Source organism: Micromonospora sp. WMMD714 (assembly GCF_029581315.1).
Classification (GTDB): domain Bacteria; phylum Actinomycetota; class Actinomycetes; order Mycobacteriales; family Micromonosporaceae; genus Micromonospora; species Micromonospora rifamycinica.
In genome coordinates this window covers 5760668-5817033 of record NZ_CP120744.1, presented here as the reverse complement: position 1 = coordinate 5817033, position 56366 = coordinate 5760668, and the positions used below count along the sequence as shown (strand labels likewise).

Genomic DNA, 56366 nt, shown 5'->3' with positions numbered 1-56366 from the left:
ATTCGGTCCGGACGCCGGCGGACGTCATCTACGCCGACGAGCTGCGGACCCGCAACCGCGACGACCCGGGCCTGGACGTGACCTACGTCTACACCCGGCAGGCTCCCGACGGGTGGCGGGGCGAGCCGCACCGGATCGGCCTGGCCGACGTGAACACCCACGGTTGGCCGGCGGAGCTGGAACCGCTCTGCTACGTCTGTGGGCCGACCGGTTTCGTGGAGACCGTCGCGGACCTGTTGGTGGGGTTGGGCCACCAGACCCGACGGGTACGGACCGAACGGTTCGGGCCGACCGGCTGACCGGCGAGGAGAACCCATGACCGAGATGTCCTACCTGGACGGCAACATGCTTGACGGGCCGCTGCGCGAGCTGTTCGCGGTGGACCTGAGCGCGGCGACCGGGCGGTGCGCGTCGTGCGGCGCGACCGGCCCGATGGCCGACCTGCACGTCTACGCCCACGCCCCCGGCCTGGTGGGGCGCTGCCCGTCCTGCACCGAGGTGATGGTGCGGCTGGTCCGCGCCCCCGACCGGGCCTGGCTGGACCTGCGCGGCGTCACCTACCTCCAGGTGCCGCTGCCCACCGCGCAGCCCTTCCCCCGCCCCGTCTGATCGACGCCCGCCGGGCTGACCGGCGGGCGTCGACACCGGTTCAGATCCGGGAGGTGAAGGCGACCAGCACCTGGTAGGGGGCGGGGGTGCCGGTGTTGTCGAAGCAGATCACGTCCACCGGGGCGTCCACCGCGTACGACCAGGGTTGGGTCAGGTTGCAGTAGTTCGGTCCGGGGCCCTGCGCGGTGACCTGGGCGTGCGTCTCCTTCTGGCCCAGCTGTGGGAAGGTCACCAGGTAGCGGCCGGCGGGCGCGATCGGCGCGATGGTGTTGACGCCCACGCCGAGCGGCGAGTTGTCGTTGGTGGGGCCGCCTGCCGCGCTGGCCAGGTGACCGAAGAACGTCGGCGGGGCCAGCGACCCGATCACCGACCGCCTCCGGTGGTACGAGAGGGTGAAGTCGGTGTTCACCGGGGCGCCGGCCTGGTCGAAGCAGAACACGTAGACCAGCACGTCGGTGCCGGAGGCGCCCCACCGGGCGACCGTGCACCGGCGTGGGCCGGCGTTCGGCTGGACGGCGGTGGCCTGCACGTTGCCGGCCAGCACCCCGGCCAGTCCGACGCCGGGCAGCTTCACCGACCACTGCCCGACCCCCACCGGGGCCAGCGCGGCGGGGGCACCGGTCGACACGTACGACTGGACCAGCCCGCTGACCCCGCCCTGGACGTAGGCGTGTGCGGTGCCGGCCGGCAGCACCCCGGAGCTGGCGGTCCACAGCACGGTGAACCGGCTGTCGTCGCGGGTGCCGCCGGGGGCGAAGCACTGCACGTCGACGATCTCGTCGGTGCCCGACTGGAACCAGCGGACCACCGTGCAGTAGTGCCCGGCCCGGTCGACCGGGGTCACGTGCGGCACCCCGCGCGCACCGGCCCCGATCTGCGGGAACCGCACCTGGAACCGGCCCGGGGCGAGCTTGATGCCGGTGGCCCAGGCAGCCGGGAAGGCGGTCTTCCAGGTTCCCCACTGCCGGCTGGTGTCCAGCACGGTCCAGCTGGTGACGGTGGGGTTGTCGACGTAGGCGAAGCCCCAGCGGTCCGCGGTGGCCGCTGCGGCGGGTGCGGTCGGCGCGAGCCCCACGGCCGCCAGCAGGGCGGCCAGTGTGACGGCGACGACACGACGAACTCTCATCTGTCCCTCCGATCGGTGGTGGTCGAACAGGAACTCAGCGTGAGCGGAGGGCGTGCCGAAAGCAACGAAGTCGTTTACACGATGTAAAGACAGTCGGAAGCCCGTCATTGAGGTATCAAACGGACCGCGACGCCCTCGTGCACCGCGGACGTCCTCGTGCACCGCGACGCCCTCGTGGGCTGCGGGGCGGTGGCTGCGGGTCGCCCGCCGCCCCGCTCCGAGGTGGTGGCGGTGCCGGGGCGATCCGACACGTTTGTCGCGCTGACCGCCGGGAAGGGAACGGACATGACGAAACCTCGGGTGGTGATCGTGGGGGCCGGTTTCGCCGGTTACCACGCGGCGAAGACGTTGCGTCGGCTGGCCGGCGGGCGTGCCGAGATCGTGCTGCTGAACTCGACCGACTACTTCCTCTACCTGCCGCTGCTGCCCGAGGTGGCCGCCGGGGTGGTCGAGCCCAGCCGGATCTCGGTGCCGTTGACCGGCACCCTGCCCGGGGTACGGGTGGTCGTCGGCGAGGCCGACCGGGTCGACCTGGCCAACCGCTGGGTCGGCTTCACCAACCCGGAGGGGGAGCGGGGTCAACTGGCGTACGACCGGCTGGTGCTCTCGGTCGGCAGCGTCAACAAGCTGCTGCCCATCCCCGGGGTGACCGAGTATGCCCATGGTTTCCGGGGCCTGCCCGAGGCGGTCTACCTGCACGACCACGTGGTCCGCCAGATCGAGCTGGCCGAGCTGGCCGAGGACCCCGCCGAGCAGCAGGCCCGCGCGACCTTCGTCGTGGTGGGCGCGGGCTACACCGGCACCGAGGTCGCCGCCCACGGGCAGCTCTTCACCGACGCGCTGCGGGCACAGCGGCCCCGGCTGACGGTCCGCCCCCGGTGGATGCTGCTCGACGTGGCCCCCCGGGTGCTGCCGGAGCTGGACGAGCGGATGTCGCGCACCGCCGACCGGGTGCTGCGCCGCCGGGGGGTCGACGTGCGGATGGGCACCTCGGTCGCCGAGGCCACCGCCGACGGGGTACGGCTCACCGACGGTGAGTACGTCCCGACCTGCACGCTGGCCTGGTGTGTCGGGGTGCGCCCCGACCCGTTCGTGGCCGAGTTGGGCCTGCGTACCGAGAAGGGCCGGCTGGTGGTCGACGAGTACCTCAACGTCCCCGGGTTCCCCGAGGTCTACGCCTGCGGTGACGCCGCCGCCGTGCCGGACCTGACCCGCCCCGGTCAGATCTGTGCGATGACCGCCCAGCACGCCCAGCGGCAGGGCAAGCTCGCGGCGCAGAACATCGCCGCGTCCTACGGGCACGGTCGACGCCGTCCGTACCGGCACCACGACCTGGGTTGGGTGGTGGACCTGGGCGGCCGGGACGCGGCGGCGAACCCGCTGAAGGTGTCGCTGTCCGGACTGCCCGCCAAGGCGGTCACCCGGGGGTACCACCTGTTGGCGATGCCCGGCAACCGGGCACGGGTGAGCGCGGACTGGGTGCTGGACGCCGCGCTGACCCGACCGGCGACGCAACTCGGCCTGGTCCCGGCCAACGCCGTGCCGCTGGAGAGCTCTTCACCCGAGGTGCCGATGCGGAACCGTTGACCGGAAATGATCGGTGTCCGCTTCGGCTGTGGGCCGTCGGCTGCCGGCTTCGGCTGGGGGCCGTCGGCTTCGGTCGCGGGCCTCCGGTGCCTCGATGTCCTGCCGCAACCGGCGGTCAGCCGGTGAGGTCCGCGTCCCGGGCCGGTCGGGCACCGCCGACGAACCCGTCCAGCGTGGCCCCGTGCAGCACCGCGCCGGGCACCCGGTCGGCGGCGACCCGGGCGGCCAGCCGCCGCACCGGTAGCCGTCCCGGTGTGCTGCCGCCGGCCAGGACCACGTTGCCGTACCGCCGGCCGCGCAGCATCCGCCGGTCGGCGACCAGGCAGACGTCGGCCAGGACCGCGCGCAGGGTGGCCACCTGGACCCGGGTGAAGACCAGCGGCGGCAGGTCGGTGACGTTGACCAGGTAGCCGCCGCCCGGCCGCAGGACCCGGGCCACCTCGGCGACGAACTCCACGCCGGCCACGTGTGCCGGCATCCGGGCACCCCGGTAGATGTCGGCCAACACCAGGTCGTACGCCCCGTCGGGAGTGCGGACGACCGCCTCCCGGGCGTCGGCGATCTCGACCCGCACCCGGGGTGGCAGCGCGGGCAGCTCCCGGTCGACCAGCGCGGCCACGGCCGGATCCCGCTCGACGACCCGCTGCGCCGATCCGGGGCGGGTCGCCGCGACGTACCGGGGCAGGGTCAGCGCCCCGCCGCCCAGGTGCAGCACGTCCAGCGGCCGGCCGGTGGGAGCCGCCAGATCGATCAGGGTGGCCATCCGACGGACGTACTCGAAGTGCAGGTGACGCGGATCGGTGATGTCGACGTACGACTGGGCGACGCCCCCGGCGAGCAGGAGCCGCCCGGTCCGCCGGGCCGGGTCGACGACCAGCTCCAACCGGTCGTCGTGGCCGCCCTCCCCGGCGGCGACGGTCCGTCCGGCGGCGTCGGCGGGTGGGGCGCCGGCAGGGTCCATGCCGGCACGGTAGCCCGGAACCGGCGGTGGCCGCCCGGCCGGGCGGCTCCGGGTGGGCCGTCCCCGGTGCCGGCCGGGTGGGGTGCCGCGGTGTCCCCGTTTCACTCGCCCGGGGTGAGGGGCGCTCACCCGTCGGGGGCAGACCATCGAGTCGACCGGAGGTCTTCCGAGGCAGGCGGAAGGGAAGGTCGTCATGAAGAGGATCGTCGAGATCGTCCCGGCTCGTCCCGGCTGGTACTCGCGGTGGCAGATCAGCCCCGAGGTGACCCGCTGCTACCCGGTCAGTCTCTGGGCGCTGGTGGAGGAGGCCGACGGCTCGGGGCGTGAGGTGGTGGGCATGGACTGCGCCGGGCAGTGGCCGGGAGCGGAGGAGAACGAGTCGGGTGGGGGATTCGTCCGGTATCTGTTCCAGCTTCCCGATTCCGGTGCCCCGGAGGACGTGGAACCGTCGTCCCCCGCCGGCCTGCGGTCGGCCGGGCCGCGGCGGCAACCCGCGGCGGCCCCCCGGCCCGTGGTGGTCGCGTGACCACCGTCGGCACCCCGCTCAGCCCACCTCGCGCTCGTCCTCGACGGCGTGCACGGTGGACTGCTCCACGGCCAGCAACTCGGTCAGGCCGGTGCGGTCGAGCAGCTGGCGGAGCCGGGCGCCCACCCCGGTCAACCGGACCGTGCCGGCACCGCCCTGGCTGAGCACCACGAAGGCGCTCAGGCCCGACGAGTCGCACAGACCGACCCCGCCGAGGTCGATCGTCAGCTCGGGACAGCCGTCGGCGCGAACCCCGGCCGCCGCGTCGATCAGCTCCGGCGCGGTGTCGAAGTCGAGGTCACCGGTCAGCCGTAGCCGGGCGTGGCCGGCATCGAGCCGGGTCACCTCGATCGACAGCAGCGGTGGACGCATGCCTCCATGTTCCCAGCAACCGGTGAGCGGGAAACGCCCGGGTACGCTCTGGCGCGCGGATCACCCGCCCGGAGCCACCGCTCGGGTGACCTCCCGGTCAGGCGGAGCCGGCCGGGGACTCCGGCACGGCGGCGGACGGGGACGGTGCCGGTCGCGCGAGCAGGCTGGAGACGCCGGTCATGTCGAGGATGGTGGTCAGGAACCGGGGCGTGCCCCGCAGCCGGATCAGCGTCCCGGCCGGTTGCCCCTCGCGCCAGGCGTGGACGATCACCGACAGCCCGGTGCTGTCGATGAAGAGCAGCCCGGCGAAGTCCAGGACGAGCACCGCCGGCCGGCCGTCCAGCACCCGGTCCACCGCGGTCCGTAGCGGCCCGGCGGTGGTGAAGGTCAGGTCACCGGCGACCACGATGACCGGCGACCGGGGATCCGAGTTGTCGATCGACATGGTCAGCGGGGCAACCTGGGGGTTCCTTCCATGGGTCACCGCAGCACGCCCTTCCCCGGACCCGACCGTCGGGTCGGACTTTGCCGGATCGTAACAATCTCCCCGGGGGTCCGCAGGAGGCGCGATCCGGGGGGCCGGGACGGCCGTGCGGTGGCGGTGTCCGCGTTCCGGCGTAGGCTGGTCGGAACGGAATCGGAACACACGTGCTACCGCCGCGACGGGCGGACGGCGACAAGGGGAGTGGGGCTCAGCTGGTGAATGCTGCCGACGTCAGGGGCTTCGACCCGGGCGACGGACGGATCTCCACGTCGAGTCCCGGACGGGCCACGGACCGGCCCGGCGGCCCGGTCGGCGGGCTGCCGCCGTTGGCCCCGGGCCGCGCCGAGCCCGAGCCCGCCTGGTCCGAGGTGGTCGAGCACTTCCGCGAGGGCCTGATCGTCTGTGACGCCGACGGTGTGGTCCGACACGTCAGTCCGGTCGCCGAGCGGCTGCTCCCCGAGGTGACGCCCGGCCACCACCTAGCCGCCGCCGGGGTGGCCGGGCTGACCGGGGTCGGCGCCGAGCCGGCCGGTGTCGCCCACCGGGGCCGGCGGCTGCGGATCCGCCGGGTGCCGTTGTCCGGATCCCGGAGCTGCCTCTATGTCGAGGACGTCACCGACAGCGTGTCCCGCGCGGACGCGCTGCTCGCCGAGCAGGCCCGGTCCGCCTTCCTCGCCGTGGTCGGCGAGAAGCTCGGCAACCCGCTGCACCCCGACCGGGCCGCCGCCGCCGTGGTGCGGCTGAGCGTACCCACGCTGGCGGAGGTGGCGGTGCTGGTGCTGGCCCCCCGGTCCGGGCGGGCCCGGTGGTGGCGGGCGACCCGCGCCGACGACGACTCCCCCCGGGTGGACAGCGGCGTGCTGCCCGCCACCGCGCTGCCACCGGCGATCACCGAGGGCCTGTCCGGGGTGGAACCGCACACGGTGGACTGGCTGGTCGAGCAGGCCACCGACGCCGGCTGGCTGCCGGGGCTGTCAGCCGGGGAGGTGACCGCCTGGGCGGTCCCGCTGCCCGGCCGGGACACCCCGGCCGGGGTGCTGCTGGTGGCCCGCCGGGCCCGTGGGTACGACGACGCCGACGTGGCGCTCGTCCGGGCCTTCGCCGCGCGGGCCGGTGCCGCCCTCACCACCGCGGTCCTCTACCGCAACCAGACCGAGGTGGCCGACACCCTCCAGGCCAGTCTGGTGCCGGTCGAGCCGGCCGACACCGACGGCGTGCAGTGGGGCACGGCGTACCGGCCGGCCCAGGCGAGCCTGCGGATCGGCGGGGACTTCTACGGCGCGCACCGGCTGGCCGACGGCGGCTCGGTGTTCTTCCTCGGCGACGTCTCCGGCAAGGGGGTGGAGGCCGCCGTGTTCACCGGGCAGCTGCGGCAGTGCCTCCAGGCGCTGTACCGCATCGAGTCGCGCCCCGGCCGGCTGGTGAAGCTGCTCAACGACGCCCTGCTGGAAACCACCCAGGCGCATGGCCAGGGCCGGTTCGCGACCATGGTGCTCGGGGTGGTGCGCCCGCAGCGCGACGGCGGCCTGTCGCTGACCATGGCCGGCGGTGGGCACCTGCCACCGCTGGTGCTGCGCAACTCCGGCGAGGTCGAGCCGGTGCCGCTGAGCGGCATGCTGATCGGCGTGGTCCCCGATCCCCGGATCGGGGAGGTCACGGTGCGGCTGGCGGCGGGGGAGACCTGCCTGCTCTACAGCGACGGGGTGACCGAGGCGCGGGGCGGTCGGCGTGGTGACGAGCAGTTCGGCCAGGACCGGCTGGTGCGCGCGGTCACCGGCTGCCACCGGATGCCGGCCCCGGCGCTCGCCGAACGGATCGAACAGGTCACCGGCGACTGGTTGGCGCACGGCGACCACGACGACATCGCGGTGCTCGCGTTGCGGGCCACCGGCCCGGGGGGCCGTCCGCAGCGGCACCTGCACTCCGTCCCGGCCCTGACCGAGCCGGCCGCGGACGGCGGGGAGCCGACCACCGAGCGGACCGCGCCGTCGTGACCGCCCCGGCCGAGCCGTCCCACGCGCCGACCGCGGAACCGTCGCACGCGCTGGCCGACTTCCTGGCCCGCCTCGCGGAGGCCGACGAGTTCGGCGCGATCGAGGTGGCGACCGGGCTGCTCGACGCCGGTGTCCCGGCGGAACGGGTGCTGCTCGAGCTGGTGGCCCCGGCGCAGAGCGAGGTGGGGGAGCGGTGGGCGCGCAACGAGTGGAGCGTGGCGCAGGAGCACGCCGCGACCCACATCAGCGAACGGGTGGTGGCCGCGATCACCGCGTACACCGATCCGCGGCCCACCCGGGGGCGGATCGTGGTGGCCTGTATGGACGGCGAGTGGCACGCCCTGCCGCCCCGGCTGGTCGCCGAGGTGCTGCGGCTACGCGGCTGGCAGGTGACCTTCCTGGGGGCCAGCGTCCCGGCCGCCCACCTGGTGTCGTACCTGCACCGGCACGACGCGTACGCGGTGGCGTTGGCCTGTGCCCTGCCGATGCGCCTGCCGTACGCGCACCGGATGATCGAGGCGTGCCAGCGTTCGGACGTACCGGTGGTGGTCGGGGGGCGTGGGTTCGGTGTGGACGGTCGGTGGGCGCGGCGGCTCGGGGTCGCCTGGGCCCCGGACGCGCCGGGCGCGGCCGACCTGGTCGCCGACGAGCGGGCGTTGCGCCGGGTGGTCCCGACGGACCTGTCCCACCTGGCCGACGACGAGTACGCCAGCCTGGTGAAGCGCCGCGGCGAGCTGATCGACTCGGCGCTGGCGGACCTGCGCGCCCGGGTGCCGTCGGTGGCCGACTACACCTCGGCCCAGTGGGACGCCACGATCAGTGACCTCGGGTACGCGGTGGACTTCCTGGCCGCCGCCGTCTATGTCGACGACCCGGTGCTGTTCACCGACTACGTGGCCTGGTGGGTGGCGCTGCTGACCAGCCGGGGAGTGCCGGCGGGCGCGGTCGCGTCGACGCTGGGCCACCTCCGGCACGCCCTGCGTGACTTCCCCCGGGCGGGCCGGTTCGTGGCACTGGGCGTGACGACGGCGGTCGCCTCCGGGACCGTCCCGCGTTGACGCGTCGCCGCAGCCCTCCGGAGCCCGCTGCGTATACTTGCCGCACTGCAAGGATCTGCCTGTGGTGTGAGCGAGAGGGACGACGTTGACCTTCACCGTCACACACGCCGAGCGGGAGGGGAGCGGCGTGTGCCTGCGGCTCGCGGGCGAGCTGGACCTCGGTGCCGCCGGGACGCTCAACGCCGAGATCGACCGGCTCACCGCCGCCGGTGAGCGGCACCTGCTGCTCGACCTGACCGAGCTGACCTTCTGCGACTCCACCGGCATCGCGGCCTTCGTGCGCGGTGACAACCTGGCCGTCGCCCGGGGCGGCTGGCTGCGGCTGGCCGGGGCGACCGGCCGGGTGGACCGGGTGCTGCGGATCACCGGCCTGGCCGACGTGTTGCGTTACCAGCCGGATACCGTCGACCCGCGGTCGTCGTCCGCCGTGTGATGGGTTAGGTTTCCCCGCCAGCGGGTGACGAGCCGTCGCCGCCTCTCGGGGACGGCCGCGTTCGACCAGCCCGTCAGCGGGGTACCGAGACCGTCGTCCCCCGATCGCCGAAACAGACAGGTTGAACCCATGGACCGAGGCGCCACGAACCCCGTCCGCATCCTGGTGGTCGACGACGACCCGGGTGACGTGCTGATGATCGAGGAAGCCCTGGCGGATTCCGAGATCGCGAAGGTCATCGACGTGGTCGGTGACGGCCAGGAGGCGATGGAGTTCCTGCGGCGGGAGGGTCGGCACGTCGACGCCCGTCGCCCGGACGTCATCCTGCTCGACCTGAACATGCCGCGGATGGACGGCCGGCAGGTGCTCGGCGAGGTCAAACGGGACGAGGACCTGCGCACCATCCCGATCGTGGTGCTGACCACCTCGAACGCGGACACCGACATCGTGGGCAGCTACAGCCTCCAGGCCAACGCCTACGTCACCAAGCCGATCGACCTGGACGACTTCAACGACGTGGTGCGCCGGATCGACGAGTTCTTCGGCCGGGTCGTGGTGCTGCCGAAGCGTTCCTGACGCGTGGACCGCCCCGGTTCCTCCCGGGGCGGTCACCCCCGGTCGCCGAGAATTTTTCGCGAACCCCCTCGGTGAGGGCCGGCTGCCGCGAGGATCGAGCGGGGACAGACGTACCAGCTTCCTGGGGGGCGACACGCATGAGGTTCTCCGTCGTTGATTCCGGCTACGACCCACGGCAGGTCGATTTCTGCCTGGACGAGCTGGCAGTCCGGTTGACCCGGCTCGCCGCGCGGGCGGAGGTGCTCGCCGGTGCGGAGCGGGACGCCGACCAGCTCCGCCAGGAGGCCACCCTGCTCCTGGCGCTGGTCGACCGCCGGCGGGCCGACGGTGACCGGGCGGCGGCCCGGCCGGCGGACGATCGCACGGCGGTGGACCTGCTGGCGCGGGCGCGCGGTGAGCTGGACGCGGCCCGCGAGGAGGCCCGGTACGTCCGGGAGCGGGTGTACGCCGAGGCGGTCGAGGCCCGGCGCGAGTTCGAGGCGTCGTTGCGCGCCCGCCGGCACCGGGCGGACCGGACGGACCACCTCCTCAGCGGGCTGACCGTCGAGTCGGTGCCGGTGGACACCCCTACCGCGGCCGCCGGCGGTGTGCCGGCGACCCGGCCGGCCACCGGCACCGACGAGGCGCCGGTCGACCAGCCGGAGCCGGGCACCCGGGTGGCCTGAGCACGCCGGCCGCCCGGGGGCGGCTCAGGTCAGCGCGTCCACCACGGCGGCGGCGCGCTCCTCGTGCCGCGCGTACGCGCCCGGGTGGGCGGAGACCTGGACGGCCTGCGCGGCGGCGGTGACGCTGAGTTCCGGCCAGTCGGGGACCTTGACCAGCGCTGAGTAGAAGGCCCGGGCCGCGTAGGCGGGGCGCATCAACTGGGCGACGGTGCCCCAGCCGCTGCTCGGGCGCTGCTGGAACAGGCCGACCGAGTCGTGGTCCGATCCGCTGCCCTGGTGCGGGTGGTCGTACGACTCGGGCAGCACGTCACTGGCGAGGTTGCGCAGGTCGCTCTCCTGCATGGCGCAGGCGACGGCGACGACCAGGCCACGCCGGGGCACCCCCAGGTCGACGCCCACGTCGACGATCACCCTGGCGTTGTCCATCTGGAGCTGGGTGAGCCCGGCGACCGGGCGGGGGCGGGCCGGCTTCTTCGGCGTCGGGCTGGCTCCCCGGGCGGCCGCAGTGCGGCTGCTGGTCGGGGCCGGGGTGACCGGGACGGCCAGCGGCGAGGCGGCCCGGTCCCGGGAGCGGGAGGCCCGCTGCTCGTCGGCGGCACGGTCGACCAGCACCTCCGGTACGGGTTGCTCCTGCCGGTCGACGCGCTGGACACCGGCGAACGCGACCAGCCCCAGACAGCAGCTGACCCCACCGGCGAGGGCGAGCCGGGCGGGGGTGGAGGCGAACGCGGCGCGGGCACCGCGCCGGGGCGGCTCCGGAGCACGGTGCCGGCCGATACGTCGTTCACCCGGGGTCGCCTCGTCGGGGCGACCCGCCGGGGGCTTCCGGGGCGGCTGCGGCGCGGTGGTGTGGTCGGGATGCACCCGCCGAGGCTAGAGAGGTTTCGCCCCCGGATCCCCGTCGGTACCGGTGGGCTGTGCCCCAGCTCACCACCGTTCCACCGAACATCTAGTGCGAAAACCAGCAAAATACGTAGAACGCGCAGCAGTGTCCGACCGCCACCCGCTCACCCACTCACCCCCTCGACCTGAGCGGGTGATCAAGAGCTTTGGGTCACGCGCGGGCGGGCGGGGTGACGCAAAGCTCTTGATCACCGCATCGGCCGGGATCGGCTGGGGTCGGCCGGGCTCGGCCCGGGTCGGCTGGGGTCGGCCGGGAGGGGAGGTGGGAGCGGGTGCTCAGTGCCGGCCGTTGTCGGCCGCGCTCACCGTCAGCCGGTGCCGGCTGTTGTCGTCGCTGGAGAAGGGCCAGAGCCGGTCGGCACAGGCGACCAGCTCGGCCAGCTGGTCCCGGCTCAGCCCCACCGACGAGATGCTGGCGTGCACGTCGGCCCGGTACCGGCCGTCGTCGTCGCGCCCCAGCCGCGCCTCGGCGGTCACCTGCACCGTGTGCGCCTCGTCGGTGATCTCCCCGGCCGCCTCGACCGCCGCGTGGTGCAGGCAGGAGGCGAAGGCGGCGGCGAGCAGCTGCTCCGGGGTCAAGCCGCTGCAGTGCGGTGCGAGCGGCGACGCCAACGCGGTGGAGAGCCCGCCGTCGTCGGTGCGTACGTGTCCGCCCGTGGCGGTCGCGCTGGCCTGGTGCAACCAGGAACTCGGATCCGGCATCGCGTTCCTCCCTCACTCGCCGGCCGGATTCCCGGCCACGAACGGGTGAAACGCCGGGCCGGTACGCCGGCGGCCCCGGTCAGACCGGCCCGGTGCGGGTCCAGTCGGGCACCGCCACCGCCTCGGTCGCCTCGGCGGCGGCCCGCTCGGTCCACGGCGACACCGGCGCGGCACGGGGCCGGGGCACCGAGGCCAGCATCGGCACGTAGACCCGGGCGTCGACCACCTCGGCCAGCTCCAGCGCCGCCACCAGGCTGCTCGGCCGCCGGCCGGGGTCGTCGTCGAGGCAGCGCTGGCACAGGTCGGCCACCTCCGCCGGCAATCCCGGGATCGGCGGCAACGGCTCCGGGACGATCTGCCGGCGGGCACCGAGCAACTCGGTGGCGGTGGTCCCCGCCGCGTACGGCAACCGCCCGGTGAGGCAGTAGTAGAGCAGCACCCCCACGGCGTACATGTCGGCGGCGGGGGTGGCCGGCTGCCGGTCGAACTGCTCCGGGGCCAGGTAGGCCGGTGTTCCCACCACCATCCCGTCCGGGCGGTGGTCGGCCGACCCGGCCGGGGTGGCGATGCCGAAGTCGAGCACCTTCGCCCCCGACGGGGTGAGCATCACGTTGGCCGGTTTGACGTCCCGGTGGACGATGCCGTGCGCGTGCGCGGCGGCGAGTGCGGCAGCCACCTCGGCGCAGACCCGCACGGCGATGCGCCAGTCCAGCGGCCCGGCCCGCAGGTGCGCGGCCAGGGTCTCCCCCTCCACCAGCTCCATCACGATGTACGGCATCTCCCGACCCGGCAGCGTGGTGGAGGTGCCGAAGTCGTGGACGCTGGCGACGTTGGGGTGCACCAGCCGGGCGGCGGACCGGGCCTCGGTCCTGATCCGCTCGACCGAGGTCTCCTCGCCCCGGTGCGCGGGCGACATCAGCTTCACCGCGACCGGCCGGTCCAGGACCACGTCGTGGGCCCGCCACACCTCGGACATGCCACCCAGGCCGATGCGCTGTTCGAGCTGGTACCGCCCGGCCAGCGTCCTCATCGACCCGCTCCTGTCCATGCCGATCGCGTCGCCGGGGTGGCGATGGCGCTGCCGAGCCGGTACCCGGCGGCTGTGCTGGGCAAACGCTCCCACACCGCCCTGGCTGCCGGATCGGGCCTCCCGGCGTCGGCCGGCCCGGTACGGTCGAGCGGGGCCGCCGCCACGCGCACAGCGGGCGCACAGGACGCGCACAGGGCCGGGTCAGTAACCGGTCCCACGATGGGGGGCATGGTGACCGACGGGCAGACCGCACCGAGCCGGATCGAGTTGCGCCGCCCCGACGGCGAGCCGGTCCGGGTGCTGGTGGTCGACGACGAACCCACCCTGACCGACCTGCTGTCGATGGCGCTGCGGTACGAGGGGTGGCAGGTCCGCAGCGCCGGTAACGGCATGGCGGCGCTGAGCGCGGCCCGGCAGTTCCAGCCCGACGCGGTGGTACTCGACGTGATGCTGCCCGACCTGGACGGCTTCCAGGTGCTGCGCCGGCTGCGCGAGCAGACCCCGACCGTGCCGGTGCTCTTCCTGACCGCCCGGGACGCGGTCGAGGAGCGGATCGCCGGGCTCACCGTCGGCGGCGACGACTACGTCACCAAGCCGTTCAGTCTCGAGGAGGTCATCGCCCGGCTGCGCGCCCTGCTGCGGCGGACCGGTTTCGCGGTGACCGCCCGGGAGGAGGCGGTGCTCACCGTCGGTGACCTCACCCTCGACGAGGACAGCCACGAGGTGCGTCGGGGCGACGACCTGATCACGCTGACCGCCACCGAGTTCGAGCTGCTGCGCTACCTGATGCGCAACCCGCGCCGGGTGCTCAGCAAGGCGCAGATCCTGGACCGGGTGTGGAACTACGACTTCGGCGGCCAGGCCAACGTGGTCGAGTTGTACATCTCCTACCTCCGCAAGAAGATCGACGTGGGACGGGCGCCGATGATCCACACCCTGCGCGGCGCCGGCTATGTCCTCAAGCCCGCGTCGTGACCGTCCGGGCCGACCGCGCCCCCGACCGGCGGGCTGGTCGCCGCGCGGACGGCTGGCGGGCTGGTCACTGCGCCGTCGGCTGGTGCTCGCGGTGGTCGGGCTCCTCGCACTGGTCAGTGTGGGCATCGGTGGGCTGACCACGGTCGCGCTGCGGCACTTCCTGATCTACCAGGTCGACAACCAGCTCGCCGGGGACAACCGCCGCTACGACAGTCGGCTGCCCTGGGAACGGCCCGGTGACCCGCAACGGCCCCTCGACCAGACCACCGGCCGGCAGACCCCGCCCGACCCGCCACCGACGTTCCCGGTCGGGTCGATCGGGATGCGGGTCACCCCGCAGGGACAGCCGTCGGCCCGGATCCGGACCGGTTCCGGGGCGACCACGGCGCTCACCGCCGCCGAGGTGACCCCGCTGACCAGGCTGCCCAGCGACCGCGCCCCGCACACCGTCGAGCTGGGCGAGCGGGGGGACTACCGGGCGGTGGCCCGCCAGCTCCCCGACGGCGCCGTCGTGGTCTTCGCCATCCCGCTGAACGTGGTGCAGGAGACGGTGTGGTGGATGGTGGTCGCCCAGGCGGGCGTCGCCACCGCCGGCCTGCTCGTCGCCGGCAGCCTGGGCGCGTTGATCGTCCGGGCCACGCTGCGGCCGTTGCACCGGGTGGCGGCCACCGCCGGCCGGGTCGCCGAGCTGCCGCTGGACCGGGGCGAGGTGGCGCTGTCGGAACGGGTGCCCGCCGCCGACACCGACCCGCGCACCGAGGTGGGGCAGGTGGGCGCGGCGTTGAACCGGATGCTGGGCCACGTCGCCGCCGCGCTCGCCGCCCGGCAGGCCAGCGAGACGCGGGTACGCCAGTTCGTCGCCGACGCCTCGCACGAGCTGCGCACCCCGCTGGCCGCGATCCGGGGCTACGCCGAGGTGGCCCGCCGGGGCCGGGACCGGGTGCCCCCGGACGTGGCCCACGCGCTGCGCCGGGTGGAGTCCGCCAGTACCCGGATGACCAGCCTCGTCGACGACCTGCTGCTGCTGGCCCGGCTGGACTCCGGTCGTCCGCTGGCCACCGGACCGGTCGACCTGACCGCCCTGGTGGTGGACGCGGTCAGCGACGCCCACGTGGCCGGTCCCGGTCACCGCTGGCAGCTCGAACTGCCCGACGAGGCGCTGGAGGTACCGGGCGACGCTGTCCGGCTCCACCAGGTGGTGGCGAACCTGCTGGCCAACGCGCGGGTGCACACCCCGCCCGGCAGCACCGTCACCACCCGGCTCGCCGCGTTGGCCGGCGCGGTGGAGATCAGCGTCACCGACGACGGCCCGGGTGTGCCGGCGGAGCTGCGCGACGAGGTCTTCGAACGGTTCGCCCGGGGGGACAGCTCCCGCTCCCGGGAGCACGGCAGCACCGGCCTCGGCCTGGCCATCGTGGCCGCCGTGGTGGAGGCCCACCACGGCACCGTCGCCCTGGAGAGCCGGCCGGGCCGGACCGTCTTCACGGTGCGGCTGCCGAGTGCCGACGTGCCCGCGCCGCCGGACCCCACCGTGCCCGCGCCGCCGGACCCCACCGTGCCCGCACTGCCGGACTCCGACGTGTCCGCACCGCCGGATTCCACCGTGCCCGCGCCGCCGGATCCCGACGTGCCCGGTCGGCCGGATCGCGGGCTGCCCGCGCCGCCGGATTCCACAGCCCACGCATAGCCGGAGCACGGGGACGGTCCAACCGGGGCGCCCAGGCTGGCCGCATGGACAGAACCGAGAGCCTGCTGAGGGCGCCGGCCAGCCCGCCGGACGCCGCGACCCTACCGTCGACCCCGGCGGACGCCGTGACCCCACCGCCGTCGGCCCCGGGCGACGCCGTGACCCCACGGCCGTCCACCACGGCCGACGCCGCACCACGACGTGACCCGCGCTGGGTCGGACCGGCGCTGGTGGTGCTGCTGCTCGGCACCGGCCTGCTCTACCTGTGGGGTCTGGGCGCGTCCGGCTGGGCGAACTCGTTCTACTCGGCGGCCGTACAGGCCGGCTCGGAGAGCTGGAAGGCGTTCTTCTACGGCTCCTCCGACGCGGCCAACTCGATCACCGTCGACAAGACGCCGGCCGCGCTGTGGCTGATGGCCCTGTCGGTACGGATCTTCGGGCTGAATAGCTGGGCCATCCTGGTGCCGCAGGCGCTGCTGGGGGTGGCCTCGGTGGGCGTCCTGTTCGCTACCGTCCGCCGCTGGTACGGCCCGGCGGCCGGCCTGATCGCCGGGACGGTCCTGGCGCTCACCCCGGTCGCCGCCCTGATGTTCCGGTTCAACAACCCGGACGCGCTGCTGGTGCTGCTGCTGGTGCTCGGCGCGTACGCCACGGTGCGGGCGGTGGAGACGGCCAGCACCCGGTGGATCGTGCTGGTCGGGGTGCTGGTCGGCTTCGGCTTCCTCACCAAGATGCTCCAGGCGTTCCTGGTGGTTCCGGTCTTCGCCGGGGTCTACCTGTTGGCCGCGCCGACCGGCTTCTGGCGGCGGGTCCGCCAGCTCCTGCTGGCCGGCCTGGGCCTGGTCGTGGCCGCCGGCTGGTGGGTGGCGACGGTGGAGCTGGTGCCGGCCAGCGCCCGGCCCTACATCGGCGGGTCGCAGGGCAACAGCATTCTGGAGCTGACCCTCGGCTACAACGGCCTCGGCCGGATCACCGGTGACGAGGAGGGCAGCGTCGGCGGCGGTGCCCGGCCGGGCGGCGGTGGTGGCTCGTTCTCCGGGCAGAACGGCTGGCTGCGGATGTTCGACACCGAGGTCGGCGGCCAGATCTCCTGGCTGCTGCCGGCCGCGCTGATCCTGCTGGTCGCCGGCCTGGTGCTGGCGGGCCGGGCGGCCCGCACCGACCGCCGTCGCGCCGGGCTGCTGCTGTGGGGCGGTTGGCTGCTGGTCACCGGGTTGATCTTCAGCTTCATGTCCGGCATCTTCCACGCGTACTACACGGTGGCCCTGGCTCCGGCGGTCGGCGCGCTGGTCGGCATCGGCACCGTCCTGCTCTGGCGGGAACGCCGGACCGCCGTCCGACCCGCTGCCCCGGTTGTCGCGGGTGCCGCGGGTGCCGCGGCGGAGGCCGGTGGTCGACGGCCCGCCCGGTGGCGGGGGGTGTTCGCCACCGGCGTCCTGGCCGGCACCCTCGCGGTGACCGCCTGGTGGTCCTGGACGCTGCTCGGCCGCAGCCCCGACTTCCACCCCTGGCTGCGCCCGACCGTGCTGGTCGTCGGCCTCGCCGTGGCGGTGCTGATCCTGGCGGCCCGGCTGCTGCCCCGGCGGCTGGTGCCGGTGGCGCTGGCCCTCGGCGCGTCGGCCGCGCTGGCCGGCCCGGCGGCGTACGCGGCGCAGACCGCGGCCACCGCGCACACCGGGTCCATCCCGAGCGCCGGCCCGAACGTGCAGGGTGGTTTCGGTCCGGGGCGGGGTGGTCCCGGCGGCCGGATGGGCGGTGGCCTGGAGTTCCCCGGCGGCGGCGTCCCCGGCGCCAACCGGGACGGCGGCACCGGCCGGTTCCCCGGCGGCACCGCCAACGGCGGCACGGGCCAGTTCCCCGGCTTCCCCGGCGGTACCGGCCAGGACGGCGGCATGGGTCAGTTCCCCGGCTTCCCCGGTGGCACCGGCCAGGACGGTGGCACCGGCCAGGACGGTGGCACCGGCCAGGACGGTGGCACCGGCCAGGACGGTGGCACCGGTCAGGACGGCGGCACCGGCCAGGACGGTGGTCGTCCCGGTGGCGGCCAGGGGCGGATGGCCGGCGGCATGGGCGGGCTGCTCGACTCCCGCGAGCCGGGAGAGGCGCTGCAGGCCCTGCTGACGGCCGACGCCGACGACTACACCTGGGTCGCCGCGGCCGTCGGCTCCAACAACGCCTCCGGCTACCAGCTCGCCACCGGGCGGCCGGTGATGCCGATCGGTGGCTTCAACGGCAGCGATCCGTCGCCCACCCTGGCCCAGTTCCAGGCGTACGTGGCCGACAAGCGGATCCACTACTTCGTCGGCGGGGGCGGCTTCCGGGCCAACGGGGGCAGCTCCGCCTCGCAGGAGATCGCCGCCTGGGTCGCCGAGACGTTCACCGCGCAGACCGTGGACGGGGTCACCGTCTACGACCTGAGCGGCGCGGGACAGGAGGATCAGTGATGACCCACACCGGTGTTCCCCGGCCCGCGGTCGCGACCCGGACCAGCACCCCGACCGCCGTGCTCGACGTGGTGGTTCCGGTCTACAACGAGGAGGCCGACCTCGGTCCCTGCGTACGCCGGCTGCACGAGCACCTCAGCACGCACTTCCCCTACCCGTTCCGGATCACCGTGGCGGACAACGCCAGTGTCGACGGCACCCTCGCGGTGGCCGAGGCGCTCGCCGCCGAACTCCCGCACGTCGAGGTGCGGCACCTGAGCGCCAAGGGCCGGGGGCGGGCGCTGCGGGTCGCCTGGTCGGCCTCGGACGCCCCGGTGCTGGCGTACATGGACGTGGACCTGTCCACCGACCTGGCGGCGTTGCTGCCGCTGGTCGCGCCGCTCATCTCCGGCCACTCCGACCTGGCCATCGGCACCCGGCTGGCCCGGACCTCCCGGGTGGTGCGGGGCGCGAAGCGGGAGGTGATCTCGCGGGCCTACAACCTGTTGCTGCGGGGCGCCCTCGCGGCCCGGTTCTCCGACGCGCAGTGCGGGTTCAAGGCGATCCGGGCCGACGTGGCCCGGGAGCTGCTGCCGCTGGTGCAGGACACCGGCTGGTTCTTCGACACCGAGCTGCTGGTGCTCGCCCAGCGGGCCGGGCTGCGGATCCACGAGGTGCCGGTGGACTGGGTCGACGACCCGGACAGCCGGGTGGACATCGTGGCCACCGCCCTGGCCGACCTGCGGGGCATCGGCCGGCTGGGCCGGGCGCTGGTCACCGGGGCGTTGCCGCTGGGCGCGCTGCGCGCCCAGTGGGGCCGGGCGCCGCTGGCCGCTCCGCCGGCCCGGGTGCCGGTCGGGCTGCCCGGCCAGTTGGCCCGGTTCGCCCTGGTGGGGGTGGTCAGCACGGTGGCGTACCTGGTGCTGTTCGTGGCGACCCGGGGGGTACTCGGCGCGCAACCGGCGAACCTGGTGGCGTTGCTGGTGACCGCGGTGGGCAACACCGCGGCGAACCGGCGGCTCACCTTCGGCATCACCGGGCGTCGGGCCGCCGGGCGGCACCATCTCCAGGGGTTGCTCGCCTTCGCTCTCGGCCTGGCGTTGACCAGTGGCGCGCTCGCCGCCCTGCACGCCGTCGGCACCCCGTCCCGGCCGGTGGAGCTGGTGGTGCTGGTGGTGGCGAACCTGGCCGCGACCGCGCTGCGGTTCCTGCTGCTGCGCCTGGCGATGCACCACCGCCGGAGCTGACCGGTCCGCCGGTGGGCGTCAGTTCACCGGCGTGACCACCCGGGACACCTCCGGCAGCGCGACGGTACGCGCCACCGTCTCCGTGGCGTCGGGGGAGAAGTCGGCGGTGGTCGCGCGGACGACCAGCTCCGGGGCGAGCCGCACCGACGTGGTACGGCCCGAGTCGAGCAGGGTGAGCAGGGCGTGCAGGGCCTGTGAGCCCATGTCCCGCAGCGGGGTGCGGATCGAGGTGAGCGGGACCAGGAGCTGGGCGTCCACGTCGATGTCGTTGTAGCCGACCACCGCCACCTGCCGACCCACCCGCAGGCCGTGGTCGCGCAGGGTGCCCATCGCCCCGATCGCGGCGAAGTCGTTGACCGCGAAGACGCCGTCCGGCTGACCGGTGGCGAGCAGTTCGGCCATCGCCGAGGCCCCGCCGGCCACGTCGAAGGTGGACGGGGCCACCCGGCGGGGGTCGACCGGCACGCCCCGCGCCTTTGCCGCGGCGAGGAAGCCCGTGACCCGGTCGGCGGCGGTGCTGGCGTGCCCGGGGCCGGCGATCACCGCCAGCCGCCGGCAGCCCACGTCGATCAGGTGTTCGGCGGCGAGCCGACCGCCGAGCCGATCCCGGCCGGTCACCGACGGGAAGCCGCGTGAGGCCCGGCTGACCAGCACGAACGGCACCCCGTCGGCGGTCAGCCGGGCCAGCAGCGGGTCGTTGCGCCGGGCGTCACCGATGATCAGCCCGTCCACCCGTTCCCCGATCAGCCGCTGGATGCGCAGCTCCCGCGCCTCGTCGTCGTCCCAGCTGCTGCTCACCACCGCCTGGTATCCGGCGGCGGCAGCGGCGGCGTCGATGCCCTCGAAGACGGTGGCCAGCACGATGTCGGTGATCCGGGGGACCAGCACGCCGATCACCCCGGTCTTGCCGCTGCGCAGGCTCGCCGCCCAGCGGTCCCGGTGGAACCCGAGCTCCTTGGCGGCGTCCACGATCCGGGTCGCGGTCGCCGGGCTCACCCGGACGTCGTCGCCGCGCAGCACCCGGGAGACCGTGGAGACGTGCACACCGGTGAGGCCGGCGACATCGCGCAACGTCACCCGTTTGTTCACTGTGCCTCCCGTGCCGCTCCCGTACCCGTACCCGGCAACCTAGCTGAGATGACTGCCCCCGTTCACATCGAAGGTGGTGCCGGTGACCGTGGCGCAGGAGTCGGAGAGCAGGAACAGCACGATGTCGGCGATCTCCTGCGCCGAGGAGACCCGGCCCAGCGGCATCCGGGCCCGCAGCCCCGCCTTCTGTTCGGCGGTCAACCGGTCGTGCATCGGGGTGGCCACCGGGCCGGGCGCGACGGCGTTGACCCGAACCCCGCGGGGTCCGAAGTCGACCGCGAGGTGCCGCATCAAGCCGAGCACCCCGGCCTTCGCCGCCGCGTACGCGGTGCCCGACAGCCGGGTGCCGCCGTCGCGGGCGTTGAGGCTGCTCATCAGCACCAGCGACCCGCCGCCGGCCGCCGCCATCCGGGGCACCACGGCCTGGCTGACGACGAACGCGGCGGTCAGGTTGTTGCGCAGGGTGCGGTCCCACTCGGCGAGGCTGGTCTGTTCGATGCCACCGGCGCTGACCACCCCGGCCAGGTGGGCCACCCGGGTCGGGGTGCCGATCGCGTCGACGAACTCGCCGACCGCGACCGGGTCGGCGGCGTCCACGCCGGTCGAGACGTCCAGCACGTGCACCGTCTCGCCCCGGGCGCGGGCGGTGGCGACCACGGCCGCACCGATGCCGCTGGCCCCGCCGGTCACCAGCAGGCTCACGACGGACCGCCGAGGATCTCGTCGCGGGCCCGCCGGTAGGCGTCGGAGAGCAGCATCTCCGGCTGGGAGTAGACGACGAAGCGGACGCCCCGGTCGATCCAACGGCGGGCCTCCTCGGCCGAGTAGGCCAGCATGCCGGCGACCCGACCGGCGGCGACCACCCGCTCGACGAACGCGATCGCGTGCTTCTCGACCTCCGGATGGGTGGGCTGGTAGCCCAGGCCCAGCTTGACCGACAGGTCGGCCCGGCCGAGCATCAGCACGTCGAGGTCGGCGGCGAGGATGTCGTCCAGGTTGGCCAGTCCGGTGGGGGTCTCGACCAGGGCGACGACGGTGGTGTTCTGCCCGGCCCAGGTCAGGTAGCGGTCGAAGTCGCCCCGGGCGGTGCCGTGCCCGGCGGCCCGCGCCGCCGAGCACAGCGTCCGGTCGCCGACCGGCGGGTAGTGGGTCAGCCGGGCCGCCTCGACGGCCTGCGCGCCGGTCTCCACCAGCGGCAGCACCACCCCGCCAGCGCCGCTGTCCAGGGACCAGAGCAGGTCCTTCTCCTCGATCCGACGCAGCCGGACCAGCGGGGTGGTCCCCGCCGAGCCGGCCGCCCGGACCATCGCCAGCACGCTCTGCTCGTCGGCCGCGGCGTGCTCGGTGTCGACGACCAGGAAGTCGTAGCCGAGCGCGCCGAGGATCTCGCCGATCGCCGGTTCCTGCAGCAGGGTCAGGCTGCCGAGGGCGACGCCACCGTCGCGCAGCACCTCGGCCAGCCGGCTCGGACGGGGAAACATCAGGACTCCAGCTTCTGCACGCCACCGCAGTCGCGGTTGGCCGGCACCTCGCCGACGATCTTCAGGGCGGCGTCGACGACCGAGCCGTCGTGCCACTCACCGACCTCCGGCAGCTTCTCGATGATCTTGTTGTCGAGCAGCCACTTGCCGTCCTCGGCGGCCACCGTCGCGGTGTCCACCCGACCGTTCGGGTCCATGTACGGCCACTGGTCGGTGCCGTACAGCTTGGTGATCGTCGCCGCCGGCACCTTGGTCCGCTCGGCCACGATGGAGATGACGTCGTCCTTGTTGGCCGGGTCCTGGTAGTAGCGCACGCCCTCCAGCCAGCCGGCCATCCACCGGGCCGCGACCTCGGGTCGCTTGCTGATGAAGTCCTGCGACATGGTGATCAGGCCCTGCTCCTGGTTGGGCGCCACCTCGTTCATCGCCAGCACCCGCTTGGCCTGCCCGTCGGTGATGAGCTGGTACGCCAGCGGCTGGACCACGAAGCCGGCGTCCACCGCACCGCTCTTGAGCGCGTTGGCGGTGTCCGGGTAGCTCAGGGTCACGATCTGCCCCAGGTCGGACTGCTTGAGCCCGACCTCACCCAGCGCCCGGTCCAGCCAGTACTCGGTGGTCGAACCCTTGGCCAGGATGGCGACCTTCTTGCCCTTGAGGTCGGCCACGCTCTTGAGCCCGCCGTCGAAGGCCTGGGTCCGGGCCAGCAGGAGGTTGTCCGACGCGCACCGGTACTGCTGCCGGTCGGCCACCGCCCGCACCCGCAGCCCCTGGTTGACCGCGTTGAACAGCGCGCCACCGGTGCCCGGGATGTTCACGTCCAGCTTGCCCTGACCCTGCACCGCCAGCCGGGAGTAGATGTCGGCGTTGCTGAACTCCACCTCGACCTGGTGCTTGCCGAAGAAGCCCTTCGCGTCGGCCACCATCATCGGGGCCAGCGAGAGGATCTCCAGCGAGTTGACAGTCACCTTGTCGGTACCGCCGGAGCCTGTCGACTCCGCGTCGTCACCGCAGGCCGCGGTGCCGAGCAGCAGGCTCGCCCCCAACAGCGCGGCGATGACACCTTTTTGCTTGATCGTCGTGATCCGCTTGATTGTCATGGTTGGCCCTCCGTCCAGCTGAAGAAGCGCCGCTGCACCCGCAGCGTCACCGTGGTGAGGAAAAAGCCCATCGCCGCGATGACCGCGAGCGTGGCGTACATGTTGTCGATCTGATAGATCTGCCAGTACCGCCAGGTCATCGACCCGACGCCGTCACTGGCGGCGAGGAACTCACCGGCGATCGTGCCCAGCAGGGCGAGCCCCGCGGCCAGCCGGATACCGGCGAAGATGGACGGCAGGGCCCCCGGCAGGACGATCTTCCACAGGATCTGCTGCCGACCGGCGCCCAGGTTGCGGGCCATCAGGATCAGCCGCTCGTCGACCTGGAGCACCCCGGACATCGCGTTCACCACCGCCGGGAAGAACGAGATGATCCCGGCGAGCACCACGATCGGCCGGCCACCGGTGCCGAAGATGACCAGCAGCAGCGGCAGGATCGCCACCACCGGGATCGGGTACGTGATGGCGATCAGCGGATCGATCAGCACCCGTACCCACCGCGACCGTCCCATCGCGATGCCCAGCAGCGTCGCCGGGATCACCCCGAGCAGGAAGCCGAGCAGGATGCGCTGGGCGGTGATCCCGACGTTCGGCAGCAACTCCCCGGAGGAGAACAGGTCGACCAGGGCCTGCACGCACTCCGACGGGGCCGGGAAGAAGGTCTTGTCGATCAGCCCGGCCATGCTGCCGACCTGCCAGAGCGCCAGCACCACGACCACCGGGACCATGCTGCCCAGCCCGCTGCTGAGCAGCTTGAACCCGCGACCCGGCGGGCGTTCCGCGCGGGGGTCCACCGCGTAGCGGACCACGGGTTCGTCGGTCGCCCGCTCCCGGGTCGGCACGCTCTGCTCGCTCATCGGTCCCCCTTCGCTTCCGCCCACTCGGCCGCCAGGGTGGCGTCCCGCAGCTGCGCCCACAGGTGGCGCTTCAACTCGGTGAACCGCGGGTCCAACTCGACGTCGCGGGTACGCGGCCGGGGGAACGGCACCCGGATCTCCTCGACCACCCGGGTCGGCCGGGGCCCGAGCACGATGATCCGGTCGGCCAGCAACAGCGCCTCCTCGATGCTGTGCGTGATGAACAGGACCGTCTTGCGGTGCCTCGACCAGACCTGGAGCAGCTCGTCCTGCAGCAGGGTCCGGGTCTGGGCGTCCACCGCCGCGAACGGCTCGTCCATCAGCAGGACCTCGGGGTCGCTGGCCAGGGCGCGGGCGATCCCGGCCCGCTGGCGCATCCCGCCGGACAGCTCGTGCGGCTTGTTGTCGGCGAACGCCTCGATGCCCATCATCGTCAGGTGCTCCCGGGCCACCTCCCGGCGGCGGCCGGCGGGTACCCCGCGCAGCTCCAGCCCGAAGCCGACGTTGTCGGCGATGGAACGCCACGGGATCAGCGCGTAGTCCTGCCAGACGATCGAGGTGAGCGGGCCGGCGGCGGTGCGTTCGCCGACGAAGCGGATCTCCCCGTCGTCCGGCCGGCGCAGCCCGCCGAGCAGGCCGAGCAGCGTCGACTTGCCGCATCCGCTCGGTCCGATCACGCAGACGAACTCCTGCGCCTCGATCGTGGTGCTGAGGCTGCCGACCACCGACAGCCGGCTCCCGTCGGCCCGGGGATAACCCTTGGCCACGTTGTCGATCTCGATACGCATGGTCACTGCCCTCCGTGGGCCGGCAGGTCGGAGTAGTGGTGGTGCCACCAGTCGGCGATGTCGCGCCGCCGGGCGAACCAGACCCCGGGCAGGTCCTGTGCCCAGGCGATCAGGTCACGCAGCGCGGAGGCCCGACCGGCCTGGCCGATCAGCCGGGCGTGCAGCCCGATCGAGATCATCTTGGGGGAGGTCTCGCCCTCCTCCCACAGGTACTGGATGCCCCGCCGGCAGTTCTCGAAGAAGTCCGTCGGGTTGCCGTAACCGGGGCTGAACGCGAACCGGCCGTCGTTGTAGGTGTGCGTGTACGGCACCACCAGATGTCGCTGCCCGGCCACCTGCACCCAGTACGGCAGGTCGTCGTTGTAGGCGTTGGAGTCGTAGCGGAAGCCGCCCTCCTCGACCAGCAGCCGCCGGGTCCGGTCCGACGGGGCGTACCGGGAGTACCAGCCGACCGGGCGCTCCCCGCACAGCTCGGTGATCGTCGCCACCGCCTGGCGGATCTCGGCGCGTTCCTCGTCCTCGGTCATCCCCGACGGCTCCCGCCAGCGCAGGCCGTGCGAGCAGATCTCGTGCCCGGCGTCGACGAAGGCCCTGGTCAGCGGCCGGTTACGGGCCAGCGCCTCGGCGCAGCCGTACACCGTCACCGGGGTCTGTGTACGGTCGAACAGCCGCAGCAGCCGCCATGCGCCGGCCCGGCTGCCGTATTCGTAGACCGACTCCTGGGACAGGTCCCGGTGCTCGGCGCTGGTGGGCGTGTACGAGATCTCGCCGACCCACTCGTTGACGCTGTCGCCGTCGAGGAGGCTGTGCTCGGCCCCCTCCTCGTAGTTGAGGCACAGGCTCACCGCCACCCGGGCGCCACCGGGCCACTCGACGCGGGGCAGGTCCGCGCCGTAGCCGATGAAGTCCCGCTCGGTGCCGGGTTCGACTCTGATCACCATGACGTCATGTCCTTTCTGCCGGATGGGCCGGGCCCAGCGGGAACCGGTGGCGGGTCGCCGTTCGGATTCGGTGCCCCGTCGCGCACCAGCGCGGTGAGGTCTCGCAGTCGGGTCGCCCCGGGAGCCCGGGCCAGCCCGTGCAGCAGGTCGGTCGCCCCGGTCGGTGTCCCTGGCGTGCGCAGCAGCGCGGCGTCCACGGCGGTCAGCTCGTCGGCCGTCATCGGGTCCTCCCGGTCGCCGTGGTGGAACCGGGCGCGCCCGGACAGCCGGGCACCGGTGCGGGTGGTCACCTCCACCACCGCCGGTCGGCCCGCCGGATACCCCGGGTCCAGACCGGGGTCGTGGCGTACGGTCACCCGCTCGGCGAGTCGGGCCGCACGGGTCCACCGGTCGTCCGCCGGCCCGGCCGGGGCACCCGGGTCGGTGCCGAGCAGCCCGCAGGCCACCACCCACGGGATGCTGAACTGACGGGCCAGCCGGCCGACCGGTCGGCGCTCGGCCAGCAGGGCCGCGCCCGCGTAGGTGTCCACGGTCACCGTCGCCACCTCGGCGGCCGGCAGGTCCCGGGCCATCGCCCGGGCCACCGTCCAGCCGGTCAGGGTGTGCGCGCACACCCCCACCGGCTTGAAGTAGGCGTCCGGCAGCAGCGGTCGGGACAGCAGCGCGGCATCCACCGGCCGGTCGGCGACGCACAGGTGGACGGTCCGGCCGAGGTGGGGCAGCGCCGGGCCGGTGGCCGGGAAGCCGGCGGCGGCGAGCCGGGCGACGGCCAGTCCGTTGGCGGTGCCGAGGGCGGGCAGCAGGTAGTGGGCGGGGTGTCCCCGCCGGGTGTCGGCCTCCGGACCGGCCAGCGCCACGGTCAGCGCCAGGTTCACCGTGTCGGTCACCCCGGCGGTGTCCTGACCGGCGACGATCCCGGCGGCGGCCGCCGCCGCGCCGGTGCCCCACCCACCGTGCGGGTGCACCCCGGGGCGGGGTGCGCCGAGCAGTAGCCCGAGCCGCGCGCCCACCTCCCAGCCGACCGTCAGCGCCCGCAGGAACACCCGCAGGCTGCGGTCGTCGGCCTCGGCGGCGGCCAGCGCGGCGGCGTAGGCGTGCAGCCCCGGGTGTCCCCGGGATTCGCGCAGCCCCTCGTCGCACTGGCTGACGGTGATCGCCGCCGCGGTCACCGCAGCGGCCCGCTCCGGCTGGTCGGTCCCGCCCGGGGCGGCCAGCAGGGTGCACCGGCCGTCCGGGTCACCGGCGGTGTCGAGCCCGGCGGGCAGCAGCCCGCGGGCCGCGACGGCGTTGGCGGTCAGCCGGGCCGCGACCTGCCGGGCCAGCACCTGGCCCGCGCCGGTGGCCAGCAGCGTGTCGGCGGCCTCCACGGCACCGGCGACGAGGGTGGCCAGCACGTCGTCGCGGGCACCGCCCCGCCGGTGACCGGTCACGGCGTGATCACCTGCTTGCCGAGCACCCGCCGGTCGGCGAGCGCCTGGTGGGCACGGCCGGCGTCGGCCAACGACAGGACCGCGTCGACCCGGGGGGTGAGCTGCCCCGCCGCGACCAGGCCCAGCACCCGGGCGATCTCGTCGGGGCGCTGGCTGCGCGACCCGCGCAGCTCGTACTCGTTGCGGAAGGTCTCGATCAGGTCGAGGTGCGGGTGCTCCCCGGCGTGGCCGCCACCGACGATCAGCCGGCCGGTCGGGGCGAGGGTGCCCAGCGCGGCCTCGAAGACGTCGCCGCCGATGTGTTCGACGATCACGTCGAAGCCCGCGTCCCCGGTGATCTTCCGGGCCTCGGTGGCCCAGTCCGGATCGCGGGTGCTCAGCACCGCGTCCGCGCCGAGCGAGAAGACGAAGTCGGCCTTCGCCGGGTCGCCGATCAGGCCGACCACCCGCGCGCCGCCCAGCTTGGCGAGCTGCACCACCGCGTGCCCGAGCCCACCGGCGGCACCCGGGGCGAGCACCCACTCGCCGGGGGCGAGCCGGCCGATCGAGTACAGGGTGCGCCAGGCGGTGCCGAAGGAGATCGGGGTGGCCGCGGCGACCACCGGGTCGAGGTCGCCGATGTCCAGCAGGCCGCGCGCCGGGGCGACCGCGTGCCGGGCGTAGCCGCCCCACCGGGTGATGCCGGGCATGTCGGCGTTCGGGCAGAGGTTGGCCCGTCCGGTCAGACACCGGGGGCAGCTGCCGCAGGGCGTGTTGGGCAGCACCAGCACGCGGTCGCCCGGGGCCCGGCCGGTGACCCCGGAGCCGAGGCGTTCCACCACGCCGACGACCTCGCGGCCGAGCACGTGCGGCAGCCGCAGCGGCATCCGGGACACCCCGCTGCGCAGGTCGGCGTCGAGGTGGTTGACGGCGACGGCGAGCACCCGCAGCACGACCTCGTCCGGCCCGGGGTCGGGCAGGTCGACCTCGGCGAGGGTGAGGGTCTCTGGGCCGCCGTACCCGTTCATGGTCACTGCTTCGGTCTTCACGCTCGACGTCCTTCCACCATGGCGTGCAGGGCTGCCGGCACGACGCCGGGTTCTTCGACGGCCAGGGCGAGGGCCAGCGCCACCCGGGCCTGGGCGCCGGTGAGGTCACCGGCGAACAGCGCGCCGGCGCGGGCGAGGGCGGCGCCGCCGCCGGCGTACACGGGACGGACCCGACCGGCCCCGGTCCGGCTGGTGATGACCACCGGTACGCCGCGTCGGTGGGCCTCCCCGACGGCCTCGGCGACCGCGGGCGGGGCGTTGCCGGCCCCGAACGCCTCGACCACGATCCCGGCGGCCCCGGCGTGCAGCGACGCGCGCAGGTGGGTGCCGTCCGCACCGGCGACGAGCTTGACCAGGTCCACCCGGGGAAGCGCGGTGGGCACCGGGCGGTGGGCGTAGTGGCTGCCCCGGGCGGCGGTGGAGACCCGCAGCACGCCGTCCGGGTCGACCAGGGCGAGCACCCCGGCCGTGCCGCCGGAGAACGCCGACACCGCCGAGGTGTGCACCTTGCGGCTCTCCACCGCGGCGTACGCGACACCGCCCATGACCGTCGCCGCGCCGAGCGGCTGTGCCGCGGTGACCACCCGGAGCGCGTCGGCGAGGTTGCGCCCGGCGTCGGAGTCGGGCTCGTCGGCACCGCGTTGCGCGCCGGTCAGCACGACGCGGGCGTCGGGGCCGGTGAGCTGACCGGTCAGGTAGGCGGCCTCCTCCAGCGTGTCGGTGCCGTGGGTGACGACCACGCCGGTGAATCCGTCGGCCAGCTTGGCCCGGACGGCCCGCACGGTGGCGAGCATGTCGTCCAGGGAGAGCGTGAAGCTCGGGCGGCAGGACAGGTCGAAGCCGTGGATCTCCACGTCGGTCGTGCCGACGACGTTCTTCAGCAGGTCCGTGACGGAGTCGGTCACGGCCAGGCCCTCGTCGGGATCCCACCGCGACGCGATCGTCCCCCCGGTCGCCAGAACCGCGATCCGCACCAGCCACACCCCCTTGCGCAAACGATTGCTCAATTGAGTGATGACAGTTGCACAAACGTTCGCCCTGCACAAGAGCTGCAGGAACGTCAAAGCAAGGAAGATGCGCGATGGTGACCCGCCAGGTCACCCGCTGGTGTCGGGCCTGTTTCGGTGTCCGTCTTCGTCCGGTTCGGCCCGGTGGCGGTGTCGCGGCGCGGCCGTCGGCCGGCGGCGTGGCAGGCTTGCCCCGTGTACCGGGAACGGCCTACCGAGGTGATCACCGGCGCGGTGCTCTGGGCGAGCGAGAGCGGACCGGACGCCCGGCCGACGCGGGTGCTGCCCGACGGCTGCCTGGACCTGCTCTGGTCCAGCCGGTCGGGCCTGCTGGTCGCCGGGCCGGACCGCACGGCGCAGTGGAGCGTGTCGACCCCGGGGGAGCGGTGGCGCGGGGCCCGGCTGCCTCCCGGGGTGGGGCCGGCGGTCTTCGGCGTCCCCGCTGCCGACCTGCGTGACCAGCGGATACCCCTCGACGCGCTGTGGGGCCGGGAGGCCGCCCGGCTCGCCGAGCGCCTGGGTGACGCACCCACCGCCGCCGACCTGGCCACGGTGGCGGCCGCCCGGCTCGCCCGGGTGGGCGGCCCGGATCCGCTCGGCCCCCGGGTGGCCGCCCTGCTCGCCGCCGGTGCCACGGTCACCGCGACCGCCGCCGGGGTCGGCCTCGGTCCGCGCGCCCTGCACCGCCGCAGCCAGGCCCTCTTCGGGTACGGCCCGAAGACCCTCGCCCGCATCCTGCGGCTGCGCCGCGCCCTTGCCCTGGCCGGTCACGGGATCGGGCTGGCCGAGGTGGCCGCCCGCGCCGGCTACGCCGACCAGGCCCACCTCACCCGCGACGTGCGGGACCTGACCGGCGTCCCGCCGACCACCCTGTTCGCCCGCTGACCGAGGGCGTAGCCCGGCCCGCGGGGTCGGGGGTGCGGCCCGGCCCGGCCCGGCCCGCGGGGTCGGGGGTGCGGCTCGGCCCGGCCCGCGGGGTCGGGGGTGCGGCTCGGCTCGGCCCGGGGGTCGAGGGTGCGGCTCAGCTCGGGTCGAGGGGGGCGAAGAGGTCGACGCCGTTGCCGTCGGGGTCGTGCAGGATGGCGTACCGCTGGCCCCAGAAGGCGTCCCAGGGGGCGACCTCGCCGTGGAAGCCCGCGTCGGTCAGCGCGGTCCAGTAACGGTCCACCTCGGCCGGGTCGGAGCATCGGAAGGCCAGGCTGGTGCGCGGGCTGCCGCTGGGCGGCGTCCAGTCGGGGTGGAAGCCGCGCAGCATCGCCACGGTGTCCCAGGCCAGCCGTAACCCACCCGGCAGGGTGACCTCGACGTGGTCCTCGTGGTCGGCGTCGGCCGGGATGTCCAACCCGAGCCGACGGTAGAAGTCCAGGGTGCGCGCCATGTCGCTGACCGCGCAACCGACGAGATCGAGCTGAGGTGTCATGCCGGCAGCGTAGGGCGCCTCCCGCCGCGCGGTCTTGAACGGAACGGACCGGGCGCAGGGATCCAGGTTTCCCGCGCGGCGGCACCGGACGACGTACGGTGTCAAGGGAACAAACCGGCTTTCAGGCATAAAAGCCTCATGCGGGCGTGTCTGACCGGGGTCCATGACGGTGAGGGAAGGGAGCGGCCGATGATGCACCTGGCCTACCTGGACGCGGGGTCCGGCAGCCTGATCGTGCAGGCGGTTGTCGGTGGGACCGCGGGCGCGGCGGTCGCCGCGAAGCTCTACTGGCGGCGGTTCGCCGCCCGGTTGGGTCGCCGGCCCACCGGTTCCGCACCCACCGACACGGGATCCGTGGACACCGACCCCGCCGAGGGCGTCCCGTCCGAACGGCAGCCGCGCCAGCCGGCCGACAACTGACGGGCGGGTGTCCCGATGACCACCGCCGACCTGCGGATCCGGGCCGAGCCCGGGTCCTTCCGCGACCCCGCCAACCGCGTCTTCCACCTCGGTGACCAGGTGTTGCGCGGTCTCGGCCCGCAGGCCGCCGCCGACTGGCGGTCCCTCGCGGCCAGCGACTTCTTCGCCGCGCTGCTCGCCGAGGGCAAGGTCTGCGCCACCACGGCGGTCGACCCGACGACGCTGCCGGACACCGGCTGGACGACGGTGCTGCGGCACGAGCGGATCCCGTTCGTGTCGCACCCGTACGAGTGGTCGTTCGGCATGCTGCGCGATGCCGCCCTGCTGCACCTGGAGATCCTGCGTCGGGCGCTGGAGGCGGGGTTCACCGTCAAGGACGGCTCGGCCTACAACCTCCAGTGGCGGGGGGCGACCCCGGTCTTCATCGACATCGGCTCGTTCGCGCCGCTGGTCGAGGGGGAGCCGTGGGCCGGCTACCGGCAGTTCTGCCAGACCCTGCTCTATCCGCTGCTGCTCCAGGCGCACCTCGGGGTGGACTTCCAGCCCTGGCTGCGCGCCCGGGTCGACGGGATCGAGCCGGACCAGCTGCGGCCCCTGTTCCGGGGGGTCCGGCGGTTGCTGCCCGGGGTGCCGACGCACGTGCACCTGCACGGTGTGATGCAGGCCCGGCACGCCACGGCCAGCAGCAGCGCCGTCACCGCCCAGCTGCGCGACGCCGGTTACTCCCGCCACCTGGCGCTGGCCACCGTACGCCGGCTGGCGCGGTTGGTCCGTCGGCTGGACCGTCGGGTCGACGGTGGCCACTGGGCCGATTACCAGCGCACCTGCGGCTACAGCCCGGCGGACCGGGCGGCCAAGGAGAGCTTCGTCGCGGCGGCGGTGACCGGCGGCACCGCCCGGTTGGTGCTCGACCTCGGCGCCAACGACGGCCGGTACGCCCGGATCGCCGCCCGGCACGCCGCCCAGGTGGTCGCGGTGGAGCAGGACCCGGCCGTGGTCGACACCCTCTACCGGGCGCTGCGTGCCGAGGGCGACCGGCGGATCCTGCCGCTGGTGATGGACCTGGCCGACCCGTCGCCCGGGGGCGGCTGGGCGGGCGTGGAGCGGGCCGGGTTCGCCGCCCGGACCCACGCCGACCTGGTGCTCGCCCTCGCCGTGGTGCACCACCTGGCGATCGGTCGTAACGTGCCGCTGCCCGAGGTGGTCGACCAGCTGGTCGGGTACGTCCGGCCCGGTGGCCGGCTGGTGGTGGAGTTCGTCCACCCGCAGGACCCGATGGCGCGGCGGCTGCTCGCCAACAAGCCGGCCGGGATCTTCCCCGACTACCGGCGCGACGAGTTCGCCCGGCTGCTGACCGCCCGCTGCCGGATCGAACGCCAGCAGGACCTGCCCTCCGGAACCCGGACGCTCTACCAGGCGGTGGTGGATGGCTGAACCGGCCCTCACCCACGCGCCGGACCGGCAGACCGGATCCGTCCCGCCCGCCGGGGCGGACGCCGCGCACACGCCGCCCGCCGGGGCGGACGCCGGACCCACCCCGTCGGCTTGGCGGGTCGAGCTGCGCCGGGCCTGCGAGGTGGTCGCCCTGGTCGGCCTGGTGGTCACCCAGCCCCTGCTCGACGTGCTGGGCCGCAGCCCCGACTTCTTCCTGTTCCACCGGGCCACCAGCCGGGACGTCCTCGCCCTGGTGGCGTTGGTCGCCGTGCTGCCCGCTGCCGTGGTGGTGCTGCTCGGGGCGCTGACCCGGCTGGCCGGGGGTCGGGTCCGGGCCGGCGTCCACACCGTCGTCGTGGGGTTGCTGCTGGCCGCGCTGGCCGTGCAGGTGGGTCGGCAGGTGACGCCGCTGCGGGGGGTACCGCTGCTGCTGGTGGCGGTGCTGGCCGGGGCGGCCGGGGCGGCGGCGCACCGGCGGTGGTCGACGCCCGGCCGGGTGCTGCGGGTGGCGGCCCTCGGCCCGGTCGTCTTCGTCGGGTTGTTCCTGTTCGCCTCGCCGGCCTCGGCGGTGGTGCTGCCCCGGGCGCACCAGGGCGCCGCCGGGATCGCCGGTCCGGGATCGCACCCGCCGGTCGTCATGATCGTCCTGGACGAGTTGCCGCTGGTCTCGCTGCTCGGCCCGGACGGGCGGATCGACGCCGCGAGCTACCCGAACTTCGCCGCGCTGGCCGGCGGCTCGACCTGGTACCGCAACGCCACCGGCGTCAGCGGCTGGACGCCGTACGCGCTGCCGGCGATGCTGACCGGTCGGTATCCGGCGCAGCCGTCGGCACCGCACTACTCGCAGTACCCGGACAACCTCTTCACCGCCCTCGGCGGTCTGTACGACATCCGTGCCCAGGAGAGCATCACCCGGCTCTGCCCGCCCAGCCGCTGTGACCAGCCGGTCGCCCCGGAACAGGGGCTCGGGGTGCTGCTCCGGGAGAGCGGCACGCTGCTGGGCCGGATCGCCGCCCCGGTGGACAGCCGGGTCGACCCGGAGGAGTCGTACCGGGAGCAGACCGCCGCCGAGGTGGGCCTGGACGCCGCCGAACCGGTCCCGGCCGACCCGAAGTTCCGCTGGGACAGCCTGAACGACAACCAGCCGGCCCGGTTCACCAGCTTCCTCGCCGGCCTGCGGCCGACCGACCGGCCGACCCTGCACTTCCTGCACCTGCTGATGCCGCACCCGCCGTGGACGTACCTGCCGTCCGGGGCGCGGTACGAGGCCCCGGACGACCTGCCCAACGACGGTACGGGCTGGGTGGAGCTGGCCCACGCGCGGCACCTGGCCCAGCTGCGGTACACCGACCGGCTGCTCGGCGAGACGCTGCGGACGTTGCGCGCCGGTGGGCTGTACGACAGGTCGCTGGTCGTGCTCACCGCCGACCACGGGGTGAGCTTCACCCGGGACTGGCAGGGCCGGGGGCAGGACGCGATCGACCACGCGGCCGGCGAGGTCGCCTGGGTGCCGATGTTCGTCAAGGAGCCCGGCCAGCGGGCCGGTCGGGTCGACGACCGCAACTGGGAGCACGTCGACTTGCTGCCCACCATCGCCGACGCGGTGCACGTCCGGATTCCGTGGCGGCTCGACGGGCGGTCGGCGGGGCAGCCGCCGCGCGAGCGTACCGAGAAGTACTTCTATGACCGGCCGGGTGAGCGGATCGTCCTTCCCGGCGGGGTGCCGGGCCGGGCCGGGCCGCCCGCCGCGCACCCGCTGGTCGGCACGACGGTGGGGGAGAAGCCGGTCGGCGGCACCGCCACCGTGGCGCACCTGAGCGCGTTCGACCACGTCGATCCGGCGGCGGGTGACCTGCCGGCCCTGGTCTGGGGCTCCGTGCCCCGGCAGGTGCCCGACGGCACGCTGCTCGCGGTGGCCGTCAACGGCCGGGTCGGCGCGGTCGTCCCGGTGGTGCCGCAGGATCGGGGCGGCCGTCGGTTCGCCGCCCTGCTCGCCGACGACCGGCTGTTCCGGGCCGGTGCGAACCGGCTGGACATCTACCGGGTGGGCACTGACGGCGCGCTGCGCCGACTGACCCTCTCCTGAGCTTTCGTCGGCTATCGCCGCTTTCTACCGTCACGTCCCCGGTGTTCGCCCGGCCGCGGCCGGGTTCGCACCGGCCGGGGTTTCCGGGCCGTCGGGCCGGGAAACGGGTGACGCATACCTCACCGCCGAACCACGGCGGGCGGTATCCCCGCGACCGCGATTACGGTAAAAGCGAAGGCAATTCAACGAAGATTCGCCGGCGAAGCGAGGAACCACATGACGGAAGTCAAGCTCGACCACCCCGGTGGGCAGCTTTCCATGCCGGTGCAGGGCGCGGTCGAGGGCCCCGCGGGCATCGGGGTCAGCAAGCTGCTCAAGGAAACCGGGATGACAACATACGATCCCGGGTTCGTCAATACCGCGTCCTGTTCTTCCGCGATCACCTACATCGACGGTGACGCGGGCATCCTGCGGTATCGCGGCTACCCGATCGACCAACTGGCCGAGAAGTCCTCCTTCCTGGAGGTCTCCTACCTGCTCATCTACGGCGAGCTGCCGACCCAGCAGCAGCTGACCGAGTTCAGCGAGCGGATCCGGCGGCACTCCCTGCTGCACGAGGAGATGCGCCGGTTCTTCGACGGGTTCCCCCGGGACGCCCACCCGATGGCCGTGCTGTCCTCGGCCGTCAGCGCCATCTCGACCTTCTACCAGGACAGCCTGGACCCGTTCGACTCCGAGCACGTGGAGATGTCGACGGTCCGGTTGATGGCGAAGGTCCCCACCATCGCCTCGTACGCCTACAAGAAGTCCATCGGTCAGCCGCTGCTGTACCCGGACAACTCGCTGGGCTACGTGGACAACTTCCTGCGGATGACCTTCGGGGTGCCCGCCGAGCCGTACGAGGTCGACCCGGTGGTGGCCCGGGTGCTGGACATGCTCTTCGTCCTGCACGCCGACCACGAGCAGAACTGCTCGACCTCCACCGTCCGGTTGGTCGGCTCCAGCAACGCCAACCTCTTCGCCTCGGTCTCGGCCGGGGTGAACGCCCTGTTCGGCCCGCTGCACGGCGGGGCGAACCAGGCGGTGCTGGAGATGCTGGAGAAGATCGACGCCGAGGGCGGTGACGTCGCGTCCTTCGTCCGCAAGGTGAAGGACAAGCAGGACGGTGTGAAGCTGATGGGCTTCGGGCACCGGGTCTACAAGAACTACGACCCCCGGGCCGCCATCGTCAAGAAGGCCGCCCAGGACGTGCTCAACCGGATGTCCAAGCCGGACCCGCTGCTGGACCTCGCGATGCAGCTGGAGGAGATCGCCCTCGCCGACGACTTCTTCGTGTCCCGCCGGCTCTACCCCAACGTGGACTTCTACACCGGCCTGATCTACAAGGCCATGGGTTTCCCGACCAAGATGTTCACGGTGCTGTTCGCGCTGGGCCGGCTGCCCGGCTGGATCGCCCAGTGGCGCGAGATGATCAGCGACCCGGAGACCAAGATCGGCCGGCCCCGGCAGATCTACACCGGCGCCCCGGAGCGGGACTTCACCGCGATCTCGGAGCGCTGACCCCGGTCCCGACGAAGGCCGCCGACCCCGTTAGGGTCGGCGGCCTTCTCGCGTACACCGGGTCGGACCAGATGATCGACTCCAGGTCCCCGACGTGGCGGTGTCCCGAGGCCCGGTTACCGCAACCTCGCTGACAACGAGTCGATCACCCGGCCCGGGGGCCGGTCAGCGCAGGCCGGCGGCGACGAGCAGGTTGCCCGCCGGGATCGGGGCGGTGACCCGGCCGGTCGCCATCCGCTGCTCGGCGCGCTGCGCGGTGAACGCGGCGTCCCCGGCGATCGCCGAGGCGTACGCCGCCGCGGTGCGCTGGGCGATCGCCGACCAGCCGTACTGCTCGTGCACCATGGCGCGGGCCCGGCGGGCGAGCACCCGGGCGCGTTCCCGGTCGGACAGCAGCGCGTGCACGGCCTCGGTGAGGTCGGCCGGATCCTCCGGGGCGAAGGTCATCCCGGTCACCCCCGGCTCGACGATCTCGGCCAGCCCGCCGGTCTCGGCGACCGCGAGCGGCGCCCCGGCCGCCGCCCCCTCCAGGGCGACCATGCCGAACGGCTCGTAGATGCTGGGCACCGCGAAGCAGTCCGAGGCGGCCATCACCGCCGGCAGGTCGGTGCCGCCGAGGAAACCGGGCATGGCGACCGTGCCGGCCAGCCCGAGCCGGTGCACCTCGGCCTCCAGCTCCGCCTTGTACGGCCCGTCACCGACGATCACCGCGCGCAGGCCCGGGTGCCGGTCCCGCAGCCGGGGCAGGCCGGCGATCAGGTGCTGGACGCCCTTCTCGTAGACCAGCCGGCCGGCGAAGGTGACCAGCGGGCCGTCCCCGGCGAACCGGGTGCGGGCCGCGGTGACCGCCGAGGTCGGCACCTTCCAGCGGTGCGGCTCGACGCCGTTGGGGACCACGTCGACCCGGGCCGTCGGCACGTCGAACAGCGCGCCCACCTCGTCGCGCATGTACCGGGAGCAGACGATGACCCGGCCGGACTCGGCGGCCAGCCACTGCTCGACGCCGTGGATGGTGCGGTTCATCTCGCCCGGCAGCCAGCCCTGGTGCCGGCCGGCCTCGGTGGCGTGGATAGTGCTGACCAGCGGCACGTCCAGGTGGGCACGCAGCGTCATGGCGGTGTGCGCGACCAGCCAGTCGTGCGCGTGGATCACGTCGTACGTGCCGGACTCGATGGCCCGCAGGGCGGCCCGGGTCAGGCTGTGGTTGAACGCCATCGTCCAGGCCAGCAGGGAGTCGGTGGCCAGCGGGAAGGTCACCGGGTCCTCGGCGGCGCGGACGATCCGCACCCCGTCGGCGTACTCCTCCAGGGGGGCGCCGTCGGTGTGCCGGGTGACCACGGTGACCTCGTGCCCGGCGGCGGCCAGCGCCACCGACAGGGCGTGCACGTGTCGGCCGAGCCCACCGACCAGCACCGGCGGGTACTCCCAGGAGAGCATCAGGATGCGCCGGGTGCGCGGGGGCACGCCGGAGCCGCCGCCCTGCTGGGGGAGCTGGGGCCGGAAGGTGGGGGTGGGCCGGCAGGTCCGGTCCACAGCGGTCGCGAGGTGTTCGCTGACCCGCAGGGTGGTCACATCGATCTCCGTCCGTACACACGAGGGGTCGCGCCGGCAACGACGACGGCGGAAGGTGGTGGCTGGGGATGGCCGGGGGCCGAGGGCGGACCCGCACGGGCGCGTGTCCGCGTCCAGCAAAGGCCATCGCGCGGCCCGGCGCATCCTGAAACGGCCTATCGTGACGGACGACACCCGACGGTCCGGTACGCCCCGGACGGGTGGAAGTCGGGAGTTGCCCGAACGGGTGGATTGGCGGAGGCGGCCACAGGGCATTAGCGGCGTGCGCTCCGGCGGTCACCGACCCGGCCGGCGCGCTCATGATCATGGCCTAAGGAGCGAGATGCAGGTCTGGCCGGGTGAGCGTTACCCCCTGGGCGCCACCTATGACGGGATGGGCACCAACTTCGCGATCTTCTCGGAGGTCGCCGAGAAGGTCGAGCTGTGTCTCTTCGACGAGTGGGACGTCGGCACCGAGCGCCGGGTCGAACTGCGCGAGGTCGACGCGTACGTCTGGCACGCGTACATCCCCGGGATCGAGCCGGGCCAGCGGTACGGCTACCGGGTCCACGGCCCGTACGACCCGGCCAACGGGGTCCGGTGCAACCCGCACAAGCTGCTGCTCGACCCGTACGCCAAGGCGGTCGACGGGGAGGTCAGCTGGAACCCGGCGGTCTACGACTACGAGCTGGGCGGCGACCCGGACCGGATGTCGGAGACCGACTCGGCCCCGTTCATGCCCAAGTCGGTGGTGGTGAACCCGTACTTCGACTGGGGCAACGACCGGCCGCCGCGCACCCCGTACCACCATTCGGTGATCTACGAGGCGCACGTGCGCGGGCTGACCATGCGCCACCCCGGCATCCCGGAGGAGCTGCGCGGCACCTACGCGGCGATCGCCTCCCCCGTGATGATCGACTACTTCCGGCAGCTCGGGGTGACCGCGATCGAGCTGATGCCGGTGCACGAGTTCGTGCACGACCACCGGCTGGCCGACCTGGGCCTGCGCAACTACTGGGGCTACAACAGCATCGGCTTCTTCGCCCCGCACCACGGCTACTCGGCGCTGGGCCGGCTCGGCCAGCAGGTGCAGGAGTTCCGGGGCATGGTCAAGGCGCTGCACGCCGCCGGCATCGAGGTCATCCTCGACGTGGTCTACAACCACACCGCCGAGGGCAACCACCTGGGCCCGACGCTGAGCTTCAAGGGTGTCGACGCACCCAGCTACTACCGGCTGTCCGAAGAGGACAGGCGCTACTTCGTCGACTACACCGGCACCGGCAACAGCCTCAACGTGCGCAGCCCGCACTCACTTCAGCTGATCATGGATTCGCTGCGCTACTGGGTGACCGAGATGCACGTCGACGGCTTCCGGTTCGACCTGGCCGCCACCCTGGCCCGCGAGTTCTACGAGGTCGACCGGCTGTCCACCTTCTTCGAGGTGGTGCAGCAGGACCCGGTGGTCAGCCAGGTGAAGCTGATCGCCGAGCCGTGGGACGTCGGCCCCGGCGGCTACCAGGTCGGCAACTTCCCTCCCCTGTGGACGGAGTGGAACGGCAAGTACCGCGACACGGTGCGCGACTTCTGGCGCGGTGAGCCGGCCACCCTGGCCGAGTTCGCCTCCCGGATCTCCGGCTCGGCCGACCTCTACCAGGACGACGGCCGCCGCCCCTTCCACAGCATCAACTTCGTCACCTGCCACGACGGGTTCACCCTCAACGACCTGGTGTCGTACAACGACAAGCACAACGAGGCCAACGGCGAGGAGAACCGCGACGGCGAGGGGCACAACCGGTCCTGGAACTGCGGCGTCGAGGGGGAGACCGACGACCCCGGCGTCACCGCCCTGCGGGCCCGGCAGCGCCGCAACTTCCTCGCCACCCTGATGCTCTCCCAGGGCGTGCCGATGCTCGGCCACGGCGACGAGCTGGGCCGCACCCAGCGCGGCAACAACAACGCCTACTGCCAGGACAGCGACCTGGCCTGGGTGGACTGGGAGCACGCCGACGACGAGCTGCTGGCCTTCGTCCGGCGGCTCACCGACTTCCGCAACCGGCACCAGGTGTTCCGCCGCCGCCGGTTCTTCACCGGCCTGCCGGTGGGTGGCCGCAACGCCGAGGCAGGGCTGCCCGACCTGGCCTGGTACACCCCCGACGGGCGGGAGATGACCGGCGAGGACTGGGGCAACGACTTCGGCCGGTCGGTGGCCCTGTTCGTCAACGGCGACGGCATCCCCGAACGCGGCCAGTACGGCCAGCGGCACCGGGACTCCTCGTTCCTGCTCTGCTTCAACGCCCACGACGCGCCGCTGGACTTCACCCTCCCCGGCGAGGAGTTCGGCCAGCGCTGGGAGCTGGTGATCAGTACGGCGGAACCGGACCCGGAGAAGCCGACGGTGGTCGACGCGGGCGGCGCGGTCTGCGTGCCGGACCGCTCCCTGGTGGTCCTGGAGAGGACGGTCTGACATGCCCGCACAGCCCCGGCCCGACTCGACGGTGACGGTCGGGTCGACGTACCGCGTCCAGATCCGACCCGGCTTCGACCTCGACACCACCGCCGGCCTGGCCGACTGGCTGGCCGACCTGGGGGTCACCCACCTCTACAGCGCGCCGCTGCTCACCGCCACCCCCGGCTCCGCGCACGGCTACGACGTGGTCGACCACCGCGCGGTCAACCCGGAACTGGGCGGGGAGGCCGGCCGGCAACGGCTGGTCCGGGCGCTGCGGGCGGCCGGGCTGGGCCTGGTCGTCGACATCGTGCCCAACCATGCCGGCATCGCCCAGCCGGCGGCCAATCCGGCCTGGTGGGACGTGCTGCGCCGGGGCCGGGCCTCGGCGTACGCCGACTGGTTCGACATCGACTGGGAGCGGGGCCGGCTGCTGCTGCCGGTGCTCGCCGACAGCCCCGACGCCCTCGACGACCTCAAGGTCGTCGACGGGGAGTTGCGCTACCACGAGCACCGGTTCCCGGTCGCCGACGGCACCGCCGACGGCAGCCCCCGCGAGGTGCACGACCGGCAGCACTACGAGCTGGTCTCCTGGCGGCGCGGCGACGCCGAGCTGACGTACCGCCGGTTCTTCGCCGTGTCCGACCTGGCCGGGCTGCGGGTGGAGGACCCGGCGGTCTTCGACGCCACGCACGCCGAGGTGCTGCGCTGGGTGGCCGCCGGTGAGGTCGACGGCATCCGGGTCGACCACCCCGACGGTCTGCGCGACCCTGCCGGCTACCTGGCCCGGTTGCGCGCCGCCGCCCCGCACGCCTGGCTGGTGGTGGAGAAGATCCTGGAGTACGGCGAGGAGCTGCCGGACTGGCCGGTGCAGGGCACCACCGGCTACGACGCGCTGGCCGCGGTCTGCGGGCTGTTCGTCGACGGGCGGGCGGAGGGCGACTTCACCGCCCTCGACGCCCGGCTCACCGGCCGGCACACCTCCTGGCAGGACCTCACCCACACCACCAAGCTGGAAGCCGCCACCCGGCTGCTCGCCGCCGAGCTGGGCCGGCTCGCCGCGCTCGCCCCCGACCTCGACCGGGACGCCACCCGGGCGGCGCTGGCCGAGCTGGCCGCCTGTTTCCCGGTCTACCGGGGCTACCCGCCGCACGGCGCCCGGTACCTGGCCGCCGCCCGCGCCGAGGCGGGCCGCCGCCGGCCCGACCTCACCGCCACCCTGGACGCGGTGACCGCCCTGCTGCGCCGCCCCGGGCACGAGCTGGCCGCCCGGTTCCCGCAGCTCACCGGCGCGGTGATGGCCAAGGGGGTGGAGGACACCGCCTACTACCGGTGGAGCCGGTTCGTGGCCCTCAACGAGGTCGGCGGCTCGCCGGTCCACTTCGGGGTGCCGCCGGCGGAGTTCCACCGGTTCGCCGCCGCCCGGCAGGTGCGCTGGCCGGGCAGCATGACCACGCTGTCGACCCACGACACCAAGCGCGGCGAGGACGTCCGGGCCCGGCTGGCCGTGCTCGCCGAGCTGCCGGCCCGTTGGGCGGAGCAGGTCGGTGACTGGATGACCCGGGCGCCGCTGGCCGATCCGGCCTTCGCCCACCTGGTGTGGCAGACCGCCGTGGGGGCCTGGCCGATCGACCGGGAGCGGCTGCACGCCTACGTCGAGAAGGCCGCCCGGGAGGCGTCGACCTCGACGAGCTGGGCCGACCCCGACCCGACCTTCGAACACGACCTGCACGCCCTGGTCGACCGGCTGTACGACGACCCGCAGCTGCACGACGAGGTCGGCGCGTTCGCCGCCGAGCTGACCCCGGCGGGCTGGTCCAACGCGCTCGGCCAGAAGCTGGTCCAGCTCGCCATGCCGGGGGTGCCCGACACCTACCAGGGCACCGAGTTGTGGGAGAACTCGCTGGTCGACCCGGACAACCGCCGTCCGGTCGACTTCGCCGTACGCCGGGAGCTGCTGGCCCGGCTCGACGCCGGCTGGCAGCCCGAGGTGGCCGCCGACGGCGCGGCCAAGCTGCTGGTGGTCTCCCGCACGCTGCGGCTGCGCCGGGACCACCCGGAGCTGTTCGCCGGCTACCGGCCGGTGGCCGCGCACGGGCCGGCCGCCGCCCACGTGGTCGCCTTCGACCGGGGTGGCGTGATCGCGGTGGCCACCCGGCTGCCGGTGGGGCTGGCCCGGGCCGGCGGCTGGCGCGGCACCAGCCTGTCGATCCCCGGCAACAGTGTTACCGACGTGTTCACCGGACGGGTCTACAGTGGTCCTGACCTGCTCCTTCATGATCTGCTGAGCAGCTATCCCGTCGCGCTGCTCGCGCCGACCGCCCTGCTGGCTCCCACCGACTCCGTGGAGGCTGCCGCATGACCGAGTTCACCGTCTGGGCGCCGGACGTCGCCCGGGTGCGGCTGCACCTGCCCGGCGTCGCCGACCACGACATGCGGGCCGGGCCGGACGGCTGGTGGCGGGTCGAGGTCCCCGACGCCGGCCCCGGCACCGACTACGCGTTCCTGCTCGACGACGACGACACCCCGCTGCCCGACCCGCGGGCGGCCTGGCAGCCGGCCGGGGTGCACGGGCCGAGCCGCCGCTACGACCACGCCGCCTTCGACTGGACCGACCAGGGCTGGACCGGTCGGCAACTGCCCGGCAGCATCCTGTACGAGCTGCACGTCGGCACGTTCACCCCGGAGGGCACCTTCGACGCGGCGATCGGCCGGCTCGACCACCTGGTCGACCTCGGCGTCGACCTGATCGAACTGCTCCCGGTGAACGCCTTCAACGGCGAACACAACTGGGGGTACGACGGGGTCTGCTGGTATGCCCCGCACGAACCCTACGGTGGGCCGGATGGGCTGAAACGCCTGGTCGACGCCGCCCACGCCAGGGGACTGGGGGTGATCCTCGACGTCGTCTACAACCATTTCGGGCCCTCCGGGGCCTACGCGCCGAGGTTCGCGCCCTACCTGACCGAGCAGGACAACCCCTGGGGCCGCACGGTCAACCTGGACGGCCCGCACTCCGACGGGGTGCGCCGCTACATCGTCGACTCGGTGCTGACGTGGCTACGCGACTACCACGTCGACGGCCTGCGGCTGGATGCCGTGCACGCGATGCCCGACTCCCGGGCGGTGCACGTCCTGGAGCAGATGGCGGTCGAGGTGGAGGCGCTCGCCACCCACCTGGGTCGGCCGCTGTCGCTGATCGCCGAGTCCGACCTCAACGACCCCCGGTTGATCACCGCCCGGGAGGCGGGCGGCTACGGCCTGCACGCGCAGTGGAACGACGACGCCCACCACGCCCTGCACACCCTGCTCACCGGGGAGCGGCAGGGCTACTACGGCGACTTCGGCTCGCTGGAGTGCCTGACCGACGTGCTGACCGGAGCGTTCTTCCACGCCGGCACCTGGTCCAGCTTCCGTAACCGCAGCCACGGCCGCCCGGTGGACCGGCACGCCACCCCAGGGCACCGCTTCGTGGCGTACCTGCAGAACCACGACCAGATCGGCAACCGGGCCACCGGCGACCGGATCTCCGCCGGCCTGTCGCCCGCGCTGCTGCGGGTCGGCGCGATGCTGCTGCTGACCGCGCCGTTCACCCCGATGCTGTTCATGGGGGAGGAGTGGGCGGCCAGCACGCCGTGGCAGTTCTTCACCAGCCACCCGGAGCCGGAGCTGGCGGCGGCGGTCGCCACCGGCCGGCGGCGGGAGTTCGCCGCGCACGGCTGGCCGCCGGGCGACGTGCCCGACCCGCAGGACCCGCAGACCTTCCTGCGCTCCCGGCTCGACTGGGCCGAGCTGGACAAACCCGAACACCGCGAGATGTACGACTTCTACCGGCGGCTGATCGCGTTGCGCAAGAGCCGGCCCGACCTGTCCGACCCCCGCCTGCACCGGGTGGAGGTACGCCACGGCGACGAGTTCCTGGTGGTCCGCCGGGGCGGGTGCCTGGTGGTGGCGAACCTCGCCGGTCGCCGCCAGCGGATCACCCTGCCCGGGGTGGCCCGCCGGGTGCTGCTCACCACCGCTGAGGGCGTCACCGTGATGCGCGACCGGGTGGAGCTGCCGGCGGAGACGGCGGCGATCGTCGCGCTCTGAGCGCGGGCCGCCCTGGGCCACCCCGGCCTGGAACAGGGCGGGGACGGCAGCGGGCGGTGCGGCGGCGGCCGTCGCGGTGCTGGACCGCCGAGGGTCAGCGCGGTGCCCGGCCCGGCTTGCTCGCCCCGGCCTGGCTTGCTCGCCCCGGCCTGGCTTGCTCGGCCCGGTTCGGCTTGGTGTCCCGTCTCTCGGCCTGGTCTGTCTCGTCCTCGGCGCGTGGTACGCGGTGCTCGGGCTGACCGCGCCGCGGGTGGTTGATCGCGCTGGGTAACGGTGGCGGCGGGAGCGATATGCGGGTGGAAGGTGTATGCCTGGCTGGCATATTTATGCCTCTGTGGCATAAGCCTGAGTGCACATATGTACTCCCCAGGCCCGACCTCCTGCCCGTCCGCGCGCCGGCGACGAGCCCCGCAGCGCAGGCGGTCCGCTCAGGAGCCGTTCACGAGCGATCGACGACATAGGTGCCACGGCCGGTGAAGGTCACCACCAAACCGCGATCGCGCAACAGCCTGATGGCGGCCCGCACGGTGCCCCGGCTGACGCCGTATTCCTGTTGAAGGTGGCTCTCGCTGGGAAGCGGCTGGCGGGGCTTGAGTCTTCCCGCGTCGATCTCCTTGGTGAGGAGGTCGGCGAGCTGAACGTAGAACGCCACCGGAGACATTTCGTCAACCATGCGCGGACCTTATGGATAGCCAGCCCGATCATGAGCGTTAAGTACGGGTAGCCTGTGTAGGACATGCTGTACAGGTAGGACGGGCTGGACTACCCTGGGTGGGTCTCGGTAAACCTGCGCGAAGGAGGGGCATGCCCAGGTGGAAGTGGTACCAGCGGCCGGGGGATTCGGGTGGGGAAGACGCCAGCGGGGCGGATCGGGGCGAGCGGATCGACGCGGCCGAGCGGGAGGCGGCCCGGTGTCGCCTGCTGGCGCAGGCCGAGGCGGAGCGGATACCCGTGGAGGACACGACGCGTGCTGTGCCGGATCGGCGGTGGCGGCGTGGGCGGTGACGACCTCCCGGTCGGGCGTCGGGTGGCGCGCTGGCGGGTGCGACGGCAGATGACCCAGCAGATGCTGGCCGATCGGCTCGGTAAGTCGAAGAGCTGGGTGGACAAGGTCGAACGCGGGGTCCGGGCGCTCGACCGGTACTCGGTGATCCAGGAGATCGCCGAGGTGCTGCGGGTCGATCCGGCGCTTCTGCTCGGCACCGGGCTGCCGTCGTCGGGCCGGGCCGGTGGGCTGGACGGGGTGGACGGGCTGCGCGCCGCCCTCGCCCGCTACGACCTCACTGCGGCAGTGGTGTCGGCGGCGGAACTGGAGCGGCACGTCGCACACGCCTGGTTGACCTACCAGCACGCGCACTACGCGCAGGTGGTGCGGGCGCTGCCGGGGTTGCTCGACGCGGCCCGCAGCCGGCACGCGACAGCGCCCGGGGGTGCGGCGGAGCTGCTGGTGCAGACGTACCGGATCGCCTCGGCGGTGCTGGTGAAGCTCGGTGAGGCCGACCTCGGGTGGTTGGCCGCCGACCGGGCGATGGCCACGGCCGGTGACGACCCGGCGTTGGCGGGGACGGCGGCGGTGGCGGTGGGGCAGGCGCTGCGCGCGCTGGGCCGTAGGCGGTTGGCGCTTGCGGTGACCGTGGCCGCCGCGCGCCGCATCGCCCCGAGGCCGGTACGCGATGCCCCGGCGGGGCGGCAGGCGCTCTGCGGGACGCTGCTGCTCCAGGCCGCCCTGGCCGCCGCCGAGCACGGTGATCCCCGTCGGGCCGACGAGCTGGTCGATCTGGCTGCCGGTATCGCCACCCGGGTCGGGGCCGGCAACGACCTGCACCGCAGTAGTTTCGGGCCGGTCGCCGTCGAGCTGGCCCGGGTGGTGGCGGCGATCGAGGTGGGCGACGCCGGGGAGGCGGTCCACCGGCACGAACAGGTGGTCCGTCGGGAGGGTTGGCGGCTCCTGCCGGCCGAGTACCGGGCCGCCTACCTGGTCGACGCCGCGCGGGCGTACCTCCAGGTAGGTGATCTGTTCGGGGCCGGTCGGGTGCTGGTCGACGCGGACGGTATCGCGCCGGCCGAGGTGCGGTGCCGGCCGGTGGCCCGTACGGTCATCGCCGAGCTGGCCCGGGGGCGGCCGTCGGGGGCCGGCGTCGCGCGACTGGCCACGCTGGTCGGCCTCACCACCCGGTGACCGGGGCTGCCCGCGGTGGTGGCCCGACCGGTCCGACCGGGCCACCATCGCGGGGTCGGCGGTTACAGGGTGACCTGCCGGCCGCCGAGGGTCACCACGAGCCGCCCGTCGGAGGCGAAGGACCAACCGATGGCCCCGGTGTACGACGCGCAGCGGGAGCCGTTGCTGCCGTTCCAGAACTGGTTGGAGCTGTCGCTGTTGCCGACGATCTTGTCGTTGGACCCGCTGCCGCTGCGGCAGGAGGTGTTGTTCCGGAACACCGAGCTGCCGCCGTCGAACGAGAAGTTGCGCTCGGTGTTGTCGATGCTCAGGTTGTTCGAGATCGACATCGAGCCGAGGTTGCGGTTGTAGGTGAACCCGTGCTTGCCGTTGCGGAAGGCGATGGTCCGTCGCACGACGTGGTTGACGCCGATGTCCTCGCCGCCGAGCTTGAACCCGTTGCGGTCACCGTTGCCGTTCTGGGTGCCGTTGCTGAGCGTGCCGTTGTTGTAGGCGAGCGAGTCCTCGATGGTCACCACACCGATCGGTCCGGTGTCGGTCTTGGTGTAGAGGTCCCACCCGTCGTCGATGTTGTTGTGCGACACCGCGTACCGGAAGACGTTTCCACTGCCCACGGTGAGCTTGGCGGCGAAGCCGTCGGCGTCCTCCCCGTCGGAGTCGGCGTTGTCGTGCGACTCGGCGCTGAGCACCAGGTTGTTGGCCGGCCACTGGTCGCGCGGGGTGCTGGAGGCGATCCGGGAGAGCTGCAGCCCGCTGTCCCGGTTGAAGCGGGTCACCGTGCGCTCGATGATGTTGTTGCTACCGCCCACGAAGATCCCGTTGTCGCCGGCCCGCTCGACGACGAGGCCCTGGACGTGCCAGTACGACCCGTTCAGGGCGAGCCCCCGGTTGGCCGGGTCCTCGCTCATCGCCGAGAAGTTGAGCACCGGCTTCTCGCCCGGGTAGGCGAACAGCTTCTTGCGGGCGCTGGCGGTGCCGTTGTTGCCCGGTTCGATGGTGACGGTCTGCGCCAGGTTGTACGTCCCGGCGCGGACGTAGATCGTGCCGCCGGCGGTGACCCGGGTGATGGCCGAGGCGAGGGTGGTCGGGTTCGCCTGGGTGCCGGCCGCACCGGCGGTGCCGTTCGGTGCCACGTACAGCGTGCTGCCCGACGGCGGTGGGGTCGTGGGCGGTGGGGTGGTCGGCGGCGGCGTGGTGGGCGGGGGTGTGGTCGGCGGTGGGGTCGTGGGTGGGGGTGTGGTGGGCGGTGCGGTCGTCGGGGGCGCGGTGGTGGGGGTGACGCCGCCGGTGCAGGTCACCCCGTTGACCGCGAAGGTCGTCGGGACCGGGTTGCTGCCGGTCCAGCTGCCGTTGAAGCCGAACGAGACGGTGCCGTTGGTGCCGACGGACCCGTTGTAGCCGGCGTTCGCGGCGCTGACCGAGCTGCCGTTCTGGTTGAACGTGGCGTTCCAGCCCTGGTCGACGCGTTGCCCGGCACCGAACGTCCAGGTGGCCGTCCAGGCGGTGAGCGGGTCGCCCAGGTTGGTGAGGTCGACGTTCGCGCTGAAGCCGCCGGACCACTGGGTGGTGACCGTGTAGGTGATCCGGCACCCGGCGGCGGCCTGGGCGGCGTTCGCGGTGATCACGACACCGGTCGCGGTGAGCGCCGTCGCGGCGACTGCGGACATCCACAGTGCCGTCCGACGCTGTCGGTAGATCATGGTCTTCTCCTGTGGGGGTCGGGGCACCGGGTCCGCCCTGCCCGGGGCAGCTCCGGGAGGTGGTGTCATGTCAGGTAAGCGCTTTCCAAGGTACTGAGCGTTGTCTATGCCGTCAATTTGTCCGCCGGCCCCGACCGCCCGGCACGGCGCTCCTCCACCCTGGGGAGGAGGCGGCCTCCGACCGGGGGCCGTGACCGGGGCCTCCGGTCGGGCGCGGTCGGGCCGGCGGCCGGCGAGGCTCGACACATGACTGACGTGATGTCCCGGGCGGCCGGCCGGCACCGCCCCCTGATGGTGCTCAGCGTGGCGGCGGCGGTGCTCGCCGTCGTCACCGCGGTGGGCCTGGTCGTCGACGGCCGGGTGCTCACCGGCGTGCCGATCTGGCTCAAGCCGTTCAAGTTCTCGGTCTCCTTCGTGCTGTACGGGGCCACCCTCGCCTGGATGCTCGCGCAACTGCCGCGTCGCAGCCGGCTCGCGGAGTGGTCGGCCAGCGTGGTGGTGGCGATGGCCGTGGTCGAGATGGCGGTCATCGTCGGGCAGGTGCTGCGCGGCACCACCAGCCACTACAACCAGACCACCCCGCTCAACGCCGCGCTCTGGCAGGTGATGGGATTGGCGATCATGGTGTTGTTCGTCGCGCACGTGCTCGTCGCGGTCGTGCTGCTGGTGCGGCGGCCCCGGGACCGGGCCACCACCTGGGCGGTGGGCCTGGGGCTCGGCCTGTCCGCGCTGGGGATGCTGGCGGCGTTCCCGATGGTGGCCCAGGACCGGGCCGGGCCGGACGGCATCGCCGGGGCGCACAGCGTGGGCGTGCCGGACGGCGGGCCGGGGCTGCCGATCGTCGGGTGGAGCACCACCGGCGGCGACCTGCGGATCGGGCACTTCGTGGGGCTGCACGCCATGCAGGCGCTGCCGATCCTGGCCTTCCTGCTGCGCCGCTACCTCGGGCGCTGGCTCGACGAGCGGAGCCGGGTCCGGCTGCTGGCCGTCGCGGGGGCCGGGTACGGCGTACTCACCGTGCTGTTGACCTGGCAGGCGCTGCGCGGGCAGCCGCTGCTGCGCCCGGACGTGACCACGCTCGCCGCGTCGGCCGCCCTGCTGGTCGCCACCGGCGCCGCCGCGACGGTGGTGCTGTTCCGGCGGCGACGCCCGGACCTGGCGCCAGCCGCATGACCGCCACCTGGTTCTCGCTGACCTTCGCGCTGGCCGCGCCGTTCTGGGCACTGATGATCCTGGTGCCGGGCTGGTCGTGGACCACCCGGGTCATTCGGTCGCCGCTGATCGTGCTGCCGGTCCTGGGGATCTACGCGGTGCTGGTGCTGCCGGCCCTCGGCGAGCTGCTCCCGGTGGTCGCCTCGCCGACCCTGACCGGCGTACGCGACCTGCTGGGCACGGACGTCGGCGCGGCGGCGGCCTGGGCGCACCTGATCGCCTTCGACCTGTTCGCCGGCCGCTGGGCGTGGCTCGACGGTCGGGAGCGGGGGGTGCCGGCGTGGGTCATGTCCCCGGTGCTGGTGGCGACGATCCTGTTCGGGCCGCTCGGGCTGGCCGGCTACCTGGGGCTGCGGACCCGCTGGAACCGCCCGACCGGTGCCGCCGACTCTTCCTCCCGACCGTAGGCTGAGCCGGTGGGCTGGGTCGGGCGACTGTTCGACGTACGGGACACCCTCGTGCGGATGCTGCTGCTCGATCTCAGCGGCCTCGGCTATCTCCTCTTCGGCACGCGGACCGGGCAGTCGCCGACCGGCGCGCAGTGGGCGTTGGCCGGGGCGGCGTTCCTCGTCGCGCTGGTGACGCACCGCCGGCCGATGGTGAACCTGACGGCACAGACCGTGCTGCTGCTGGTGGCGATCACGGCTGTCGACGACACCACGATCAACCAGGTCGGGGCCAGCTGGGGGCTGCTCGAACTGACCATGCGGTGCCGGCGGCCGCGCACCGGTTGGGTGGCCGCCGGAGTGCTGGGCGTGGTCACGGCGTTCAACCCGGGCGGGCACGGGGCCAAGGGCGTCGCCGGGACGGTGTTCGGGGTGCTGGTGTACGTCGGACTGCCGCTGCTGGCCGGGACGGTGGTACGCACCAACCGGGAACTCGCCCGGCAGGCCGAGGAGCGGCTTCGGGCGGATCAGCTGCGCCGGGAGTCGGAGAGCCGGGCGGCGCGCGCCGACGAACGCAGCGCCATCGCCCGCGAACTGCACGACGTGGTGGCGCACCACGTGGCGTCGATGGTGCTGCGGGTCGGTGTCGCCCGGCACGTCCTCACCGACCCGGATCCCCGGGTGGGGGCGGTCTTCGACGACGTGCACGCGACCGGGACGGCGGCGTTGGCGGATCTGCGGGGGCTGGTCGCGGTGCTGCGGGATCCCGACGCGGCGCACGGGGACGCGGCGCTGACCTCGATCGAGCCGTCGGCGCTGCCGACCGCGCTCGGCGCGGCGGTCGACCGGGCACGGCAGTCGGGGGTGACGGTGGAGGCGGAGGTCGATCCGGCGGTGGGCGCGCTCGACGCGGTACGGGGGCTGGCGGTCCTGCGGTTGACCCAGGAGGCGTTGACCAACGTGGTGAAGCATGCCGGCGCGGCCACCCGGGCGCGGCTGTCGGTGTCGGTCGTCGGCGACTCCGTCCATTGGGAGGTGGCCGACGACGGGCGGGGCTGGACCCCGGCGACGGTCCCGCCCGGCGGTGGGCACGGCATCACCGGCATGCGGGAGCGCGTCGAGGTGCTCGGCGGGCGGCTGGAGGCCGGCCCGGCCGGCACCGGCTGGCGGGTCCGGACGGTGCTGCCCGCCGTGGCGTCGACCGAAGCCGGCCCGTCCCCGGCCGCCGGCCCCCCTCCCGGCGGTCCGACGCCCGCACCACCGGGGGCGGGTGGTCCGACGCCGGCACCGCTCGGGGATGACGGTCCGACGACCCCGCCGCCCGGCTCGGGCGGTCCGTACCCGGCGTGGCGGTCGTGATCCGGGTGCTGCTGGTCGACGACCAGCACCTCATCCGCGCGGGCCTGCGCATGCTCTGCGAGGCCCAGCCCGACATCGAGGTGGTCGGGGAGGCCGACAACGGCCGCGACGCGGTCACCCTGGCCGCCCGGCTCGTCCCCGACGTGGTGGTGATGGACCTGCGGATGCCCGGCGTCGACGGGATCACCGCGACCGGCCGCATCCTCGCCGACCGGCCCGGGGCGCGGGTGCTGGTGCTGACCACGTTCGGCGACGACGACCACCTCTATCCCGCGCTCACCGCCGGGGCCTGCGGCTTCCTGCTCAAGGACGCCCCGCCCGGTGAGCTGGTCGACGGGGTGCGGCGGGCCGCCGCCGGGGGCAGCCCGTTCAGCGAGGAGGTGCTGCAGCGGCTGGTCCGACGGGCGGTGCACGCCCGCGCCGAGCCACCCCGGCCGGTGTCCGGGCTGACCGCCCGGGAACGGGACGTGCTCGACCTGGTGGCCGAGGGACTGTCGAACTCCGAGATCGCCGACCGGCTGCACATCGGCGTGACCACCGTGAAGACCCACATCACCAGCCTGATGACCAAGACGGACAGCCCGAACCGGGTCCGCCTGGCGCTGTTCGCCCGGGGCGGCTGACCGCGCACGCCCGCGATGGTGGAGCGCGCCGCCCGCCCGGGGCCGGTGTCGGTCGGCCCGGCTATCCTGCGCGACGCCGGGGCGTCCCCGGCGGGCTCGGGTGGGGAGGTCGGGGTGACGGTCGGGGAGTCGGACCCGGTGGCGTTTCAGGGAGCCATCCGCACGGTCGCGCAGGAGACGGGCGTGGGCCGGATCGCCGCGCTGCGCCGTCTCGGTGAGCTGGTGGCCGGGCGTCCCGGGCAGCGGCCGCAGGCGGTCGCGGCGCTCGCCGACGGGCTGCGGACACCGGTGGGGGCCGACGGCTGGGACGTCGACGCCCGGCGGGAGGCGGGCCGGGTGCTGGCCACGCTGCTGCGCCCCGCAGCGGTGGCGGAAACGCCGGCCGGGCCGGTCGACCTGCCCGCCGCACCGGACCCGCCCGCCGCACCGGACCTGCCCGCCGTCGACCTCGACCTGCGGGCGGCCACCCTGGTGGATCTCGACCTCTCCCGCGCGGTGCTGGGTGCGGGCCGGTTCGCCGACGCCACGTTCCTCGGGACCACCTCGTTCGCCGACGTGCGGTTCACCGGTGTCGCCGACTTCGCCCGCACCGTCTGGCCCGGCCCGGCCCGGTTCAGCCAGGCCCGGTTCCTCGACCATGCCGCCTTCGGCCGGGCCCGGTTCCGCGCCGACGCCGATTTCACCGGGGCGCGGTTCGCCGCGTTCGCCTGGTTCGGCCGGGGCGAGGACGAGCTGTGGGAGGACGACCCGGCCTGGGAGAGCATCGAGGAGACCTCGCCCGCGTCCTGGGACGAGCCGAACGAGGACGACCCGCACTGGCCGGTCGCCGTGCTGATGGGCGACTACCAGGAGTGGAGCGAGGGCGGTGACGGCGCCCGGTTCGTCGGGCCGGTGTCGTTCCGGCAGGCCCGGTTCGCCGGTCCGGCCTGGTTCTTCAAGGCGCGGTTCGCCGCCGCCGCGACGTTCCGCCAGGCCCGGTTCGCCGGCCCGGTCCACCTCGACCAGCCCACCGTGGACCTCACCGGAGCGACCTGGGCCGACACGGCAGACGACGGCCCGGTGTGCTGGCCGCTGGGCTGGACGCCGGCACCGGCCGGGCCGGACGGGGCGCAGCTGGTGCCCGACGACGCCGTCCGGCCGTACGCGGGCCAGCTCGCCGACGCCGACCCCGATGTGCGCCGGGCCGGCCTGGCGGTCCTCGCCGACCTCGGCGATGCCCGGCCGGAGCTGCGGCAGCGGGTGGTGGACACGATCTGCGGCTATCTGCGGATGCCGCTGCCGTTCGACCTGGCCGGACCACGCACCGACGGGCAGGCCGTCGAGTTGGAGCTGCGGCGCACCGCGCAGCGGCTGCTCGCGGCGCGGCTGCGACCGTCGACGGACGCCGTGGGCGGGCCGCCGCACTGGGCGGGGACGGATCTCATGCTCTGCGGGGCCACCCTGGTCGACCTCGACCTCGGCGGTTGTCACGTCGGCCACGCCGATTTCACCGGTGCCCAGTTCCACGGCGACACCGGGTTCGCGGGGAGCGTCTTCACCGGGGCGACCTTCCGGCTCGGCGGCGACGGGCGGGCGTCGTTCCACGGTCCGGTCAGCTTCGCCGGGGCCCGGCTCGACCTGCGCCGGAGTGTGCGCGAGGTGCTCGGTGAGGTCACCTGTCATGCCGAGGTGGTGATCGAAGAGGCGGTGTCACCCCCGCAGTGAGCACCGCCGCGCGCCGGGCCGGTCCCGCGTGGTCCCGCCGACGGTGCGCCGGGTCGTCCCGGCGGCGGCCCGGTGTCGTGCGGTCCCGCCCCCGCCGCCGGGTCGGCGGGTCGGGGTCAGCCGGTCACCCGGGCGACGAACGCGGCGACGTTCGTCGCCAGCCGCTGGACCTTCTCCTCCGTGGTGAGCGACTCCTGCATCCGGGCACCCGGCCCGGGGTCCTTGCGTCCGCGCACGTAGAGCGGGCAGGCGAGGTCGGTGCAGAGGTAGGTGCCCACCGAGTTGCCCTGCTGCCCCGCTTTGCCGGCCCTCGGCGCGACCATCAGGCTGACGCCACCGGCGGGGGAGGTCAGGCAGATGGTGCACAGGCCGCGCGGTGGCTGCCGGGTGGTGGGGGTGGGGCAGCGCAGCACCAGGGCGGTCCGTCGGCCGTCCAACTCGGTGACCAGGTAGGCCCGGTCGGGAGCGCGGGGGTCGCGCCAGCCGAGGTAGTCCAGGTCGGGCCAGGGGCGGTCGGCCAGGTCACGGGGGACGTACAGCCGCTTGCTCTCGCCCTTGGTGCAGTTGACGAACGCGGACCGGATCTCCTGCTCGGTCAGTGGTTCCATGACGGCAACGGTAATTTGCCTAAAACCTTTAGGCAAACCCATAATGAGTCATGGTACGAGCGGGCTTGACCCCCGGACGCCTCACCCGGGCCGGCGCGGAGCTGGCCGACGAGGTCGGCTTCGACCAGGTGACCCTCTCGGCGCTCGCCCGGCGCTTCGACGTACAGGTCGCGAGCCTCTACGCGCACGTGCGGAACTCCGGCGACCTGCGGACCCGGATCGCCCTGCTGGCCCTCGACGAGCTGGCTGTCCGGGCCGCCGACGCCCTCGCCGGTCGGGCCGGCCGGGACGCGCTGGCCGCCCTCGGCGGCGTCTACCGCGACTACGCCCGGGAGCATCCTGGCCGGTGGGCCGCCGCCCAGCTCAGGCTCGACCCGGAGGCGGCCGCCGCCAGCGCGGGCGGCCGGCACGCCGAGCTGACCCGGGCCATCCTGCGCGGCTACCAGCTCGGCGAGCCCGACCAGACCCATGCGGTCCGGCTGCTGGGCAGCGTCTTCAACGGTTACGTCAACCTCGAACTGGGCGGCGGGTTCGACCACAGCGCCCCGGACACCGAGCAGACCTGGAACCGGGTCCTCGACGCCCTGGACGCCCTGCTGCGGAACTGGCCCGCGCCCTGACCGGCCGTTGTGGCGCCGGGTCCGCGGGGCCGTCGTGGTCGACGCCCTGCCGGCCCCGCCTGCCCTGCCCCCCGCCCGCCGGGGTCGAGGGCGCGTGCGTCGCCGGCCCACCCGCCGGGACGGGGCGTGGTGGCGTCAGCGGGGGCGGCGGGCGATCCGGACGCCGATGGCGAGCGCGCCGATCACCAGCAGGCCGCCCAGGAACTGGAGGCCGGGGGAGTCGTCGGACTCGCCGAGCACGACGCCGGCCACCCCGGCGGCCAGGACCACGACCGCGGCGAGGGCGAGCAGGTACCTCACGGCGTCGGCTCCCCGTCGTCGACGAATTCGAGCACGTCGCCCGGCTGGCAGTCGAGCACCCGGCAGATCGCCTCCAGGGTGCTGAACCGCACCGCCTTGGCGCGGCCGTTCTTCAGCACGGCCACGTTCGCCGGGGTCAGCCCGACCCGTTCGGCGAACTCGCCCACGCTCATCTTGCGTCTGGCCAGCTCGACGTCGATGCGTACGACGATGGGCATCAGATCACCGCCTCCATGTCGGTACGCAGCGCGGTGGCCTGCCGCAGCAGCGCCCGCATCACCACCATGAGCAGCCCGAGCACGGTGACGCCGACCGACAGCAGGAACAGCAGCATCGGCAGACCCGGGTCGTCGGCGTGGAACCCGACGTAGAGGAATACCCCCACCAGCACCAGCCAGCCGGCGGCGATGGCCCAGACGATGGCGTCCACCCAGGCCAGCGCGGGTTCGCTGAAGATCCGGTCCTTCCTGACCAGGGTGAGCAGCCGCCAGGTCGCCACGATCACCACCTGGACGCAGAGCACCCAGAACACCGTCACGGCGGTGGCGGGCCAGCGCAGGTAGGCCTGCTCGGGCGACTCGCGCGCCAGGTGGGCGAACTGACCGGGCAGCGACATGGTCTGGAACAGGACCAGCACCGCGAACAGGACCACGAGGAAACCTCTGAGGGCGGTGACCGCCCAACGTGCCGTCGTCATGTATCGACTATCGCTCTTAACCTATCGAAAGTCAATCGACTCGACGATGCGGGAGGACCCGGGAAACCCTCGGTCAGGGGACCGGCCACTCGTGGACCGGACGGTTGCTGTGCATCAGCTCGACGTAGTGGCGGACCACCTCGCGCAGCGCCTCGGGGCGGTCGAGGTGATCGGCGGTCTCCAGCCGGTGCAGCGCCGCCACCTGCCAGCTCGCGCCGTTGCGCCCGGTCAGGCAGCGCTGCTCGATGATGCCGAGCAGCCGGTCCCGTTCGGCCGGATCCACCCCCCACCCGTCCAGCCCCTGGTGGGCCAACGGCAGCAGCCGGCGCAGCACCAGCTCGGTCGCCGGCAGGTAGCCCAACCCCGGCCAGTAGACCTGCGCGTCGATGCCGTGCCGGGCACCGCTGGTGAAGTTCTCCTCGGCCGCGCTGAACGACATCTGCGACCACAGTGGCCGGTCCGCCTCGGCCAGCGCCCGGACCAGCCCGAAGTAGAACGCGCCGTTGGCGATGGTGTCCACCACGGTCGGCCCGGCGGGCAGCACCCGGTTCTCCACCCGCAGGTGCGGCCGACCCTTCCACACGTCGTAGACCGGCCGGTTCCAGCGGTAGATGGTGCCGTTGTGCAACCGCAGCTCGGCCAGCTTCGGCACCCCGCCCGCGGCCAGCGTCTCGGCCGGGTCCTCCGGGTCGCCGACCGGCAGCAGCGCCGGGAAGTAGCGCACGTTCTCCTCGAACAGGTCGAAGACGCTGTTGATCCAGCGCTCACCGAACCAGACCCGCGGGCGTACCCCCTGGGCCTTGATCTCCTCGGGGCGGGTGTCGGTGGCCTGCTGGAACAGCGGCACCCGGGTCTCCCGCCACAGCTCACGGCCGAAGAACAGCGGCGAGTTCGCCCCCAGCGCGAGCTGGACCCCGGCGACCGCCTGGGCGGCGTTCCAGTAGCCGGCGAAG

Annotated in this window: 53 protein-coding genes and 1 pseudogene (2 of these 54 running past the window's edge); 28 read left to right on the top strand and 26 right to left on the bottom strand. The window is 73.8% G+C overall.

Annotated elements, in window-relative coordinates; all coding sequences use genetic code 11:
- Both O7625_RS24900 and O7625_RS24895 read left to right on the top strand, forming a co-directional pair.
- Positions 1-299, top strand: the 3' portion of a protein-coding gene (locus tag O7625_RS24900; protein ID WP_282341991.1) for a ferredoxin reductase. 463 nt of this gene lie to the left of the window's left edge; the window shows 299 of its 762 coding nt (coding positions 464-762); its start codon lies off the left edge, out of view; its stop codon occupies positions 297-299.
- 16 nt (positions 300-315) lie between these two features.
- Positions 316-609: a DUF6510 family protein gene (locus tag O7625_RS24895; protein ID WP_067312822.1), complete on the top strand. Its 294-nt coding sequence runs from the start codon at positions 316-318 to the stop codon at positions 607-609.
- A gap of 40 nt (positions 610-649) precedes the next feature.
- Here the strand turns inward: O7625_RS24895 and O7625_RS24890 are convergent, their stop codons facing one another.
- Positions 650-1735 (bottom strand): hypothetical protein, encoded by a 1086-nt coding sequence (locus O7625_RS24890; protein ID WP_282341988.1) that lies wholly within the window; start codon positions 1733-1735, stop codon positions 650-652.
- A gap of 285 nt (positions 1736-2020) precedes the next feature.
- On the opposite strand from O7625_RS24890, the gene O7625_RS24885 reads away from it, so the two are divergent.
- Positions 2021-3322, top strand: a complete 1302-nt coding sequence (locus O7625_RS24885) for an NAD(P)/FAD-dependent oxidoreductase (protein ID WP_282341986.1) — start codon at positions 2021-2023, stop codon at positions 3320-3322.
- Positions 3323-3437: 115 nt separating this feature from the next.
- Here the strand turns inward: O7625_RS24885 and O7625_RS24880 are convergent, their stop codons facing one another.
- Positions 3438-4283: a fused MFS/spermidine synthase gene (locus O7625_RS24880; RefSeq protein WP_282341984.1), complete on the bottom strand. Its 846-nt coding sequence runs from the start codon at positions 4281-4283 to the stop codon at positions 3438-3440.
- Between the two features lie 193 nt (positions 4284-4476).
- On the opposite strand from O7625_RS24880, the gene O7625_RS24875 reads away from it, so the two are divergent.
- A complete protein-coding gene (locus tag O7625_RS24875; RefSeq protein ID WP_067312816.1) occupies positions 4477-4809 on the top strand; it encodes a hypothetical protein in 333 nt (110 codons plus the stop codon).
- Between the two features lie 18 nt (positions 4810-4827).
- On the opposite strand, the gene O7625_RS24870 is transcribed toward O7625_RS24875, so the two are convergent.
- Complete coding sequence (locus O7625_RS24870) at positions 4828-5181, bottom strand: STAS domain-containing protein (protein ID WP_282341980.1); 354 nt, start codon at positions 5179-5181, stop codon at positions 4828-4830.
- Between the two features lie 97 nt (positions 5182-5278).
- On the bottom strand, positions 5279-5665 hold the full coding sequence (locus O7625_RS24865; RefSeq protein WP_282341978.1) for an STAS domain-containing protein: 387 nt from the start codon (positions 5663-5665) through the stop codon (positions 5279-5281).
- A 215-nt stretch (positions 5666-5880) separates the two neighbouring features.
- Here O7625_RS24865 and O7625_RS24860 point away from each other — a divergent pair, with 215 nt between their 5' ends.
- From O7625_RS24860 to O7625_RS24840, 5 genes are all read left to right on the top strand, one after another.
- Entirely contained in the window at positions 5881-7659 is a 1779-nt protein-coding gene (locus O7625_RS24860) for a PP2C family protein-serine/threonine phosphatase (protein WP_282341976.1), read from the top strand.
- A complete protein-coding gene (locus O7625_RS24855) occupies positions 7656-8717 on the top strand; it encodes a cobalamin-dependent protein (RefSeq protein ID WP_282341974.1) in 1062 nt (353 codons plus the stop codon). Before O7625_RS24860 ends, O7625_RS24855 begins: the two co-directional genes overlap by 4 nt.
- Positions 8718-8802: 85 nt before the next feature.
- Positions 8803-9150 (top strand): STAS domain-containing protein, encoded by a 348-nt coding sequence (locus O7625_RS24850; protein ID WP_282341972.1) that lies wholly within the window; start codon positions 8803-8805, stop codon positions 9148-9150.
- A gap of 129 nt (positions 9151-9279) precedes the next feature.
- Positions 9280-9726: a response regulator gene (locus O7625_RS24845; RefSeq protein WP_067312804.1), complete on the top strand. Its 447-nt coding sequence runs from the start codon at positions 9280-9282 to the stop codon at positions 9724-9726.
- Between the two features lie 137 nt (positions 9727-9863).
- Positions 9864-10391 (top strand): ATPase, encoded by a 528-nt coding sequence (locus O7625_RS24840; RefSeq protein ID WP_282341970.1) that lies wholly within the window; start codon positions 9864-9866, stop codon positions 10389-10391.
- A gap of 24 nt (positions 10392-10415) precedes the next feature.
- On the opposite strand, the gene O7625_RS24835 is transcribed toward O7625_RS24840, so the two are convergent.
- From O7625_RS24835 to O7625_RS24825, 3 genes are all read right to left on the bottom strand, one after another.
- Positions 10416-11255 carry a hypothetical protein gene (locus O7625_RS24835; RefSeq protein ID WP_282341969.1) on the bottom strand — a complete coding sequence of 280 codons (840 nt, stop codon included), beginning with the start codon at positions 11253-11255 and terminating at the stop codon, positions 10416-10418.
- Between the two features lie 315 nt (positions 11256-11570).
- Positions 11571-11996, bottom strand: coding sequence for an OsmC family protein (locus tag O7625_RS24830; protein WP_067312797.1), 426 nt, complete (start codon positions 11994-11996; stop codon positions 11571-11573).
- A 79-nt stretch (positions 11997-12075) separates the two neighbouring features.
- Positions 12076-13026, bottom strand: coding sequence for a serine/threonine-protein kinase (locus O7625_RS24825; RefSeq protein ID WP_282341965.1), 951 nt, complete (start codon positions 13024-13026; stop codon positions 12076-12078).
- A gap of 228 nt (positions 13027-13254) precedes the next feature.
- On the opposite strand from O7625_RS24825, the gene O7625_RS24820 reads away from it, so the two are divergent.
- From O7625_RS24820 to O7625_RS24805, 4 genes and pseudogenes are all read left to right on the top strand, one after another.
- Positions 13255-14001, top strand: a complete 747-nt coding sequence (locus O7625_RS24820; protein WP_067312792.1) for a response regulator transcription factor — start codon at positions 13255-13257, stop codon at positions 13999-14001.
- 52 nt (positions 14002-14053) lie between these two features.
- A pseudogene (locus tag O7625_RS24815) lies at positions 14054-15517 on the top strand (HAMP domain-containing sensor histidine kinase); the annotation flags it as partial.
- 215 nt (positions 15518-15732) lie between these two features.
- Positions 15733-18132 carry a glycosyltransferase family 39 protein gene (locus O7625_RS24810; protein ID WP_282341963.1) on the top strand — a complete coding sequence of 800 codons (2400 nt, stop codon included), beginning with the start codon at positions 15733-15735 and terminating at the stop codon, positions 18130-18132.
- Complete coding sequence (locus O7625_RS24805; protein WP_282341962.1) at positions 18132-19358, top strand: glycosyltransferase; 1227 nt, start codon at positions 18132-18134, stop codon at positions 19356-19358. The genes O7625_RS24810 and O7625_RS24805 overlap by 1 nt, the downstream gene beginning before the upstream one ends.
- Before the next feature lie 18 nt (positions 19359-19376).
- Here the strand turns inward: O7625_RS24805 and O7625_RS24800 are convergent, their stop codons facing one another.
- The 10 genes from O7625_RS24800 to O7625_RS24755 are packed head-to-tail and all read right to left on the bottom strand — an operon-like array spanning position 19377 to position 29076.
- The gene (locus O7625_RS24800) at positions 19377-20447 is read right to left on the bottom strand and encodes a LacI family DNA-binding transcriptional regulator (protein WP_282341961.1); all 1071 of its coding nucleotides are present in this window, start codon (positions 20445-20447) and stop codon (positions 19377-19379) included.
- Positions 20448-20486: 39 nt separating this feature from the next.
- Complete coding sequence (locus tag O7625_RS24795) at positions 20487-21149, bottom strand: SDR family oxidoreductase (RefSeq protein ID WP_282341960.1); 663 nt, start codon at positions 21147-21149, stop codon at positions 20487-20489.
- Positions 21146-21928 carry an aldolase/citrate lyase family protein gene (locus O7625_RS24790; RefSeq protein WP_282341959.1) on the bottom strand — a complete coding sequence of 261 codons (783 nt, stop codon included), beginning with the start codon at positions 21926-21928 and terminating at the stop codon, positions 21146-21148. The genes O7625_RS24795 and O7625_RS24790 overlap by 4 nt, the downstream gene beginning before the upstream one ends.
- On the bottom strand, positions 21928-23025 hold the full coding sequence (locus O7625_RS24785; protein WP_282341957.1) for an ABC transporter substrate-binding protein: 1098 nt from the start codon (positions 23023-23025) through the stop codon (positions 21928-21930). The genes O7625_RS24790 and O7625_RS24785 overlap by 1 nt, the downstream gene beginning before the upstream one ends.
- Positions 23022-23882 carry an ABC transporter permease gene (locus O7625_RS24780; protein ID WP_282341955.1) on the bottom strand — a complete coding sequence of 287 codons (861 nt, stop codon included), beginning with the start codon at positions 23880-23882 and terminating at the stop codon, positions 23022-23024. Before O7625_RS24780 ends, O7625_RS24785 begins: the two co-directional genes overlap by 4 nt.
- Entirely contained in the window at positions 23879-24670 is a 792-nt protein-coding gene (locus O7625_RS24775; protein ID WP_282341954.1) for an ABC transporter ATP-binding protein, read from the bottom strand. The genes O7625_RS24780 and O7625_RS24775 overlap by 4 nt, the downstream gene beginning before the upstream one ends.
- Positions 24671-24672: 2 nt before the next feature.
- Positions 24673-25611 carry a polysaccharide deacetylase family protein gene (locus O7625_RS24770; RefSeq protein WP_067314771.1) on the bottom strand — a complete coding sequence of 313 codons (939 nt, stop codon included), beginning with the start codon at positions 25609-25611 and terminating at the stop codon, positions 24673-24675.
- Positions 25605-27041, bottom strand: a complete 1437-nt coding sequence (locus O7625_RS24765; RefSeq protein WP_282341952.1) for an MmgE/PrpD family protein — start codon at positions 27039-27041, stop codon at positions 25605-25607. Before O7625_RS24765 ends, O7625_RS24770 begins: the two co-directional genes overlap by 7 nt.
- Positions 27038-28069 (bottom strand): alcohol dehydrogenase catalytic domain-containing protein, encoded by a 1032-nt coding sequence (locus O7625_RS24760; protein WP_282341950.1) that lies wholly within the window; start codon positions 28067-28069, stop codon positions 27038-27040. The genes O7625_RS24765 and O7625_RS24760 overlap by 4 nt, the downstream gene beginning before the upstream one ends.
- On the bottom strand, positions 28066-29076 hold the full coding sequence (locus O7625_RS24755) for an asparaginase (RefSeq protein ID WP_172898355.1): 1011 nt from the start codon (positions 29074-29076) through the stop codon (positions 28066-28068). Before O7625_RS24755 ends, O7625_RS24760 begins: the two co-directional genes overlap by 4 nt.
- A gap of 195 nt (positions 29077-29271) precedes the next feature.
- On the opposite strand from O7625_RS24755, the gene O7625_RS24750 reads away from it, so the two are divergent.
- Entirely contained in the window at positions 29272-29961 is a 690-nt protein-coding gene (locus O7625_RS24750; protein ID WP_282341948.1) for a helix-turn-helix domain-containing protein, read from the top strand.
- 136 nt (positions 29962-30097) lie between these two features.
- On the opposite strand, the gene O7625_RS24745 is transcribed toward O7625_RS24750, so the two are convergent.
- Positions 30098-30496 carry a VOC family protein gene (locus O7625_RS24745; protein WP_282341946.1) on the bottom strand — a complete coding sequence of 133 codons (399 nt, stop codon included), beginning with the start codon at positions 30494-30496 and terminating at the stop codon, positions 30098-30100.
- A gap of 189 nt (positions 30497-30685) precedes the next feature.
- Between O7625_RS24745 and O7625_RS24740 the strand changes: the two genes are divergently transcribed.
- The 4 genes from O7625_RS24740 to O7625_RS24725 all read left to right on the top strand — a co-directional run bounded on the left by O7625_RS24740 (position 30686) and on the right by O7625_RS24725 (position 35936).
- Positions 30686-30916, top strand: coding sequence for a hypothetical protein (locus O7625_RS24740; RefSeq protein ID WP_282347147.1), 231 nt, complete (start codon positions 30686-30688; stop codon positions 30914-30916).
- Between the two features lie 15 nt (positions 30917-30931).
- The gene (locus tag O7625_RS24735; protein WP_282341945.1) at positions 30932-32350 is read left to right on the top strand and encodes a class I SAM-dependent methyltransferase; all 1419 of its coding nucleotides are present in this window, start codon (positions 30932-30934) and stop codon (positions 32348-32350) included.
- A complete protein-coding gene (locus O7625_RS24730) occupies positions 32343-34436 on the top strand; it encodes a sulfatase-like hydrolase/transferase (protein ID WP_282341943.1) in 2094 nt (697 codons plus the stop codon). Before O7625_RS24735 ends, O7625_RS24730 begins: the two co-directional genes overlap by 8 nt.
- 216 nt (positions 34437-34652) lie before the next feature.
- Positions 34653-35936 carry a citrate synthase gene (locus tag O7625_RS24725; protein WP_282341941.1) on the top strand — a complete coding sequence of 428 codons (1284 nt, stop codon included), beginning with the start codon at positions 34653-34655 and terminating at the stop codon, positions 35934-35936.
- Positions 35937-36101: 165 nt separating this feature from the next.
- On the opposite strand, the gene O7625_RS24720 is transcribed toward O7625_RS24725, so the two are convergent.
- Complete coding sequence (locus tag O7625_RS24720) at positions 36102-37508, bottom strand: glycosyltransferase family 4 protein (RefSeq protein ID WP_282341939.1); 1407 nt, start codon at positions 37506-37508, stop codon at positions 36102-36104.
- Between the two features lie 322 nt (positions 37509-37830).
- Between O7625_RS24720 and glgX the strand changes: the two genes are divergently transcribed.
- The 3 genes from glgX to treZ are packed head-to-tail and all read left to right on the top strand — an operon-like array spanning position 37831 to position 44025.
- Entirely contained in the window at positions 37831-39951 is a 2121-nt protein-coding gene (gene glgX, locus O7625_RS24715) for a glycogen debranching protein GlgX (RefSeq protein WP_282341937.1), read from the top strand.
- 1 nt (position 39952) lies between these two features.
- On the top strand, positions 39953-42295 hold the full coding sequence (gene treY / locus O7625_RS24710) for a malto-oligosyltrehalose synthase (RefSeq protein ID WP_282341935.1): 2343 nt from the start codon (positions 39953-39955) through the stop codon (positions 42293-42295).
- Entirely contained in the window at positions 42292-44025 is a 1734-nt protein-coding gene (gene treZ / locus O7625_RS24705; protein WP_282341933.1) for a malto-oligosyltrehalose trehalohydrolase, read from the top strand. The genes treY and treZ overlap by 4 nt, the downstream gene beginning before the upstream one ends.
- A 439-nt stretch (positions 44026-44464) precedes the next feature.
- Here the strand turns inward: treZ and O7625_RS24700 are convergent, their stop codons facing one another.
- The gene (locus O7625_RS24700) at positions 44465-44698 is read right to left on the bottom strand and encodes a winged helix-turn-helix domain-containing protein (protein WP_204924555.1); all 234 of its coding nucleotides are present in this window, start codon (positions 44696-44698) and stop codon (positions 44465-44467) included.
- Between the two features lie 321 nt (positions 44699-45019).
- Here O7625_RS24700 and O7625_RS24695 point away from each other — a divergent pair, with 321 nt between their 5' ends.
- Positions 45020-46204 carry a helix-turn-helix transcriptional regulator gene (locus O7625_RS24695; protein ID WP_282341929.1) on the top strand — a complete coding sequence of 395 codons (1185 nt, stop codon included), beginning with the start codon at positions 45020-45022 and terminating at the stop codon, positions 46202-46204.
- 62 nt (positions 46205-46266) lie between these two features.
- Here the strand turns inward: O7625_RS24695 and O7625_RS24690 are convergent, their stop codons facing one another.
- Complete coding sequence (locus tag O7625_RS24690) at positions 46267-47904, bottom strand: cellulose-binding domain-containing protein (RefSeq protein ID WP_282341928.1); 1638 nt, start codon at positions 47902-47904, stop codon at positions 46267-46269.
- A 246-nt stretch (positions 47905-48150) separates the two neighbouring features.
- On the opposite strand from O7625_RS24690, the gene O7625_RS24685 reads away from it, so the two are divergent.
- The 5 genes from O7625_RS24685 (at position 48151) to O7625_RS24665 (ending at position 53188) form a co-directional block, all read left to right on the top strand.
- Complete coding sequence (locus O7625_RS24685; RefSeq protein ID WP_282341926.1) at positions 48151-49077, top strand: hypothetical protein; 927 nt, start codon at positions 48151-48153, stop codon at positions 49075-49077.
- Positions 49074-49523, top strand: coding sequence for an ABA4-like family protein (locus O7625_RS24680; protein ID WP_282341925.1), 450 nt, complete (start codon positions 49074-49076; stop codon positions 49521-49523). The genes O7625_RS24685 and O7625_RS24680 overlap by 4 nt, the downstream gene beginning before the upstream one ends.
- Positions 49524-49532: 9 nt before the next feature.
- A complete protein-coding gene (locus O7625_RS24675) occupies positions 49533-50861 on the top strand; it encodes a histidine kinase (protein WP_282341924.1) in 1329 nt (442 codons plus the stop codon).
- A complete protein-coding gene (locus O7625_RS24670; RefSeq protein ID WP_282347079.1) occupies positions 50858-51484 on the top strand; it encodes a response regulator transcription factor in 627 nt (208 codons plus the stop codon). Before O7625_RS24675 ends, O7625_RS24670 begins: the two co-directional genes overlap by 4 nt.
- A 138-nt stretch (positions 51485-51622) precedes the next feature.
- Entirely contained in the window at positions 51623-53188 is a 1566-nt protein-coding gene (locus O7625_RS24665; RefSeq protein WP_282341922.1) for a pentapeptide repeat-containing protein, read from the top strand.
- A 116-nt stretch (positions 53189-53304) separates the two neighbouring features.
- On the opposite strand, the gene O7625_RS24660 is transcribed toward O7625_RS24665, so the two are convergent.
- The gene (locus O7625_RS24660; RefSeq protein ID WP_282341920.1) at positions 53305-53796 is read right to left on the bottom strand and encodes an FBP domain-containing protein; all 492 of its coding nucleotides are present in this window, start codon (positions 53794-53796) and stop codon (positions 53305-53307) included.
- A 65-nt stretch (positions 53797-53861) separates the two neighbouring features.
- Between O7625_RS24660 and O7625_RS24655 the strand changes: the two genes are divergently transcribed.
- Positions 53862-54416 carry a TetR-like C-terminal domain-containing protein gene (locus tag O7625_RS24655; protein WP_282341918.1) on the top strand — a complete coding sequence of 185 codons (555 nt, stop codon included), beginning with the start codon at positions 53862-53864 and terminating at the stop codon, positions 54414-54416.
- A 135-nt stretch (positions 54417-54551) separates the two neighbouring features.
- Here O7625_RS24655 and O7625_RS24650 read toward each other — a convergent pair whose 3' ends face one another.
- From O7625_RS24650 to O7625_RS24635, 4 genes are all read right to left on the bottom strand, one after another.
- Positions 54552-54716 (bottom strand): hypothetical protein, encoded by a 165-nt coding sequence (locus O7625_RS24650; protein WP_172898356.1) that lies wholly within the window; start codon positions 54714-54716, stop codon positions 54552-54554.
- Entirely contained in the window at positions 54713-54934 is a 222-nt protein-coding gene (locus O7625_RS24645) for a helix-turn-helix transcriptional regulator (RefSeq protein WP_282341915.1), read from the bottom strand. Before O7625_RS24645 ends, O7625_RS24650 begins: the two co-directional genes overlap by 4 nt.
- Positions 54934-55413, bottom strand: coding sequence for a DUF2975 domain-containing protein (locus O7625_RS24640; protein WP_282341914.1), 480 nt, complete (start codon positions 55411-55413; stop codon positions 54934-54936). The genes O7625_RS24645 and O7625_RS24640 overlap by 1 nt, the downstream gene beginning before the upstream one ends.
- A gap of 73 nt (positions 55414-55486) precedes the next feature.
- Positions 55487-56366: the 3' portion of a glutamate-cysteine ligase family protein gene (locus O7625_RS24635; RefSeq protein ID WP_282341912.1), read on the bottom strand. The gene runs 599 nt beyond the window's last position; the window shows 880 of its 1479 coding nt (coding positions 600-1479); its start codon lies off the right edge, out of view; it ends in the stop codon at positions 55487-55489.

Excerpts from the sequence above, each read along its gene's own strand:
- O7625_RS24700 (WP_204924555.1), bottom strand. The coding sequence starts at position 44,698 with ATGGTTGACGAAATGTCTCCGGTGGCGTTCTACGTTCAGCTCGCCGAC.
- O7625_RS24830 (WP_067312797.1), bottom strand. The coding sequence starts at position 11,996 with ATGCCGGATCCGAGTTCCTGGTTGCACCAGGCCAGCGCGACCGCCACG.
- O7625_RS24790 (WP_282341959.1), bottom strand. The coding sequence starts at position 21,928 with ATGTTTCCCCGTCCGAGCCGGCTGGCCGAGGTGCTGCGCGACGGTGGC.
- O7625_RS24880 (WP_282341984.1), bottom strand. The coding sequence starts at position 4,283 with ATGGACCCTGCCGGCGCCCCACCCGCCGACGCCGCCGGACGGACCGTC.
- treY (WP_282341935.1), top strand. The coding sequence starts at position 39,953 with ATGCCCGCACAGCCCCGGCCCGACTCGACGGTGACGGTCGGGTCGACG.
- O7625_RS24740 (WP_282347147.1), top strand. The coding sequence starts at position 30,686 with ATGATGCACCTGGCCTACCTGGACGCGGGGTCCGGCAGCCTGATCGTG.
- O7625_RS24885 (WP_282341986.1), top strand. The coding sequence starts at position 2,021 with ATGACGAAACCTCGGGTGGTGATCGTGGGGGCCGGTTTCGCCGGTTAC.
- O7625_RS24875 (WP_067312816.1), top strand. The coding sequence starts at position 4,477 with ATGAAGAGGATCGTCGAGATCGTCCCGGCTCGTCCCGGCTGGTACTCG.
- treZ (WP_282341933.1), top strand. The coding sequence starts at position 42,292 with ATGACCGAGTTCACCGTCTGGGCGCCGGACGTCGCCCGGGTGCGGCTG.
- O7625_RS24895 (WP_067312822.1), top strand. The coding sequence starts at position 316 with ATGACCGAGATGTCCTACCTGGACGGCAACATGCTTGACGGGCCGCTG.
- O7625_RS24640 (WP_282341914.1), bottom strand. The coding sequence starts at position 55,413 with ATGACGACGGCACGTTGGGCGGTCACCGCCCTCAGAGGTTTCCTCGTG.
- O7625_RS24820 (WP_067312792.1), top strand. The coding sequence starts at position 13,255 with ATGGTGACCGACGGGCAGACCGCACCGAGCCGGATCGAGTTGCGCCGC.
- O7625_RS24785 (WP_282341957.1), bottom strand. The coding sequence starts at position 23,025 with ATGACAATCAAGCGGATCACGACGATCAAGCAAAAAGGTGTCATCGCC.
- O7625_RS24845 (WP_067312804.1), top strand. The coding sequence starts at position 9,280 with ATGGACCGAGGCGCCACGAACCCCGTCCGCATCCTGGTGGTCGACGAC.
- O7625_RS24840 (WP_282341970.1), top strand. The coding sequence starts at position 9,864 with ATGAGGTTCTCCGTCGTTGATTCCGGCTACGACCCACGGCAGGTCGAT.
- O7625_RS24730 (WP_282341943.1), top strand. The coding sequence starts at position 32,343 with ATGGCTGAACCGGCCCTCACCCACGCGCCGGACCGGCAGACCGGATCC.
- O7625_RS24680 (WP_282341925.1), top strand. The coding sequence starts at position 49,074 with ATGACCGCCACCTGGTTCTCGCTGACCTTCGCGCTGGCCGCGCCGTTC.
- O7625_RS24660 (WP_282341920.1), bottom strand. The coding sequence starts at position 53,796 with ATGGAACCACTGACCGAGCAGGAGATCCGGTCCGCGTTCGTCAACTGC.
- O7625_RS24690 (WP_282341928.1), bottom strand. The coding sequence starts at position 47,904 with ATGATCTACCGACAGCGTCGGACGGCACTGTGGATGTCCGCAGTCGCC.
- O7625_RS24770 (WP_067314771.1), bottom strand. The coding sequence starts at position 25,611 with ATGGTGATCAGAGTCGAACCCGGCACCGAGCGGGACTTCATCGGCTAC.
- O7625_RS24725 (WP_282341941.1), top strand. The coding sequence starts at position 34,653 with ATGACGGAAGTCAAGCTCGACCACCCCGGTGGGCAGCTTTCCATGCCG.
- O7625_RS24685 (WP_282341926.1), top strand. The coding sequence starts at position 48,151 with ATGACTGACGTGATGTCCCGGGCGGCCGGCCGGCACCGCCCCCTGATG.
- O7625_RS24870 (WP_282341980.1), bottom strand. The coding sequence starts at position 5,181 with ATGCGTCCACCGCTGCTGTCGATCGAGGTGACCCGGCTCGATGCCGGC.
- O7625_RS24775 (WP_282341954.1), bottom strand. The coding sequence starts at position 24,670 with ATGCGTATCGAGATCGACAACGTGGCCAAGGGTTATCCCCGGGCCGAC.
- O7625_RS24805 (WP_282341962.1), top strand. The coding sequence starts at position 18,132 with ATGACCCACACCGGTGTTCCCCGGCCCGCGGTCGCGACCCGGACCAGC.
- O7625_RS24645 (WP_282341915.1), bottom strand. The coding sequence starts at position 54,934 with ATGCCCATCGTCGTACGCATCGACGTCGAGCTGGCCAGACGCAAGATG.
- O7625_RS24825 (WP_282341965.1), bottom strand. The coding sequence starts at position 13,026 with ATGAGGACGCTGGCCGGGCGGTACCAGCTCGAACAGCGCATCGGCCTG.
- O7625_RS24745 (WP_282341946.1), bottom strand. The coding sequence starts at position 30,496 with ATGACACCTCAGCTCGATCTCGTCGGTTGCGCGGTCAGCGACATGGCG.
- O7625_RS24735 (WP_282341945.1), top strand. The coding sequence starts at position 30,932 with ATGACCACCGCCGACCTGCGGATCCGGGCCGAGCCCGGGTCCTTCCGC.
- O7625_RS24780 (WP_282341955.1), bottom strand. The coding sequence starts at position 23,882 with ATGAGCGAGCAGAGCGTGCCGACCCGGGAGCGGGCGACCGACGAACCC.
- glgX (WP_282341937.1), top strand. The coding sequence starts at position 37,831 with ATGCAGGTCTGGCCGGGTGAGCGTTACCCCCTGGGCGCCACCTATGAC.
- O7625_RS24890 (WP_282341988.1), bottom strand. The coding sequence starts at position 1,735 with ATGAGAGTTCGTCGTGTCGTCGCCGTCACACTGGCCGCCCTGCTGGCG.
- O7625_RS24810 (WP_282341963.1), top strand. The coding sequence starts at position 15,733 with ATGGACAGAACCGAGAGCCTGCTGAGGGCGCCGGCCAGCCCGCCGGAC.